Source organism: Kribbella sp. CA-293567, assembly GCF_027627575.1.
In the GTDB taxonomy this organism is placed as follows: Bacteria; Actinomycetota; Actinomycetes; order Propionibacteriales; family Kribbellaceae; genus Kribbella.
This window is the reverse complement of record NZ_CP114065.1, coordinates 5,020,137-5,077,807: the sequence shown is the minus strand read 5'-3', so window position 1 is coordinate 5,077,807 and position 57,671 is coordinate 5,020,137. Positions and strand designations below refer to the sequence as shown.

The window sequence follows — 57,671 nt, the reverse complement described above, 5'->3', positions numbered from 1 at the left end:
CGACTCGCACCGGACGTCGGTAGCTCCGCACTTCACCACGTACGCCGAGCTGCCGACGCTCGACCTCGACGGCGCCCGCGCCACCGTCATGATCGGCACCGTCGCCGGCGTCACCTCACCGGCCGAGTCGTACACGCCCCTGGTCGGCGCCGACCTCCAGCTCGACGCCGGCCGGACCATCACCCTCCCGCTCACCCCAGCCTTCGAGTACGCCGTACTGGTGGTCGCCGGATCCCTCACCCTCGGCGGCCAGACCACCGGCTTCGGGCAGATGCTCTACCTCGGTGCCGGCCGCGAGTCCATCGACCTCAGCTCCGCGGACGGCACCCGCTTCCTCCTGCTGGGCGGCGAGCCGTTCGAGGAATCACTCGTCATGTGGTGGAACTTCATTGGCCGCACCCACGAGGAGGTCGTTGCCGCTCGCAACGACTAGATGGCGTCGATCGCTGCCGCCGGCACGAACTGCTTCCCCACCGTCCCCGGCTACGACGGCGATCCCCTTCCCGCGCCGTCTCTGCCCGGCACCAGGCTGAAACCCCGCCCGCGCTCCCGCTAGCCCCGGACGTACAGCACGCCAACCGCGCCGGCGGTAATACGCCCAGGTCAGCACCAGCAGCGCCGGTCCCCACAGGTTCAGCGGCGCGTAGCAGCTGATCATCAGCACCGCCGCGGCGTCGCTGGAGAACGGCAGGAACTCGCCGGTGAAGACGTCCCGGAAGCCGTAGGTCCAGATCGCGATCAGCGACAGCGCGCCCAGCGTCGCGGGCACGATCGCGGCGTACGGCGCGACCCGACGCCCACCCAGCCAAGGGATCCAGCGCGGCACCACTTCGCCCCACGGCTTCACGAGACCGAACGCGGTCAACGCGACCGCCTCGGCGAACAAGCTCAGGCAAACGACGTACAGCGACTCACCGAAGCCCTGCAACTGCAACGGCCGGCCTTGCTCGTCGACCATGCCCATCGACGATCCGGCCACCAGCCCCAGTCGCCAGAGGCCCGACGGCAAGGTCAGCAGTGGAATCAGATGCGCCAGCCGGTAGGCCCACGGCGGTACGGGATGCTCGGTCATGGCATCGAGCATCCCGCCGTACGGCGTACTGGGTCCTCACCCGGCCAGGGGATTCAACTCCCTCGCCGGAGGGGTCAGTCGCGGGCGTCCGCGTGGCGGCGGATCCAGGGAGCCAGGAAGTACAGCACCACGGCGAAGGCCACGGTGACGATCGCGAGTCCACCGAAGTACGACGTGTCCGACGCGCCTTCGGTCGCCTGGACCAACTGGGCCGTGATCGCCTGGCCGGCCGCCGGAGCCAGGAACCACAGCGCCATCATCTGGCTGTTGAACGCCTTCGGGGCCAGCAAGGTCGTCGCGGCCAGGCCGACGGGGGAGAGGAACAACTCGCCGAGGGTCTGGATGACGTAGACGACGACCAGCCACAGCGGCGACGCCAGAGCCTCACCGGCGACCGAAGAAGCCAGCGCCATCACCGCGAACGAGAGGCCCGCGAGCAGCAGGCCGGTCGCGAACTTCTGCCCGATGCTCGGCCCGCGATCACCGAGCCTGATCCAGATCACCGCGAAGACCGGTGCCAGCACGATGATGCTGAACGGGTTGACCGACGCGAAGAACTCCGGCGTGATGCCGACCCCGAACACGCTCAGCTCGGTCCGCTGGGCGGCGAAGGTGGTGAGCGTGGTCGCGGCCTGCTCGAAGACCATGAAGAACAGCATCGCGGCGATGAACAGCGGGATGTACGCGCGCACCCGGCGACGCTCGACCGGCGTCACCAGCGGGCTGCGCAGCAGCATGGTGAAGTACGCGATCGGCGCCAGGAAGCACAGGTAGGAGATCGCGTCGACGACCGGCTTCGGGCCGATCCCGCCGGACGCCCAGGCCGACAGGGCGAAGACGACGGCCAGCACGGCGAGGACGGCGACGGTGATCTTGACCATCGCCGGCCGGTCCTCGGCGGTGAGCGGGTTCGGCGGGGTGTCGCCGCGGCCCTGCAGCGTCCGCCGGCCGAGCACGTAGGCGATCAAAGCCAGCGTCATCCCCACCGCGGCGGCGGCGAAGGCGACGTGGAAGCCGAACTCGCGGCGCAGGAAGCCGACCACGAACGGCGCGCTGAACGAACCGATGTTGATGCCCATGTAGAAGATCGAGAACGCCGAGTCGCGGCGGGTGTCGTCCTTCTCGTACAGGTTGCCGACCATCGTCGACACGTTCGGCTTCAGCAGACCGGTGCCGAGGGCAACCAGCGCGATGCCGGCGTAGGCCAGGCCGTCGGCCGGGATCGCCAGCGCGAGGTGGCCGGCCACGATCACGCTGCCGCCGTACAGGACGGTCCGGCGGGCACCGACGACCCGGTCGGCGAACCAGCCGCCGAGCACGGAGAGCAGGTAGACCGACGCGCCGTAGATCGAGACGACCGCCTCGCCGAGCGACTGGCCGAGCCCCAGACCGTGCGCCTGGTCGGTCAGGTACAGCAACAGGATCGCGCGCATCCCGTAGTAGCTGAACCGCTCCCACAGTTCGGTCGTGAAAAGCGTCATCAACCCCCGCGGGTGCCCGAAGAACTGCTTCTCCCCGACCGCCTGCTGTTGCGTTCCCGACACGCTCGGCTACTCCCTGTCACTCGAAAAGGTTCCACCCGACCGTAGTCGGTTGCTCATCGCAACGATCACCCGGGGGACCGTCCGTCCTCCGGCACAACGCGAAGAGCCGCCCGACCGGGAGGGTCGGACGGCTCATCGGGTGTTGCTGGGTGCAGGCTAGGCGCCGGCGCCTTCCTGCTTGACTCCGGCCACCGCGGTCGGGTCGTCGATCCGGTACTTGCGGGCCGCCTCGGCGGCGACCTCGCGCTTCACGTCACCGCGCTTGGCCAGGATCTCCAGCGTGGCGACGACGATGGACTCGGCGTCGACGTGGAAGTGGCGGCGGGCGGCGGCGCGGGTGTCGGCCAGGCCCCAGCCGTCGGTGCCCAGCGACGTGTAGTCGTTCGGCACCCAGCGGGAGATCTGGTCCTGCACCGCGCGCATGAAGTCGCTGACCGCGACGACGGGGCCCTTGGTGTCCTTCAGCTGCTTGGTGACGAACGGGACCTTCTCGTCCTCGTCCGGGTGCAGCAGGTTGTACTCCTCCGCCGCGATCGCGTCGCGCCGCAGTTCGTTCCACGACGTCACCGACCAGATGTCGGCGGCGACCGAGTACTCCTCGGCGAGGATCTTCTGCGCCTTGCGGATCCACGGCAGCGCGACACCCGAGCCGAGCAGCTGCACGCGCGGTACGTCGTCGCCCGAGGCCGTCTGGTACTCCTCGAAGCGGTACATGCCCTTGAGCAGGGCCGCGACGTCGAGATCCTTCGGCTCGGCCGGCTGCGCGACCGGCTCGTTGTAGACGGTGAGGTAGTAGAAGACGTCCTCCCCATACGGATACTGGACGGCGTGTTCCCCTGGTTTGTAGCCGTACATCCGGCGCAGGCCGTCCTTGACGATGTGCGCGACCTCGTAGGCGAACGCGGGGTCGTAGTGCACGGCCGCCGGGTTCGACGATGCGAGCAGCGGCGAGTGACCGTCGGCGTGCTGCAGACCCTCACCGGTCAGCGTCGTGCGGCCCGCGGTGGCGCCGACCACGAAGCCGCGGCCGAGCTGGTCGCCGAGCGCCCAGAGCTGGTCGCCGGTGCGCTGGAACCCGAACATCGAGTAGAAGATGTAGAACGGGATCATCGGCTCGCCGTGCGTGGCGTACGCCGTACCGGCCGCGATCATCGAGCCCATCGCGCCGGCCTCGGAGATGCCCTCGTGCAGCAGCTGGCCCTTGTCCGACTCCTTGTAGGCCAGCAGCAGCGCGCGGTCGACCGCCTCGTACTGCTGCCCGTGCGGCGAGTAGATCTTCGCCGTCGGGAACATCGAGTCCATCCCGAAGGTGCGGTACTCGTCGGGGGCGATCGGCACGATCCGGTGCCCGATCTCCGGGTCCTTCATCAGGTCGCGGAAGAGCCGGACGAGCGCCTGGGTGGTCGCCACCGGCGTCTTGTCGCTGCCCTTGCTCAGTGGCTTGTAGACGTCGTCACCAGGCAGCTTCAGCGTCTTCGGCTTGACCCGCCGCTCGGGCAGGAAGCCACCGAGCTGCGAGCGCCGCTCCATCATGTACTGGTACTCCGGCGAGTCCTTGCCGGGGTGGAAGTACGGCGGGTTGTAGGCGTCCTCGAGGTCCTTGTCCTCGATCGGCAGGTAGAGCCGGTCGCGGAAGGTCTTCAGGTCGCCGGAGGTGAGCTTCTTCATCTGGTGGGTCGCGTTGCGGCCCTCCAGCGAGTCGATCGTCCAGCCCTTGACCGTCTGGGCCAGGATGACGGTCGGCTGCCCGACGTGCTCCTTGGCGCTCTTGAAGGCCGCGTAGACCTTGCGGTAGTCGTGCCCACCGCGGGGGAGCTTGCGCAGGTCCTCGTCGGACAGGTTCTTGACCATCTGGGTGAGCCGCTGGTCACCGCCGAAGAAGTTGTTCCGGATGTACTCGCCGGACTCGACGGCGTACGTCTGGAACTGGCCGTCCGGGGTGGTGTTCATCTTGTTCACCAGCGCGCCGTCGTGGTCCTGCGCCAGCAGCGCGTCCCACTCGCGGCCCCAGACCACCTTGATGACGTTCCAGCCGGCGCCGCGGAAGAACGCCTCCAGCTCCTGGATCACCTTGCCGTTGCCGCGGACGGGACCGTCCAGCTGCTGCAGGTTGCAGTTGATCACGAAGGTGAGGTTGTCGAGCTCCTCGCGGGCGGCCAGGCCGATCGCGCCGAGCGACTCCGGCTCACCCATCTCGCCGTCACCGAGGAACGTCCAGACGTGCTGGTCGGAGGTGTCCTTGATGCCGCGGTGGTGCAGGTACCGGTTGAAGCGCGCCTGGTAGATCGAGTCCAGCGCGGCCAGACCCATGGAGACCGTCGGGTACTCCCAGAAGTCCGGCATCAGCCGCGGGTGCGGGTACGACGACAGGCCCTGGTGCGGGCCGCGGGAGACCTCCTGGCGGAAGCCGTCCAGTTGGTCGGTGGTCAACCGGCCTTCGAGGAAGGCCCGGGCGTACATGCCGGGGGAGGCGTGGCCCTGGATGAAGACCTGGTCGCCCCCACCGGGCGCGTCCTTGCCCCGGAAGAAGTGGTTGAAGCCGACCTCGTACAGGCTGGCCGCCGACTGGTAGGTGGCGATGTGGCCGCCGACCTCCAGGCCCTTGCGGTTGGCCTTGCTCACCATCACCGCGGCGTTCCACCGGATGAAGGCCCGGATCCGCCGCTCGATGTGCTCGTCACCGGGGAACCACGGCTCGCGCTCGGGCGGGATCGAGTTGATGTAGTCCGTGCTCCGCAGCGCGGGCACACCGACCTGGCGCTCCCGGGCTCGCTCGATCAGCTTGAGCATCAGGTAGCGCGCTCGCGCCTTGCCGCGTTCGTCCAGCACCGCGTCGAGCGACTCGACCCATTCCCGAGTCTCGTCGGGGTCGATGTCGGGGAGCTGGGTGGGCATCCCCTCGGTGATGATGGCTGGTGGTTCGTGTCCGGAAGCCACGGGTGTCCTGCCTGTCTGTCTAGTCGGTACTACTCCAGTGCTGAGTTGTCGGAGCACTGGTAATCCTGTCACCTGACCGGAATGCGTTCTACTTCGCATCCACAACCTCGCCCGATCTCGCCTGATTCGGCCGGTTCCACCGGACACGCGACCTGTCCGGCATGCGGATACCGGACACGTCACGGAACCCTCGTGCATACTTGCGCGACGCGGTAGGCCACGATGGACTACTGCTACTGACGCCTACCCCCGGCTACCGGGGACGACGGAGGAGGACACGTGAGCGCGACCGCGGACCACGCGGACGGCAAGAGCGGCGAGCCGAACATGGCGAGCCGGCTCGGCTTCGAGAGCGGCACGGTCGTGCTGGAGCTCGGCTACGACGACGACTGTGACGACGCCTTCCGCGACGCCATCGTGGAACTGACCGGCGAGGAGTTCACCGGCGACGATCCGGACGACGCGGTGGACGTCGTCCTGCTCTGGTTCCGTGACGACGACGGAGACCTGGTCGACGCCCTGTTCGAGACCCTGACCGATCTGAAGGCCGGCGGCGCCGTCTGGCTGATGACGCCCAAGGTGGGTCGCGAGGGCTATGTCGACGCGGCCGACGTCGCCGAGGCGGCACCGACCGCGGGAATGTCGACCACCAGCAGCCTGAGCGTCACCGACGACTGGTCGGCGACGAAGTTGGTGCTGCCGAAGTCGCCCAAGGTCAGACGGTGAGCTTGGCGGCAGGAACAGGTCGGTGACTGGCGTCGTCCCCAGGGTCGGCAGCCAGGCACCGGACTTCTCCGCGCGTAACCAGCACGGCGAGCAGGTCCGGCTCTCGCAGTACCGGGACCGGCGGGACGTGGTGCTGGTGTTCTACCCGTATGCCTTCAGCAGGGTGTGCACGAGTGAACTCGGCGCGCTCCGCGACCGGCCCGAACTGCTGGCCGGCGCGGAGTTCGTGGGGATCTCCTGCGACCCGATGTTCACCCTGCGCGCGTACTCCGAGGCGGAGCGGCTCGAGTTCGGGCTGCTCAGCGACTTCTGGCCGCACGGCCGGATCGCGTCGGCGTACGGGGTGTTCGACGCCGAACGCGGCTGCGCGCTGCGCGGTACGTTCGTGATCGACCGGGCCGGGATCGTGCGCTGGTCGGTGGTCAACGCCGTTCCGGAGGCCCGGGACCCGGACGCGTACGCCGAGGCCCTGGCAGGTCTTCGGCCCGATCTCGGATAGACTCCTCGCTCCGCCTTCCCGAGGCGGCAAGAGGGCGCTTAGCTCAGCGGTAGAGCGCTTCCCTTACAAGGAAGATGTCGGGGGTTCGATCCCCTCAGCGCCCACCTCCCACCCCTCGACGGCGACCGGTTCGCCCGTCGGCACAGGCCGGTTCGCCGCCCGTCCGCGACACGCTGGAACGGCTCGCGAATTTCTTTACAGTCAGCTGCCGGATCTGCTTCGGCCAGGTCACATTTCGGCTGGTAAGGTTCCCGTTCGTCGGTAGGTCGATGACGCACCGGGGCCGTCCGGTCACCGTCGTCTTCGTGCGGCCGGCAACGGGGCAATCTGTCGATGTCAGCGAGACGGGCCTGCCCTGAGCCCGGCTCCGTCCAGTGGGGGAGGCGTGTGTCCGTGGGTCCCCGACTGGGCTCTGTCACCTCCGCCGCCCGCCGGTCGCGTAGTACGGGGCTGATGCGATGAGGAACGGTATGGACCGGCCGGCGATCAGTATCGGACCCGCGCTGATGATCCCGGCGGGCTATCCGCGCGATCTGCCCAGCGCGCTGCTGCGCGCCGCCCGCGACTTCGGGACGGCGGGCGTCGTCGAGATCGGCCCCGACGGCCGCGAGACCCGGCTGGACTTCCCGACACTGCTGGAGCTCGCCGCGCGCATCCTCGCCGGGCTGCGCGCGAACGGCGTACGGGCGGGTGATCCCGCGGTCGTGCACTGCACCGAGCCGGTGGGGTTCTTCGCCGCGTTCTGGGCCTGCACGCTGGGCGGCATCCGCCCGCTGCTGATGTCGCCGTCGCCGGAGGGGGACACCACCGAGGAGGGCCGCGAGCGGCTCCGCAAGGTCACCGACCTGCTCGGCTGGACGGTGCTGATCGGGCGGCCCTCCGATCTGCCCAACGACCTCGGCCTGCCGGTTCTCGATCCGGACGCGCTGGCCGGCCACGAGCCGACCACGGAGTTCCACCGGCCCGCCGCCGACGACGTCGCGGTCCTGATGATGACGTCGGGATCCAGCACCGGTACGCCGAAGATCATCCAGCTCACGCATCGCGGACTGGTCGAGTTCGCCGCCGGTACGCCGGCCATGCTGCCGGTCCGCCCGGGGCAGACGACGCTCAACTGGTTGCCGCTGGACCACAGCGGCTCGTTCCTGCTCTACCACCTGCTCCCGGTCTTCACCGGCTGCACCAACATCCATGTGGCCACCGACTGGGTGCTGGCCGACCCGCTGCGCTGGCTCGACCTGATGGACCAGCACCGGGTGAACCACTCCTGGGCGCCGAACTTCGGCTACCGCCTGGCCGGCGCGGCCATCGCCGGTGAGCCCGACCGGCACTGGGACCTGTCGGCCCTGCGCAGCCTGGTGAGCGGCGGCGAGCAGATCACCGTGCCGGTGGTGAGCGAGTTCCTGCGCCTGACGAACCGGTTCGGCGTCGTACCCGAGACCTTCGTCGCGGCCTGGGGGATGACCGAGACGGTCACCGGCATCACCTTCGGGCGACCGGGCCTCACGCCCAACGTGCACCGCGTACGGGTTTCGCAGACCGGTGTCGTCGAGTGGGTCGACCAACGAACCACCACCGGCAAGGTCGCCGTCGCCCGCCCGGGCAAGGGACGCACCGACGCGCCCGGCGTACTGAGCCTGGTGTCGGTGGGAGCACCCGCCCCCGGAGCGACCGTGCGGATCGTCGGCCCGAACGGCGCAGTACTGCCGGAGGGCCGGATCGGGCAGCTGCAGATCGCCTCCGCCCGGGTCACGCCGGGATATCTGGGGAATCCAGAGGCCGACAAGGCCGCCTTCCCTGCCGGGAACTGGCCGGCGCGGAAGTGGCTGGCGACCGGCGACCAGGGCTTCATCTCCGGCGGGCAGGTGGTGATCACCGGCCGCGACAGCGAGCGGATCATCCTCAACGGACAGACCTACTACGCGCACGAGCTCGAGGCAGTCGCCGCCACCGCGCCGGGCGCCGTACCCGGACTGGTAGCCGCCTGCGGCGTCGCCGACGCCGCCCTGGGCACCGAACGCCTCCTGGTCTTCTACGCGCTCACGTCGGACGCCGCCGAAGGCGTCGACGAAGCAATCCGCTCCGCCCTCCGCGGCCGCCTCGGCCTGGACGCTCGCGTGGTCGGCGTACCGCGCCGCCATTTCCCCACCACCCCCGGCGGCAAGATCCTCCGCCCCCTCCTCAAACAACGCTGGCTCGACAACACCCTCGAAACAGCCCCCGGCCCGTACGCGACACCCCCCTCCCCGTACGGCGACCCCGTCCGCCCCGGCACCTTCGCGGCCCGCACCCCGAACTTCGAAGAAGACGCCAGCGAACAAACCACCGAACTCCCGATCGTCCGCCTCGCCTGGCGCCGAAACCTCCAAGACTCCATCCCCCACCCGCCTTCGCGCCCGACCCTGGGCGCAAACCGCCCAGCGGGCCCGCTGGGTGGTCCTGCGGAGTCCGAGCCTGGGTCGGATGCGCTGGGTGGTGCTGCGGAGTCCGAGGCTGGTGCGGGTGCGCTGGGTGGTGCTGCGGAGTCTGATGCGCTGGCTCGGCCTGAGGTAAATGGGCCGGCAGAGTCCGCTGAGCCTGGGGTAGATGCGTTGGGCGGTGCTGCCGAGTCCGAGTCCGAGTCAGATGCGCCTGCCCAACCTGCGGCAGATGCGTTGGCGGCTGCCGCCACGTCCGATGCGGGTACGTCCGCTTCTGAGCCTAAGTCGGAAGCGCTTACCAAGCCTGCCGAGTCGAATGCGCTGGCCAGTCCTGCGAACTCCGAGCCTGCCGGGTCGGCTCGTGCTGATGCTGCGGATCCTGTGCCTGCTGGTGCTGCGGAGTTCAAGCCCGCTGCGTCGGCCGGTGCTGCTAAGCCCGAGTCGGATGCTCCCGCCGTTCCGACTGAGACCCAGCCAGACGCGTCGCCCGTTCCTGCTGCGCCTAAGCCAGACGCGCCAACCGACGACTCCAAGCCGACTACGGAGCCGCAATCCAGCGAGATCGCACCGCCAGCTGACGAGAACCCGCTCTCCGGCGAGAGCGCTCTGCCTGTTGACGAGAAGCCGCTGTCGGGCGAGAGCGCCCTGCCTGTTGACGAGAAGCCGCTGTCCGGCGAGAGCGCTCTGCCTGTTGACGAGAAGCCGCTGTCCGGTCAGAGCGCGTCGCCAGTTGACGAGAAGTCGCAGCCAAGCGACAGCAAGCCGCCGCTTGGCGAGAAGCCGATCTCCGGTCAGAAGTCAGCCGCGCCGACGGCCAGCAAGCAGCTCCCCGCCGAGCCCCGCACCAACCCCGTGGACACCACCGCCGTTGAAGCCGCTGCCCTGGACGTCGCCGAGCCGGCCACAGGCGAGCAAGCTGCAACCGACCTGACCGCCGCTCCCGAAGCGTCCGAGAAGCAAACCACTGCCGCCTCGCAGGCAGCCGACGAGGTCGACGAACCGTCGGTCGACGAGAAAGCCTCCGCCGAGCCAGAGTCCGCCGCACCGACCGCCGAGAAGCAGCCCGCGACCCCGCAGGCAACCACCTCGCCGACAATCACCGACCCGCAGCCCGCCGACGCACCGCAGGCCGCGGTACCGCCGGCCGACGAACTCACCGCATTGTCGGTCAACGACAACTCGGCCGAGCCAGAGATCGCCGCGCCTACCGCCGACGAGCAGCCCGCGCCTACCGCCGATGAACTGCCCGCGGCTACGTCCGGCGAACAGCCCGCGGCTCCGCAGGCCAGCACCTCGCCGTCTGCAGACGAGACGACTCCGGTGGACGAAGACGCCGCCGCCGAGACCCACGCCGCATCAGCCAGCGGCGAGACACCCGCCGCAGCGGCGACCGCCGAGACACCGGCCATGTCGGCGACGGCGACCGCCGAAACATCCGCCGTGTCGGCGACCGCCGAAACATCCGCCGTGTCGGCGACCGCCGAAACACCCGCCGCATCGGCCAGCAGCGAGACATCCGCGGCGTCGGTCACCGGCAAGGCAGCTGCCGTGTTGGCGATCGCCGAGACACCGGCCGCATCAGCCAGCGGCGAGACATCCGCGGCGTCGACCAGCGCCGAGACACCTGCCGTCCCGGCGACCGGCACCTCGATCGCCGCCGAGGCACCCGTCGCATCGGCGACCGCCGATATGCCTGCCGCGCCGACGCACGACGACTTCACCGCAGATGAGTCGACCGCGGCCAGCGCGCCGGCCGGTGACAGTCCGGGCGAGAAGCTGGCAACCGCCGTACCGCTCGACGACGAACAACCAACCACACAGCTGCCCGCCACGGCGTCGATTGTGGACGGCGACGCGCCCGCCGACTCGGTTGACGCGGCGTCCGCCAGTAAGACGCCTGCCGCTGACGATGAGGTCGCCGGCAAGTCTCCTCTTGCGGCCAGTGACAGCGAGCCGACCGCCGACGAGCCGACTGCGGACGACCCGGCTGTCGACGTACCGGTTGATGACGAACATGCTATCGACCGGCCGCCCGCCACCGACTCTGCTGAGGACGATGAAGCGTCCGCCGGGCCGGCTGCTGACGCGGTGGCTTCGAGTACTGCACCTGCTGTACACGGCGACGCGGGTGACAAGCCTGCTGATGCGAAAGATGTTGCCGATCCGATCGCCGACGAGACGGTTGCCGACGTACCGGTTGGTGTCGGTGGTGCCGACGAGTCGGCTGCGGCGTCTGCTGAAGACGAAGACGTCCCCGCCGGGTCAGTTGACGCGGCGGTCGCCAGTACTGAGCCTGCCGCTGATGACGAGGCAGGCGATAAGTCTGTTGATGGTGGCGAATCGCCGACGGAGAAGTCGGCTGACGATGTACCAGTTGATGACGAGCACGCCTCCGAGGAAAAGGCCGCTGCAGACGGAGACGTGCCAGCCGCGGCGGTTGCCGACGGGGCGTCCGCTGGTACGGCGTCTGTCGTCAAGGGGCAGGTTGACGATCAACCTGATGCCGACGACGATTCCGCTACGGAGAAGTCGGCTGCTGAGGCGCACGACAACGAGCGCAATGAATCTGTTGTCGCGGTTGATGATGACGAGCCGGCTGCGGAAACAGCAGTTCTCGAGGTACCGGCTAGTGGCGAGCATGTCGAGGACGAGTCGTCCGCCGCGGAGTCTGCTGTTGATGACGACGCGCAGTCGGTTGCCGGCGCGACGGATGGTGGCGAGCAAACGTCCAGCGAATCTGTTGGTGCGACCGACGATGATGAGCAGACTGCCGCGAAGCTGACCGCCGGCGTACCGGCTGATGAAAGCGCCAGCGACCAGCCGTCCCTTGCCGATCAGGGCGAGTCCGCCAAGGTGTTTGCTGAGCAGTCTGCTGTTGAGCTTGATCAAGAGACGCCTCAATTGCCTGCCGTTCGGCTACGCGACGAGGCGCCTGCAGATGAGGCTGAGGAGTCCGCTGGCGAGGTAGCGGCTGCAGAGGTTGAGGACGAGTCTGCTGAGCAACCCGACGCCGCAGCGATTGTTGCCAAGGGCAACCAGCTCACAAACGACCCGAAGACAAAGCCTGTCGCACCAGTAGTGCGGGTGGTCGAGGACCCAACCGCGAACGAGCAGCAACCAGCTGCGAAGAAAGCACCAGCAGCCGCGCGGGCGGGCGGGGAGAAGAAGCAGAAGCCTGCGAAGTCGGTCGTTGTCGAGCCGGTGGCTGTGGTCGGACTTGCTGGGCGGTTCCCAGGTGCGGCGTCGGTCGACGAGTTCTGGGAAAACCTGCTCGGGGGTGTGGAGAGCGTTCGGCGGTTCTCCGACGAGGAACTGCGGGAGGCCGGGGGCGGCGAGGCGTTCGGCGAGGAAGAGCTGGTCGCTGTCAGCGGGGCGCTGGACGACGTCGAGTTGTTCGATGCCGCGTTCTTCGGGCTCAGTGATCGTGAGGCTGAGCTGACCGATCCCGCGCAGCGGCTTTTCCTGCAGGTTTGCCAGCAGGCTCTCGAGCACGGCGGGTACGCCGGTGCGACCGGGCGGATCGGCATCTTCGCCGGGTCCGGCATGAACCTCTACACCCAGCACAACACGCCGCCGGACTACCTCGCCACGCGCGTCGCCTACCGCCTCGGACTGACCGGGCCCGCGATCGGCGTACAGGCTGCGTGGTCTTCCTCGCTGGTCGCGGTTCACCTTGCCTGTCAGGCGTTGCGCAGCGGCGATGCCGACCTCGCGCTCGCGGGCGCCGCCGCCGTACACGTGCCTCAGGCAACGGCCTATCACGCCAGCGCGCGCTCGATCCTGTCGCCGACCGGTCACATCCGTGCCTTCGACGCGTACGCCGACGGCACCGTGGGCGGCAACGGTGTCGCGGCCGTGCTGCTCAAGCGGCTCGACCAGGCGATCGCCGACGGCGACACCGTGTACGCCGTGATCAAGGGCTCCGCGGTCACCAACGACGGCGGTCCCGCGGGGCAGGTCGAGTTGGTCGAACGCGCGCTGGAGAAGGCCGGCGTACCGGCCGAATCGCTCAGCTATGTCGAGGCCAACGCGACCGGTACGGCGGCCGACGACGCCATCGAGTTCCGCGCTCTGAGCAGCGCATTGCGCAAGCACACCGACCGGGTCGCGTTCTGCACGATCGGTTCGGTCAAGCCCAACATCGGCCATCTCGACAGCGCCGCGGGGATGGCCGGGCTGATCAAGACCGTGCTGATGCTGCAGCACCGCACGCTCGTCCCGACGATCAACTACCGCAAGCCCAACCCTGAGCTCGGCGCCGCCGGCAGCCCGTTCGTGATCGGTACCGAGGTCCGCGACTGGGAAGCCGGTACGCCGTTGCGCGCCGGCGTCAGCGCGCTCGATGCCAAGGGCACCAGTGCGCACGTGATCCTGGAAGAGGCGCCGCGGCAGATCCGGCGCGGCGAGGACGGCCCGGTCGTACTGCCGATCTCGGCGCCGGACCCAGCCGCGCTCGCCGACCTGGCCGAGCTGTTCCGCGTCGAGCTCGAGGACGGTACCGGTCAGCGCCTGATCGACATCGCCGGTACGGCGGCGATCGGCCGCCCGGCGCATCGGCATCGCATCGCCGTCGCGGGTTCCTCCGAGACGGAGCTGGCCGAGGCGCTGGAGGCTGCGGTCACCGCCGAGGTACCGCGCGGAGGACCGGGCCCGCTCGGCTTCGCGTTCACCGGCCAGGGCGCGGCCCGCCGCGGGATGGCTGCCGGTCTGGCGGTCCGGTTCCCGGTGTTCCGTGCCGTGCTCGACGAGTGCGACAAGGTCTACGAGGAGGAGTTCGGCGGCAGCCTGCTCGAACTGCTCCTGACACCGGCCGGTTCCGACGGCGTCTGGCCGACGGAGACCGCGCAGCCTGCGTTGTTCGCGTTCGAGTTGGCGCTCGCGCGGCTGTGGCAGTCGTTCGGAGTACAGCCTGCGTTGGTGGTTGGGCACAGCGTCGGTGAGTACGCCGCTCTGTGCGTGGCCGGCGCGTTGTCCTTGGCCGACGGCGTGAAACTGACCGCGCAGCGCGGAGTACTGATGCAGCGTGGGACCGCGCCGGGCGCGATGGTCGCCGTCCGGGCGGATGCCGACCGGGTCCGCGAACTGGCCCAGACGCCGGGCGTGGAGATTGCCGCCGGCAACGGTCCGCAGTCCTTCGTGCTGACCGGGTCCGAGGTGATCGTCGGGCAACTGGCCGAGCAACTCGACCGGCTGGAGCTGAAGTGGCAGCGGCTGGACGTCGACCGCGCCTTCCACAGCTCGCTGGTCGATCCGATCCTGGCCGACTTCGCGAAGATCGTTGCCGGGATCAAGCTCAAGCCGCTGCGGATGCCGATGGTGTCGAGCTGGTCGGGGGAGTTGCTGGAGAGCGGCACTGCGCTCGCCGGCGACTATCTGGTCGGGCAGTTGCGCCAGCCGGTGTTGTTCGGTGACGCCGTCGAGGCGCTGACGGCGGCCGGCTGCAGGCGCTTCCTGGAGCTCGGGCCGGACGCGGTACTGAGTCCGGCCGGCCGACGGATCGCGCCGAACAGCACCTGGATCCCGACCCAGCGCCTCGGGCAGGACCCGGTCCTGGCGACGATGAACGGCCTGGCCGAGCTGTACGAGCAGGGCACCGAGATCGTCTGGGCGAAGGTCTACCCCGAGAGCGGCCGGGTGCCGCTGCCGACGTACCCGTTCCGTCGCGTGCACCACCCGGTCGACGCCTCGGGACGGCCGGTCACGCTCCCACAGCCGCCGGCGGTCGAGGAGCGTTCGATCGAGCGAAGCGGGGCGGCGCTCAAGCGCATCCCACTCGACCCACCGGCGTCGAACGGCGTCGTGGTGCCGTCGGTCGAGGAGATCGAGACGCACGACCTGTCGCCGTTCGCGATCCCGGCCGACGACGACCGCCGCGCCCCGGCGGTGGAGCCGATCGCGGTGGAGCCGATCGCAGTAGAGCCGGCCGTCAAGTCGGGTACTGCGGAGCGGGATGCCGCCGAGTCGGGTGTCGCCAAGGTGGGTGCTGCGGAGGCGGATGTCGTCGAGCCGGGTACTGCGGAGGCGGATGCCGTCGAGCCGGGTACTGCGGAGCGGGATGCCGCCGAGTTGGGCGTCGCCGAGGTGGGTGCTGCGGAGCGCGATGCGGGCGAGCCGGATGGCGCCATGCGGGGTGCTGCCGGGGCGGTTGGCGCCAAGTTCGGCGTCGCCAAGACGGGTATCGCGAAGCGCGATGCGGCCGAGTTGCGCATCGCCGAGGTGGGTGCTGCAGAGCGCGGTGCGGGCGAGCCGGATGCTGTCATGCGGGGTGCTGCCGGGGCGGGTGCCGCCAAGTTCGGTGTCGCCAAGACGGGTATCGCGGAGGGTGATGCGGCCGAAGCGGATGCTGTCATGCGGGGTGCTGCCGGGGCGGTTGCCGCCAAGGTTGGTAGCGCCAAGGTGGATAGGGCTGGGCGGGAAGCTGCCAGGCCGGGGGTTGCTGCGTCGGGTGCCGGCGAGCTGTTGTTGGCGAACGCCTACGTGCGGATGTTGCCGGATGCCGTCCAGACACGATCTGGCGCTCTCGCCACGCCTGCGGTTGAGGCGGCGGCTCCGGTTGGTCCCGCGCCTGAATTCGACCGCGAACCATCAGTTCCGGCCTCCCGAGTCGTAGCCGGGTCTGAAGCTGAACCCGCTGCCGAAACCGACGCCACGCCTCCAGCCGACGCAGTTGGAGCCGACGCCGCGACGACGCTTGAAGCCGACGCCGCGTCCACGTCTGGAGCCGACTCCGCGCCTGCAGCCGAGACCACGTCCCAAGCCGACGTCGCGCCTGCAACTGCAGCCGCGACCACGCTGAAAGCCGACGCCGCGTCCACGCCTGAAGCCGACTCCACGCCTGCAGTTGCCGCCGCACCTGCAGCCGCGACCGCCAGCCCGTCTGCAGCCGCGACCGCCACCGCGTCTGAAGCAGAAACCCCGGTCTCCGCGGCTGACCTCTATCGCCAGTCCCTCGAGGTCGTGCTCGATCTGACCGGCGAACAGCTCGGCCTCGACCCGTACGACCTGACCGTGGACCACACGTTCGTCGAGCTCGGCGCGGACTCGTTGTCGATGCTGCGGGTGGTTGAGGAGGTCGGGCAGCGGTTCCAGGTCGAGTTGGCGGTCAGCGAACTCTTCGACGAACTGAACACCCCGCACAAACTCGCCTCGGCAGTTGCCTCGCGCAACCAGCCGGGGGACGACGAGGTCGACCCGCTCGACCTGCTCCGCGCGGCAGGCGAGCCGCCCAGGACGGTCGAGAACGCCGACCCACGCGCGGCGCTGGCTGTGCTTGGTTCGGGTCTGGCCGAGCTGGCGGCGAAGGTTGATGCCGCGGCCGCCGCGACGAGCGAGGCGGAGCTGCCTGGTTCGGGGATGGCCGCGTTGATGTCGCAGCAGTTGCGGGTCGCCGGGCAGTTGGTCGACGGCGTCACCAGGCTGATGCACGAGCAGCTCGCTCTGCTGAACGAGACCGCGCGGAAGCTCGACCGCACCCCGGTACAGCCGGTTCCGGCCGCCAAGCAACCGCGCGAGGAAGACAAGGCCGAGGCCGAGAAAGTCAAGCGGGTCAGGGATCTGGCGTACTGGCAGTCCATCCTCGACGGCGCCCAGCCGCTCGTCCTCCCGACCGACCGCCCTCGTCCGGCCGGCGACGACGTCATCGCGACCGTCACCCACGAGCTCGACTCGGCGCTCGGCGACGCGGTCTTCGCCTTCAGCCGCGACCGCCGGGTCAGCCCGCTGATGACGATGCTGGCCGGCGTCGGCACCGTGCTCGGCCGGTTCGCCGCTCAGGAGGACATCACCATCGGTACGGCGGCCCTGCGCCGCCCCGACGACACCACTCCGCAGCCCGCCCTTCCGCTCCGCCTCGACCTCTCCGGCGAGCCCGACCTCGGCGATCTGGCCCAGCGCGTGCGCGAGACCACCACGATCGCCGTCGACCACTCGACCGCCGATCTCGCGTCGCTCGAACGGAACCCGCTCTTCCAGGTGCTGGTCGAGTTCGAGGCCGGCGACGACGACCTCCCGCCCGGACTCGACCTCCGCTTCCGTCTCGCGTACCACGGCGGCGGCATCACCTGTACTGCGGACTACCGCGCGGGCCTCTTCGACGAACTGACCATCAAGCGCCTGCTGGCCTACATCGAAGCCGTCCTGCGCCGTGCGATCGACGACCCCCGTCTGCCGCTGCCTGAGCTGATGCTGCCGATCGAGGACGACCAGAAGATCCTGGCCGACTTCGAAGGCATGGCGGCACCGACCGGCCCGGTCGGACGATCCCGCCGGGACGCGGTGGTCGCGGGCGAGCTCAGCGGCCTGCACACCCTTTTCGAGCAGCAGGTCGCCAGGACGCCCGACGCGGTCGCGCTGATCCACGGCGAGCGAGAGATCACGTACGGCGAACTCGACCGCCGCTCCAATGCAGTCGCCTGGCAACTGGTGGATCTCGGCGTGAAGCCCGGCCAGCTGGTCGCCGTACGGGTGGCGCGTGGCGCTGAGCTGGTGGTCGCAGTACTGGCCGTGCTGAAGTCAGGCGCTGCCTACCTGCCGCTGGACCCCGGCGTACCGGAGTCGCGGTGGTCGTTCATGACAGCGGACGCCGGCGCGGTCGCGCTGGTCGGCGACGACGCGGCGCTGGCCGACCGGCTTGGACTGCGGCTGGTTCCGGTCGCGGCTGTCGACGGCGACCTGCGGGCCAAGCAGGCTCCGCCGGTCCGGGCGGCCGCCGACGACATCGCCTACTGCATCTACACGTCCGGCTCCAACGGAAATCCCAAGGGCGTCGCCGTACCGCACCGCGGGCCGGTCAACCTGATCAGGCACTACCTGCGCACCAGGCGGTCCCTGCGAACGCTGCAGTGGACGTCGGTCGGCTTCGACGTACACATTCAGGAGATCTTCACCGCGCTGGCCTCGGGCTCGGCGCTGGTGCTGATCGGCGAGGACGACCGGTACGACCCCGACGCGGTGATCGCCGCGCTGAAGGATCACGAGGTGGAGCGGCTGTTCATGGCGTTCACGCCGTTGACCGCGTTGCTCGCGACGATGCGCAGGGTGCCCGAGCTTCCGGCCCTGCGGGAGATCGTGGCCGGGAGCGAGGCGATGGTGGTGACGCACAAGATCCGCGACTTCCTCGACGTCCATCCGGAGTGCACGCTCTACAACGAGTACGGGCCGACCGAGGCCTCCGTGGTGACCACGATCCACCAGGTCGACCCGGACGAGGACCGGCCGTCGATCGGCCGTCCGATCGACGGGGTGGTCGTCCGGCTGCTCGACGAGGCGTTGCGGCCCGTGCCGGTGGGAGCGATCGGCGAGATCCACCTCGGTGGCGTCGCTGTCGCGCAGGGCTATCTGGGGCGTCCGGACGAGACCGAGACCGCTTTCGTGAACGACCCGGCGCATCCGGGCGGCCGGCTGTACCGCAGCCGCGACCTGGGCCGCTGGCGCGCTGACGGCTCGCTCGACTACCTCGGCCGCGCTGACGACCAGGTGAAGATCCGTGGCCACCGCGTCGAGCCGGGGGAGACCGAGCACGTGCTCGCCGACCTGCCCGGCGTCATCGACGCAGTGGTGGTGGCCTGTGCCGACCCGGCCGGCGACACCTGCCTGATCGGCTATGTCGTGCTGGAGGACAGCGATCCCGCAGTACTGGCGAACCTGCTGCTGGAGCTCACCAAGGAGCTGCCGATCTACCTGGTGCCGGCCGACCTGATCCCGGTCGAGGACCTTCCGCTGGACGCCAGCGGCAAACTCGACCGCTCCCGGCTGCCCGCGCCCGAGTGGCTCAAGTGACCCCGGCGCCCCACCACACACCAAGCAGCTGATCCGAAGGCTGCTCACGCTCAGGCACGCAAAAAATGGACCGCCACCAGGTGTTGCTCAGTGGTGGCGGTCCGGGACCTCCAGGGAAGTCGGTTCTGCACCGTGTACGGGGGTTCGTGTGCCCGGCGGCTACCCTCCCGCAACCTCCGGCCTACCGTCCGCGGTGCAGAACCCGCGCTCGATCCTCATCCCTCCTGAGGATCGACCGCACCTACCTCTTCTGCCCGCCGGCGGAGCAGCGCGTAGGCGCTGATCACGCAGATGAGCAGCGAATAGACGGCCCAGACCGGTCCGACGTTGCCGAGCTCCGGTCCGTTCCCCCGGGAACCGAGCGCGACCACGGCGGTGACCGCGACCAGCGCGATCAGTGGGCCGGTCCAGCCCAGCACGCCCATCCGCACCGGCTGCTCGGAGTCCGGCATTTCGTCCGGGACCGAGGCGGCGGAGATGGCGCGTCCCCGGAGGGACTCGTGCAGGGCCGCGACACCGCACGCGGCGGCGACGTTGAGCAGCAGCAGCCGGCCGGCCACCTCGCTGATCGCGGTGCCCCCCGGGCCGACCGTGCCGTAGATGACGGCGTAGAGGTCGACCGGCACGGTGCCCGCGGCGGCAAGGACGACCGCGGCCTGGAACAGCCGCGGGCGGCGTACCGAAGCCCGCAGCACGCCGTGACTGGTGGTCGTGACGACCACCAGTGCGGTGAAGAACAGTGCGAAGACGACAAGAACGACAACGTCCATCAGGACCTGTCCCTACGGTCGAGCGTTGCCCCGGACAACGCTGGTGGACGTGCGTACATCGGTACTGCGCTGGTTGCCCGCGCGAGCGGCGAGGAGTCTCCTCCTCGCCGCACACGCTGGCGGTCAATCCCTGGCATGCAGGCCCCCCTGATTGCCCTCGGATGACGTGCCCCCACTCCATCCATCCGTTGCATCGCGGGAGCAGGGGTCAGCGTTACAAGGATTTCGGCAATTGCGTAAAAACTGCGCAAAATTGCTCGGGAGACCCCTTACCGCACGGATCAACTGTGTGCGAGGGGTAGCAGACCGTCGCGGGACGGTCACCGTGGCGCCAACTGCCGGGGGTCCTACCTCAGCGCGCTCCCCGGACCGGCCGGCAGAGCGCTGGCCGTGGGCAACAGATCCCAGCCGAGCCGGGCGGCGCCGATCAGGCCGGCGTTGTCGAGCTGGGCAGGTTCGACGGTCAGGCCGGTGACGAACGGCAGCTGCGCGAGCCGCTTCACCCAGCGCTGGACCGGGTCGAACAGCACCGGTCCCGCCTTGGCCACCCCGCCGCCGATCACGACTGTGGTCAGGTCGACGGTGACGGCGGTGGCAACGATGCCTGCCGCGAGGGCCTGCGCGCCGTCGTCGAACACCGCGAGAGCGATCTCGTCGCCGGCGGCGGCGTCCGCGGACAGCACCGCCGCGTCCACGTTCTCGGTACTGCGCCACCCGCGACGCTTGGCGCGGGCAACCATCCGTGGGCCGGAGGCGTAGGTCTCGACGCAACCGTACGATCCGCAGGCACACGGCTCACCATCGAGGTCGACGACGACGTGCCCGAGGTGCGCCGCGTTGCCGGACTGGCCGAGCAGCGGCCTGCCGTCGACCACGATGCCGGCGCCGACCCCGGTGGAGACGACGATGCCGAGCAGGCTGCCGACGTCACGCCCAGCGCCGGTCCAGTACTCGCCGAGCGCGAAGCAGTGCCCGTCCACCCCCAGCGTGACCGGTACGTCGCCGACCAGCGCGCGGACCCGGTCGACCAGCGGGAAGTTCCGCCAGCCGGTGATGTTCACCGGCGACACCAGGCCGTGCTGCTGGTCGAGCGGTCCGGCCGAACCGATCCCGACCGCGGCCGGTACGACGCCAGCGGTCACCCGGCCGATCAGCTCGCCGAGTGCGGCGAACACCTGGTCGGCATCGCCGGGCGGGGTGGCGATCCGGTCCCCGACGACGATGTCGCCGTCGGCGGAGACGATCGCGGCGGCCATCTTGGTGCCGCCGATGTCGATGCCGAGTACCTGCGCTGCCTCGTAACTCATGGTCCCCCCGTCAGTGCCGGTGCAGATTGTCAGGTTGGTCGCTGTCGCCCGGATGCTCGAGCCCGTGGACCAGCTGGACCCGCTCGTGCCGGGCGGCGTTCAGCCACCGGGTGAAAGCCTCGAGCCGCGCGCTGTCCAGCAGCTCCGCGTGCCACCGCGCCACCGGTACGCCGGGATCGCCCGGCGCCTCTTCCCCGAGCACGTCGGCCGCGTAGGCAAGCTGCTCGGCCGAGATCTCCACCCCGCGGCTGACCAGTTCGGCCACCCGCCGAACAGCCGCGGACCCCGCCAGCGCCGCCGCGTTGATCGACCCGACGGCGATCGCCGACGACACATCCAGCGCCCGCTCGCCAACGCTGCCGCCAGGTAGAGCCGCCGCCTCGCCTTCGGACGCTGCCGCAGCGTCGCCTACCGGCCGAGCTGCCGCTTCCGCCTCGAGCCGCACCGCAGCGGCTTTCCCCGGCTGACTCTCCGCTTCGCCTCGGCGGTGGAGTTCTTCCAGGCAGAGCTGCTCGGTGATCACCACCTGGGCGACCCAGCGGGTCAGCTGGCGCGCTTCGCGGGTGTCCGGCTTGGGCAGCACAGCAGCAGCGTCGCCAGCTCGGAGGCTGGCGAGGCGATCGTCCAGGAGCTGACGGCGGAGCGGCCGGCCGCTGAGATAGGCCAGCACCCCGGCAGGCGCCACCGGCGCACCAGAGTGCCCGTGCCCGTGCCCATGCGCGTCGAGCACCGTCCCCTTCACCGAATCTCCAGCCGAACAGTCGCGCCGTACTGCGCCCGGCCGAACCACATCACCTTCGGCAGCACCCACGCGTGAGCCGGCGCCGCATCCGCGGGTGTGTGCACCGGCACCGGCACGACCACCGACGACTTGGCCGGTACGACGACCGCCCGCACCGGCTCGGGCAGCCACGACCAGGTCCCGTACGGCGACGCCAACTGCAGCTCCGCGCGAATCTCCGAAGACGTGTCGTTGGTGAAGGTCAGCTCCAGCGTCTCCCGCGTGCCCGGAGCCAGCTGAAGATCCAGCGTCGACGACGTCACCGTCAGCCCAGTGGCGCGACCGGGCACGCCATCCGCCGTTCCTTCCTCGTCCCGTGGCCGATCCGCTGGACCGAGACCGAAGCCGAGAGCTGCGGTCAGCTCTGGGCTTTCGCCGACGAACACGGTCACCACGTCCTCGACCGCCTGCACACCGCCACCGCCGGCCAGTTCGCCGGTGTGGGTGAGTACTCGCGCGGCGACGAAGTACTGGCCGGGTTCACAGTTCTCAGCCGGAGTCACGTTGATCAGGTGACGGACGTAGCCGCTCGGCTCCAGCGTCACCGGAAACTCTGAGTAGTCGGCCGTCCAACCATCGGGCAGGTCGAGCGTCAGCACACCCTCGGCCACCGCGTCGGCGTACTGGCTGGCGATCACGGTGGAGATCTCGACCGGCTTGCCGCCGGTGCGCACCACAGTGGGGGAGGCGGACAGGCTGATCGGGAGGAAGCCCATCTGCGCCGGGCCGCGGTTGTGCAGCCAGTAGCGCGAGTACGACGGTTGCGTCAGCTCACCGGCTTGCCCGAGCACCTGTGTCGAGCCGCGGGTCGCATCGAGGTCGAGCACGAAGGTGTCGACCGCGGAACCTTCGAGCTCCACCGTCAGCTTGCCGTCGGCAACTTCAATCGGAGCGCCGCGTTTCTCCAGCAGATCGGCGTGGCACGCGTCCGTGATGGGTACCGCGGAAGTGACGGTCGCGGTCCGACCGAGACCTGTTGCCTCGATCAACCGCAGGGTGACACCGTCGTGGGAGTCAGCGGCGACGCCGGAGCCGTGCGCGATCGGGTTACCGGCGGGCTTGAGGGTGGAGAGGAGAACGTCACGCTCCGGAGTGACCTGGAACAGCGAATGTCTAGCCGGCAGCGTTCCGTCGTGTGCGGTAGTGGTTGCTATCAGCAACGGTGACGAGAATTCCTGACCTCGCGACGGCAGCTGCAGGGCTCGCCAGTCACCATCACCCGCGGTCAGCGCGTACCGGAACTCATGCGTCCAGTGCTGTAGCTGGAACGAGGACCCGTCCGGCGCCGACCGTCGCGGCGGATCGATCCAGATCCCCGCCGGCCAGCCACTGCACGACCGGAGCAGTGACGCATGCAAGGCGCCCGTCGCATCCACCGCAAAGCCGGGAAGTCCGTAGGTCAGCAACGCGACAGTCTCGTCCCGGAACTCTTCGATCACCCCGTCGCCGTGCACGACAGCAGTGATCCGAGCTTCCCCGAGTTCCGCGACAGCCGCCGCAACGGCCTCGTCGCTCGGCAACACCAACGCGGAGATCGAGCGAACATCCCGTACGTCGGCGTTGGGCTGCCACACCTCGGCCAGCGCCGTCAGCGCAGGGACGAAGTAGGCGGAGTTGAGACCAGTGCCCTCAGCATCCTCCAGCAGGGACGCGGCAGAGCCGACCAGGATTCGCAGGTCAGGAAGGTTGGAGTCGACCTTCAGCCAGCCGTAGCGAGTGCCGCCGGCCAGCGAGGTGGTGGCGGTGACGCCGACCCGGGCCAGGGCGACGACCAGGTCTCGGACCGAAGCGGGTTCAGTGTCGTCGGGGACGACGATCTCGGCGACCGCGACCGGGCGGGTGCCGACCGGCGTACCGGCGGTGTCGACCAGCGAGATCCGCGCGGTGGTGCCGAGGCCGAACCAGGTGTTGGCGGGGTTGTCGAGCGTCCAGGGCGCCCGCTCGGTGTCGACGTCGATGAGGCCGAAGCCGCGGCCGACGACAGCACCCGCGACCTCGCTCAGCGGCAGCGCGCCCGGGATGTCGGCGGGAAACTTCACCCGAACCAGGCGATCCGACTGCGCGTGGTCGAGAATCCGGGTGGTGAACTCGATCCGGTCCAGCCCGGCGTACGCGGTGATCACGGATTCGTAGGCGATCCCGTCGACCTCGCCACGGCTCACCACTCGGCTGCCGAGCGGACTCGACTGCGTGAAGACCTTCGCCGGAGCCTCCGATGAGCCGACGACCGGGCCCGACGGTGTCAGATGCCACGGACCCTCCCCGAACCGCGGGTGGTCGGGATACTCCTCGTAGACCCGGAGTTCGTTGCCGAGTCCCTTCAGTACTTCGCGCCCGCTCCGCTTGTCGGTGATCGAGCTGACCGCGCCACCGCGGGTCTCGTCCACCGTGACGGCGAAGAACTCGTTCTCCACCGAGTCGGCCGAATCAGCCGGCCCCCACCCTGACGCCGGCGTACCGGTCACCAGCCCGTACGTCGACCAGCCCAGTGACGGCACCGCGATTGCCAGGAAGCTCAGCTTGTTGCCCTCGACAACTGAAGGCACCGGCGTACCGTCCGCGCCCACCAGTGTGAACGGACCGCCGTCAGGCAGCTCGACCGTCGCCAGATCGGTGCGCGTGAACGACAACGTGTTCGTGACGACGACAGCGGTCGCTCCGAAAACACTGGTGTCGATCCGCGCGGCGAACGCCTGCAATGAGGCCGTCCGCGCGGCATCCGAAAGATCGTGCGCCTCCCGCCAGCCGGTGACCAGATCGATGTAGACCTGATCCGACTCCGACCCGGTGATGGCGTCGTGGTGCGCGCCGTACGCCAGCTGGCGCCACGCCTTGTCCAGCGAGGCTTCCGCGAACCGCCCGAGCCCGAGCAGTTCGGCATACGTTCCGAGCTTCTCCGCATCCACCGCCGCCACCTCGGCAGCGCGCTGCGCCTGCTTGGTGTCGATGTAGGAGACGTCCTTGCCGGTGTAGATCGGGTTCATGTCCCGCGACTGCGGCGACGCCTTGCGACCCTCGGCGGCCAGTTCGTCCCGCACCCGGTCCATGAAGTCCTTGGTGGTGCCGCAGACGAACTTCGGCCACGCGTACCGTTCCGCCCAGTCGCGATGCACCGCGGTGATCCACGCGCTCGGCGGCGTGTAGTCGTCACCCACGGGCAGCAGCGTGTTCTTGGTCGCGGCAACGGTCTTGAGTCTCGCGAACAGCTCGTACGCCTGCTCCCCGGCGGCCTCCACGCTCGGCGCGTTCTGCAGCTCCCAGCCGGACCCGTAGTGGTCCGGCATGTAGTGCGTCAGTACGCCGTCCCCACTCGGGCTGATCCACTCGAACTCGCTCTTGAACTGCATCACCGCGGCAGTGCCGACCCGCGGCTCGCTCCACGCCCCACGCAGCGGACCCCACTGGTGGAACGGCCCCCGCGCCCAGGCCGACCCGGTCAGCCCGGCCTTCGCCAGGTACCCCGGGAACTGCGGGTCGTGCCCGAACACGTCCAGCTGCCAGGCGTTCTGCGGGTCACCACCGAGGATGTCGCGCTGGTAGCCCACGCCGTACACGATGTTGCGAATGGTCGTCTCGGCGCCGGTCAGGTTGGTGTTCGGCTCGTTGTAGGTGCCGCCGATGATCTCGACGCGCCCCTCGGCGATCAGCCGGCGCAGTACGGCCCTGTTCTCGGGGAACGTGTCGAAGTACGGCTTGAGGTAGTCCAGCTCCGCCAGCACGAAGCAGTAGAGCGGATCGCGGAGCGCGAGCTTCAGGTGCGCGTCGACCAAGCTGAACGCGTTGTGCGTGTAGACGGGCCGGGTGGTCCCGTCCGGCCCTTGCAGGTCCCAACTGGTGGTGTACGCCGCTTGGGTGTTCCACCAGACCGGGTCGTAGTGGAAGTGGGAGACCATGACCATCGTCCAGCCCGGTTCGGCGATCACTACCGTACCGCTGTCGGCGGCAACGACCTCCTGGTCTCCGGCAAGCACCTGCACCGTCGCATCCACCGCCAGCCCGTACTGCGCTCGCAGGGCGGCTGACACGTCCAGCGGCACCTCCACGAGGGCCGAGCCGTCGCCGGCCGGCAACTCCGCAGTACCGGTGAGCCCCTCGCCGGCGACCCGCACCGACAGGACGCCGTCCGCGATCGCGCGACCGAGCTCGACCCGCACCAGTTGGCGCGGGTCGTCGTCGCTGCCGAGGAACAGCTCCGGAGAGGAGACACGGGTGATCTGCACAGTCACGGGGGAGTACTCCGTCGCAGCGGCGGTCAGGTCGGGAGACAACGTTATCCGTAACCGGCCGATCCGGCGAGGGGTTGCCGGTGCTAATCATGGATGAACCCGCAGGCCAGCGCTTGAATCATGCCTTGACAAAGTCTGACAACGATAGTCTCCGGAGCGCTTCAGCAGGTCAGAAGTAGGGCAATCCTTCGCTGTCGGTGACCGGTTCGGGTGGCGGCCCGGTTCGGGGCGCGAGAGGGTAGGCGCATGAGTGACCAACTGGACCGTGACGCCGCCGGCGCGCTGATCGTCGGCTTCAACGGAACCACCGCCCCCGAAGAACTGCTCCGCGCCGTCTCCGCCGGACTCGGTGCCGTCATCCTGTTCACCCGCAACGTGGAGAGCGCGGAGCAGGTCGCGGCACTGACCGCGTCACTGCGGGCCGAGCGCGCCGATCTGGTGATCGCGATCGACCACGAGGGCGGCGAGTTCAGCCACCTGTCGCCGGCCAACCCGTGGCCGCTCTCGTCCCCGCGCTCACTCGGTGAGCTCGACGACGTCGACCTCACCCGCGCGGCGGCCCGCGACGCCGCAGCCACTCTGGCCGCGCTCGGCATCGACCTGATGCTCGCCCCGTCGGTCGACGTGAACAGCAACCCGGCCAACCCGATCATCTCGACCCGCTCCTTCGGTACGACGGCCGAGGTGGTCGCCCGGCACGGCGTCGCGTTCGTGCAGGGGGTCCAGGAGGCCGGGATCGCGGCCTGCCCGAAGCACTTCCCCGGACACGGCGATGTCACCGTCGACTCGCACCTCGCGCTGCCCCGGGTGGACCGCTCGATCGAGCAGGTGAACGCGGTCGAGCTGGCGCCGTTCAAGGCGACCATCGCGGCCGGCGCCGACGTGATCATGAGCGCGCACATCATCTTCTCGGCCTACGACGACCAGCCGGCCACCCTGTCGCGGCGGATCCTGCACGGGTTGCTGCGCGAGGAGCTCGGCTTCACCGGCGTGATCACCACCGACGCGCTCGAGATGCAGGCGATCACCAAGAGCCAGTCGATCGAGGACGCCACCGTCGCCTCGATCCGGGCCGGCGCCGACCTGGCGATGATCGCGATCGGCGAGGCGGATCCCCGGGCGCTGACCGACCGGCTGGTGCAGGCAGTCGGCGAGGGCACGCTCGACGCGGCCCGGCTCGCGGAGGCGGCCGGCCGGGTTCGCGCTCTCGCCGCCACCCTCGCGGCGCGTCCCCACCAGCCTGGTCTGGATGGAGCGCCGACCCGCGAGGTCGCGGCTCGGACGGTCACTCAGCAGGACTTCCCGGGCCTCGGCAGCGCGCCGTACGTGGTGGACCTGACCCAGGGCCTCCACCCTGCCTGGAATCCCTACTTCAGTGGGCTTCCGGAGGTGTTCGCGAAGATCGCGCCGGGCTCGGCGGGCGTCGTCCTGCGCGGGGAGGACTCGGCCGCTCTCGCGGAGGCCCAGAACGCGGCGATCGGCCGGCCGCTGGTGGTCGCCGTACAGGACGCGGTCCGTACTCCGTGGATGCGGGAAGCGCTGCAGATGCTGCTGGAGAGCCACGAGGGTGATGTCTTCGTGCTGTGCACGGGCATCCCGGAGGACAGGGCGCTGGTGCCGGCGGCGGTGCCGGCAGCCGTCACCTACGGTCGCAATCTGGTCGTGCTCGAGGCAGCGGCTCAGCTGCTGACCCGGGTTCCGTAGATCGGGGCGAGGTCCCCATCGGGCATCGTTTCCAGGTTTAGCCTGGCTGGCGTGAACGCTCTCGACTTGTCGAAGATCACGCTCCGGCCGCTCCAGCCAGGCGACTGGACCCGTATCCACGAGTGGGCCTCGCTGGCGGAGTCCTGCCGGTACCAGCCCTGGGGACCGAACACCGAGGCGGAGACGCGGGCCTTCGTGACCACCGCGATCGCCTCCGCCTCGGCCGACCCCCGGACGCGGTACGCCTGGGTCGCCACCCATCCGCTGACCGGCGTCCTGGGCACCGGCGAACTGAACATCCGCCACGCCACCTGGAAACGCGGCGAGATCAGCTACGCGGTCCACCCCGACTTCTGGGGCCAGGGCGTGGCCAGCGAGATCGCCCGCATCCTGCTCGAATTCGGCTTCGGCCACCTGCAACTGGAACGCATCGAGGCCACCTGCGACCCCCGCAACTCCGCCTCCGCCGCCGTCCTCAAACGCATCGGCATGACGCACGAGGGCATCCTCCGCCGCACCGTCCTGATCCGCACCGGCTGGCGGGACTCCAAACTCCACAGCCTCATCCGCCCGGAATGGACCCCCACCACCACCCCACCCCGCTGGACCCTCACCTGACCTCCCCGCCTCGGCTGGATCCCAACAACTACCCCCGAGAACTCAGCTGGAGGTCGAGCGCATGCTGCTCCACATAGTTGAGCGCATGCCGCACCGCCCCCACCGAAACGATCGTGTCACCCAACGACGACACCGCGATCCGCGGCGGCGTACTGGTGAATCCGCCCAACTGTGCCCCGATCTCCGGTAGCAACGCCTTCGCCGCCGTCGCGACCGCACCACCGATCACCACCAGTTCCGGGTTGAACAGGATCCCGAGCGTGGCGATCACCCGCGCCGTCCGGCCGGCGATGTGCTGAAGGATGCCCAAGGCAACCTCGTCGCCTTCGTCCGCGGCAGCGAAGACCTGCTCGGCCGTCACCGGCTCGTCGCCCGCCAGCTCGCGCAGACTCGTCTTCACCGACGGATCGGCCACCGCCTTCGCGCCCTGCTCCCGAGCCGTCCGCGCGATCCCCGCGGTGTCCCCGACCCCTTCGACCAGCTTGAGATAGACCATCTCGCCGGCCCCACCACGACTCCCGTGCAGCAACCGCCCGGAATCCATCAACCCCGACCCGAACCGCTCACCGGCCAGCAGCACCACCAGATCGTCGACGTCACGAGCCTCACCCCGCCAGTGCTCACCCAGCGCCGCAAGATTCGCGTCGTTCTCCAACAGGACCGGCCATCCGTGCAATTCGGTCAACCGGGTCGTCAGCCCGGCGTCGAAGCGCCGCCAGAACTCGTCGTCGACCAGGATGTTCCCTTCCCGATCGACCGGTGCCGCGACCCCGACACCCGCCGCCAGTACTTCGGAATCGGTCACTGCAGCCTCGCCGAGAACCTCCAGCACAGCTTCGTTGACAACCTGCGTCTGCTCCGCGGGAGTCTTCACCGACAGGAACGACCGGCCGGTCTTGGCGATCGTCCGGCCCCGCAGATCCGACAGCAGGACGGTCGTCTTCGCCGCGCCGACGTCGATCCCGAGCACGTAACCGGCCTGGCTGTTGAACTCGAACCGCCGTGAAGGCCGCCCCACCGGCGTACCGGGGGCGTCGTGACCCGGATCGAGCTCCAGCACCCAGCCCATCGCGATCAGGTCGTTGCAGACCGCGTGCACGGTCGCGCGAGTCAAGCCGGTCGCCTCGATAAGGCCGGTACCGGTCATCACGCCGGCCGTGGAGAGTACGCCGAGTAACTTGCCTGCGTTGACTCTCCGCAGCAGCGGCGGTGTGGCCGCCGGGGTTGTCGCCATGTTCCCTCTTGACCTCCTCGCAGGACCCCGCGCACAATACTGCAGAATCTAAATTTAGAGTCTATATAAATCTGGTGGCAACCCCGCCGGAACCAGCTGGAAACATCTGCCCTCCCATCTCCAGCAGTACCCCGGACCACCCTCCGAACCGAGTGAGGCTTCTCTTGACCAGCACCGAGACCCAGGTGACCCGCGCAGTCGACTCGAGCGACCCCGACTGGTGGCGTCAGGCGGTCGTCTACCAGATCTATCCGCGCAGCTTCGCCGACTCCAACGGCGACGGCATCGGTGACCTGCAGGGCATCATCAGCCGCGTCTCGTACCTGACCTCGCTCGGCATCGACGCGGTCTGGCTGAGCCCGTTCTACCCCTCCGCGCTCGCCGACGGCGGGTACGACGTCGACGACTACCGCAACGTCGACCCGCGGCTGGGCACGCTGAGCGACTTCGACGAACTGGTCGCCGCGCTGCACGGCGCCGGCATCAAGCTGATCGTCGACATCGTCCCGAACCACACCTCGAACCTGCACGAGTGGTTCCAGCAGGCGCTCGCCTCGCCGGTGGGTTCCGCGGCCCGCGACCGGTACATCTTCCGCGACGGCGCCGGCCCGGACGGCAGCGAGCCGCCGTCGGACTGGGACTCGGTCTTCGGTGGATCGGCCTGGGCGCAGACTCCGGACGGCCAGTGGTATCTGCACCTCTTCGCCGCCGAGCAGCCCGACCTCAACTGGGACAACGCCGAGGTCCGCGACGACTTCCTGACCACGCTGCGGTTCTGGTCGGACCGCGGGGTCGACGGCTTCCGGGTGGACGTGGCGCACGCGCTGATCAAGGACCTGACCGAGCCGCTGCCGTCGAAGACCACGCTGCCGCGCCAGTCGGAGTCCAACGGCGAGCACCCGCTGTGGGACCGCGAGGGCGTGCACGAGATCTACACCGAGTGGCGCAAGGTGCTGAACGAGTACGACCCGCCGCGCTCGGCGGTCGCGGAGGCGTTCGTACCGGCCGCCCGGCGGGCGCGGTACGCGAGTGCCGACGGGCTCGGGCAGGCGTTCAACTTCGACCTGCTGCAGGCCGACTGGGACTTCGGCAGGTTCCGCCAGGTGATCGAGGAGAATCTGGCGCTGGCCGACGAGAACGGTTCGTCGTCGACCTGGGTCTTCTCCAACCACGACGTGGTCCGCCACGCGACGCGGTACGGGCTGCCCCGGGATCCTGAGGGGGCCTGGCAGGACGGTAAGGCGTGGCTGCTCAGCAACGGCACCGAGCCGACGGTGGACGTCGAGCTGGGGCTGCGGCGCGCGCGGGCCGCAGTACTGCTGATGCTGGCGCTGCCTGGCTCGGCGTACCTGTACCAAGGGGAAGAGCTCGGCCTGCAGGAGGTTGGCGAACTCCCCGCGGCCAACCTCCAGGACCCGGCGTACTTCCGCTCCAAGGGAGCCGAGAAGGGCCGCGACGGTTGCCGCGTCCCACTGCCCTGGACCGTCGGCGGCCTCTCCTTCGGCTTCGGCTCCGGCGGCTCGCACCTGCTCCAGCCGACCTGGTTCGGCTCGTACTCTGTCGAGGCTCAGGAATCCGATGCGGCGTCGACCCTTTCCCTGTACCGCAAGGCTTTGGCCGTACGCCGAGGCCTGCAGACCGGCGCCGGCCTGGAATGGATCGACGACGTCGAGTGGGCCCTCCACTTCACCCGCCCCGGCGGCTGGCAATCGGTCACCAACTTCGGCGCCGCCCCGATCGAACTCCCCGACGGCGCGGTCGTCCTCTCGAGCGCACCGCTGGAAGGCGCCAAACTTCCGGCAGACACCACCGCCTGGCTGATCTGATCCAGAGCTGAGAACCCCTCCGCGGCAGCTGCCACTGCGCGGAGGGGTTCTTGCTCGGTGTGCACGGCCAAGGACCGCAGACAGTCCTCCGGTGTTGTGATCCATGCGGTGCGGACTGTTGCGCCTGCGTCGACGGCTGCTTTTGGCGACGTGTTCGATCTTCAAGGGTCTCCAGGCAGCGAGAAAACTTTCCCTCAGTGTGCGCTTCGCGGAGCCGGCCGGCGGCGTGCGGCAGGATGTGGGGTGTGGATGCGACGCTGGCGGATGTGCTCGGAGTACTCGATCGGCTGTACGACCCGACCTGGGCGGAGAGCTGGGACGCGGTCGGGCTGGTGACCGGCGATCCGGCACAGCCGGTACGCCGGGTGCTGTTCGCCGTCGATCCGATGCGGGTGGTGGTGGACGAGGCGATCGCGGGCGAGTTCGACCTGCTGGTGACGCATCATCCGTTGTCGCTCAAAGGGGTGAGCAGCGTGGCGGCGACCACGCCCAAGGGGCGGGTGATCCATGACCTGATCCGGAGCGGGACCGCGCTGCACGTTTGTCACACCAATGCGGACAACGCCAATCCGGGGGTCAGCGACGCGTTGGCGGCGGCACTCGAGCTGCAGGACACGACGCCGTTGAAGGCGATGCCGGCGGACGCGATGGACAAGATCGTGGTCTACGTGCCGGTGGGGGAGACGCAGGCGATGATCGACGCGCTCGCGGCGGCCGGGGCGGGGCAGATCGGCGATTACGACCGGGCCGCTTGGAGCTCGACGGGTGAGGGGACCTTCCGGCCGCTCGACGGTGCCAATCCGGCCATCGGCCAGGTCGGGGAGATCGAGCGGGTGGTCGAGGACCGGGTCGAGATGGTGCTGCCTCGGAGTCGCCGCAGGGCAGTTGTGGAGGCGCTCAAGCAGACACACTCGTACGAGGAACCGGCCTTCGACATCTTCGAGATGGCGGCGCTGCCGAGCAACCGGGGCGGCGGGCGGATCGGCGTACTGCGGGAGCCGCTCAAGCTGGCCGACTTCGCCGCGCTGGTGGCTGAGCGGCTGCCGCGGACGGAGCACGGCGTACGGGTGTCGGGGGATCCGGAGCGGATGATCGCCACCGTGGCCGTGGTCGGCGGTGCGGGGGATTCCGAGTTCGAGCGGGTACGCCGGGCCGGCGTCGATGCCTACGTGACGGCGGATCTCAGGCACCACCCTGCTACCGAGGCGCGCGCGTACGACGAGGGACCGGCGTTGGTGGACGTCGCGCACTGGGCCAGCGAATGGCCTTGGCTGAAGGACGCTGAGCGCCTGCTGACGTCTGCGCTGACCGCTGGCGGATTCACTGTCGAGACCGAGGTCTCCACCGTCTGCACGGATGCCTGGACGCTTCGTCTTTAGTCCACAGGTTTTTCCTGCTTGTGGACAACTTGGCTGATTTCGGCCAATCGAGATTCGCCTTATCTGCAAGGCTTTCGGCTGCAAAAACTGTCGGTGGCCCGGTCTAGGCTGTTCGGTATGGAGACCTTGCGGCTACGACCGGCCTACCTGCAGAGCGACAGCGAACTGCTGCTCACTCTGGATGAGGTCGAGGCTGCCCGCACTCTGCTGGAGACCTTGCGCCTCCAGCTGATCGCGGACCTCGAAAGCAGAGGTCTGGCCAAGAGTCTCGGCGCCAAAGACACCGTCGAGTTCCTGTCCCTGCGCCACCGCCGCGACCCGGGCGACATCCGCCGCGACCTCAGGCTGGCAACCAACCTGCCGAAGTACGAAGCCGTCACCGCAGCCCTGCCCGATCCGCAGGCACCGGTCGACCCGGAGACTCCGGCAGTCCTGCACCCCGCGCTCGCCACAGCCATCGTCGAGACACTGGAGAAAGCTCCGCCGACGGTGCACGCCGATGTCCTTCGGGTCGCCGAAGAGCAGCTGATCGAAGCAGCCAAGCACCTGTCCCCGAGTGCCCTGCGCGACTTCGGCCGCCAGGTCCTCGACCGTTTGGACACCGATGGCCCCGAGCCTGCTGATGACCTCTATCGGAAGGAAAGCCTGACGCTGCGTCCGGTGGATGGCGGCGTGAAGTTCAACGGCTACCTCGCTGCTGAAAACGCCGAGCTACTGAAGACCCAGATTCACCGTCTCGCCAAGCCCCACAAGACGATCGACGGCGAACGCGATCCGCGCTCGCGAGACAAGCGCCAGGCGGACGCGCTGACAACGATCCTCGAGATCGCCGCCGGTGCCACCGCGACGCCTGGCGTGCCTGGTGTTCCGCACTTGACGGTGACCATCGACTTCGGCGACCTGCAGAACGCTGCCGCCGGTGCCGCCGGTGCCGCCGGTGCCCCCGGAGCTGCCGGAGCTGCCTGGACCACCGGAGCTGCCGGGACCGCCGGAGCCGCGGGTGAGCTGGTCTTCGGTAACAACCTCTCCGCCTCCGCGGTCCGCCGTCTGGCTTGCGAGGCCACCGTGTTGCCGATCGTCCTCGGCTCGAAGTCCCAGCCCCTCGACGTCGGCACCGAACAGCGCTTCGTCACCGGCGCCATCCGCCGCGCGTTGAACAAGCGCGACAAAGGCTGCGTCATCTGCCACGCCCCACCCTCGAACTGCCACGCCCACCACCTGATCCATTGGGCCAACGGAGGTTCCACCTCGATCACCAACTTGGTGCTGGTCTGCGGCGCCCACCACACCGCGGTCCACGACGGCCACTGGACCATCACCATCACCGACGACGTGGTCTACGTCGCCCGCCCCACCTGGACAAGCCCCCTGCAGGCCGACCCCACAGCCCTTATCCAGCAGACCCTCCTGAACAACGACGCCGACCCGACCGATCAGACCTCCCGGCGCCACGCCGTACCCGCCGCACCTGCCGCACCCGCTGCGCCTACTGCATCCGCCGGGCCTGCCGCGCCTACTGCATCCGCCGCATCCGCCGCATCCGCCGCACCCGCCGCATCCGCCGCATCCGCCGCAAGCCTGTCCTGGCTCACACCAGCAGCGGTAGCGCACCTCAACCCCTGGGGCGAAACCGGCACCCCCTCCACCGGGCCGTAGCCGGACTCGCCGCCACCGGGCCGGGCCGCGCCTCCGCCTGCCCGTGTGGACCCGCGCCGACAGCGCCCCACCGCCGCGGTCGGGTGCTATCGGTGCGTCCACCGAGCCGTGCCAAGCCTCCTCGCGACACAGCCTGCCGACGCGGCGACAGGTAAGTACGTCGCCCACCGTTCGCCAAGCTGGCGACCCGTGCGCGGTCGAGGTGCTGGACGACCTCGGCCGCTGGCTGGGTGAGGGGAGACCGGCACCAGCGCCGCGATCACCGGGATCCGGCTGGCGAGCATCGCCACCTTGGTCGATCTGAGCACGATCGTGGGTGGGGCATGCCGGCTGCTCGGCCATGCAACGGGCCGTGGCATCGCGGCGGTGCTGAGAGGTCAGCGCGTCCCCGACCGCTGGCGTCAGGTCAGCGCGTCGCCGACCGGTGTTGAGAGGTCAGTGCGTTCTCGACCGGTGGTGTCAGGTGAGCGCGTCGTCTACCGGTGCTGGGAGGTCGGTGCGTTCTCGACCGGTGGTGTCAGGACCGGTGCTGGGAGGTCAGTGCGTCCTCGACCGGTGGTGTCAGGTGAGCGCGTCGCCTTCCGGTGTTGGGAGGTCAGTGCGTCGCCGACCGGGTGTTGTCAGGTCGGCGCGTTTTCCACCACTCGTTGAGTGAAACGCCGCGGACCTGTGTGCGAGGGATGGCGCTGCTGGTATGCCGAGCCGCATCCCTCGGTGGGGTGGACTTGTCGAAGGTGACCGACTCGGCTGCAAGGTCCGGCCGTACCGGGCTGGCGACTGCCTGGCCAGCGTTCTCGATGCGTGTTGATGGCTAGCAGCATCGCCGACGGAGTGGTCCGGTGGCGTCGCGCGGCCGCTCGCACCGCGTCCTTTCAGTTCGACCTCGATGGGATGCAGGGCAGGCAGAGCGCAGCCTTGCATGTTCGCTCACCCGAGCTAGCGTTTCGCGGGTCTCGCTCACCTCTGCTGCAGTTGCGTTCAGTGCTGTACTGCAGCTGACTGACGGGACGCATCGCGCCGTGTTTGTCTGCAGCGCCGACCGCGTCGACCGCGCCGACCGCGCCGACCGCGCCGACCGCGCCGACCGCGCTGACTCGGCGGAGTGCGGAGTGCGGGGTGAGCGGAGTGCGGAGGTGCGCGGAGTCGGAGGTGCGCGGACTGCGCGGCTGCCTGCGACAGACCGCGGTCGACCACCTGCCGCGGGTGCTCGGCGACGGTCCTGCGTCTGCAGGATGTGCTGCATCGGTTGGGCGCCTGCTGGGGATGTTGCGCCGGTTGCGCCTGCAATGCGGTGAGCTGCGTCGGTTGGATGCCTACTGGGGTTGTTCGGATGCCTACTGGGTTGTACTGCCGGACCTCTTGCCTTGAGCGGTGCGTTCGCCCGTCGGCATCTGGCCGGTGGTGCGGTGGTTGGCCCTCGTGCCTTGTACTGCGCCCGTCGGGTATCTGCTGAGGTGGCGCGCGGTCGTCCGTCGGCTCGTCATGTGCTGGGGAGAGTCTCGGTGATGCTGCTGTCCGCGCCTAGCCAGGTGCATAGGTGCTGGCGCGGGCGAACCCGACCAACACCGAGCGAACCCGCCGGGAACAGCTACCGGGGACCTCTAGGGGTCGTGTTGCGATGCGGCACAGTACCGTGGACACTCACATCTCGACGCCTGTGCCGGCGTAGGACCTTGGGGCTCTGACCGGTGTACGGCTGACAACTGAACGCGATCTAAGGAGCCGACCCTGAACGCCGAGCCCGCTGTCCAACACCGGTTGCTGGATCTGCAGGATCTCGACCTGCAGCTGGATCAGGTCGCGCACAAGCGCAAGTCGCTGCCGGAGCACGCGGCGCTGGCCGAGCTGGCGACGGAGAAGGCTGTTGTCGACCGGGAGCTGGTCACCGCCGACACCGAGGTCAGTGATCTCAGGCGCGAGCAGAAGAAGGCCGACAGCGATGTCGAGCAGGTGCGCCAGCGCAAGGCGCGCAATCAGCAGCGGATGGACTCCGGTCAGGTCACGTCACCGCGTGATCTGGAGAACCTGCAGCACGAGATCGGCTCGCTCGATCGCCGGATCTCCGCTCTGGAGGACGCCGAGCTCGAGGTGATGGAGCGGCTGGAGGCGGCCGAGGTGGTGCAGGCCGAGCTGCAGACCCGTGCGGACGCGTTCACCGGCCGGCAGTCCGAGCTGGAGGCGACCCGGGACGAGGCGCTGAAGGAGCTCGACGAGCAGCGCGCGACGTACGGCGACCAGCGGGCCACGGTGGCCGCCGAGCTGCCGGACGACCTGATCACGACGTACCAGAAGCTGCGGGAGCGCAACGGTGGCATCGGCGCCGCGCCGCTGGTCGGCAAGCGCTGCATGGGCTGCCGGATGGAGCTGCCGCCGTCGGAGCTGAGCGCGATCAAGACCACCCCGGTGACCGTCGTACTGCGGCACGAGGAGTGCGGCCGGATTCTGGTCCGGACGCCGGAGACCACCCTGTGAGCAGCGGTCCGTCGCACGTCATCGTCGAAGCCGACGGCGGCTCCCGGGGCAACCCGGGGCCGGCCTCGTACGGCGCGCTGGTGCGTGACCCCTCGACCGGTGAGGTGATCGCCCAGAAAGGGGTCACCATCGGCGTCGCGACCAACAACGTCGCGGAGTACAGCGGGCTGATCGCCGGGCTCGAGCTGGCCCGGGAGTACGCGCCGGACGCCAGTATCGAGGTCCGGATGGACTCCAAGCTGGTGGTCGAGCAGATGGCCGGGCGGTGGAAGATCAAGCACCCGGACATGAAGCCGCTGGCGATCAAGGCGCAGTCCCTCGCGCCGTTCGGTACCGAGTGGACCTGGGTGCCGCGCGCTCAGAACGCCGCCGCCGACGCGCTGGCCAACATGGCGCTCGACGGCAAGCCGGTGCCGCTGCGGCCGCCCCAGGGAACCAGCGGGCCGGCCGCGACCGCCGTACCGGCTGAGCCTTCGGATCAGCAGAAGGCCATGCAGGGTTGGGGTGCGCAGATCGAGCCGCCGACCCAGCTGATCTTTCTGCGGCACGGCCAGACGCCGCACACGGCCGAGAAGCGGTTCTCCGGCTCGGGCGGGGACGACCCGGCGCTCAGCGAGATCGGGCAGGCGCAGGCAGCGGCGGCCGCGCGACACCTCGCCAGCCGTGGCACGGACGGAATCGCAGGCAGTATCGCGGGCGGCCGGATCGACGCGATCGTCAGCTCACCGATGACCCGGACCCGGCAGACCGCGGCGGTGGTCGCGGAGACGCTCGGCCTCGACGTGAAGGTCGAGAAGGGCTGGGTGGAGTGCTCGTTCGGTGACTGGGACGGTCACACCTTCGCCGAGGTGCAGCAGAAGTGGCCGGAGGCACTGAACGCCTGGATGGAGTCGACCACGGTCGCGCCGCCCGGTGGCGAGTCGTTCGACGCGTGTGCCCGGCGGGCCCGGTCGGCGCGCGACAAGCTGCTCGCGGCGTACCCCGGCAAGACGGTGCTCGTGGTGACCCACGTGACCCCGATCAAGCTGATGGTCCGGTCGGTGCTGCAGGCCCCGATGAACTCGCTGTTCCGGATGGAGCTGGCGCCCGCCACGCTGACCGAGATCCACTGGTACGCCGACGGCCTGGCCTCGCTGAAGTCCTTCAACGTCCAACCGGCGGCGACGCACTAGTCTGACCCCAGAGGCCACGCACGACGGGGTGCCTGGCGGATGGACGGAGTAGCGCGTGCCGTTGCAGAAGGTGCATTTCGCCGACGAGGTTCCCGAGGTCTTCCGGGCCTCGTTGCAGGAGATCAGACGAGAGCTCGACGTGCCGGCGGAGTTCCCGGCCGAGGTGGTCCGGGCCGCCTTGGCCGCGGCGAAGAACCCGCGGTTGCCGGAGCTGGACCGGACCGACCTCGAGTTCGTCACCATCGATCCGCCGGACTCGATGGACCTCGACCAGGCTCTCTACATCGAACGGGCCGGCGACGGCTTCACCGTGTACTACGCGATCGCCGACGTCGCCGCGTTCGTCCAGCCGGGCGACCCGATCGACCTCGAGGCACGCAAGCGCGGTGAGACGCTCTACGCGCCTGACAAGCGCATCCCTCTGCACCCGCCGGAGCTGTCCGAGAGCGCGGCTTCTCTGCTGGCCGACCAGGTCCGGCCGGCGCTGCTGTGGACGATCGCCGTCGACGCGACGGGTGAGGGCACCGATGTGACCTGCCAGCGCGCGCTGGTGAAGTCGCGCGCGAAGTTGAGCTACGCCGGCGTACAGAAGGATCTGGACGCCGGCACCGCCTCGGAGTCGCTGCAGTTGCTGCGTGAGGTCGGCAAGCTGCGTGAGAAGCGCGAGCTCGAGCGCGGCGGCGTCAACCTGCCGATCCCCGACCAGGAGGTCGTCACCAGCGACGGCGAGTGGTCGCTGGAGTTCCGCGCGCCGCTGCCGGTCGAGGGCTGGAACGCGCAGATCTCGCTGCTCACCGGGATGGCCGCGGCCCACCTGATGATGTACGGCGAGATCGGCATCCTCCGCACGCTGCCCGAGTCGCACGACGACCTGCGCCGCAAGCTGGAGAACACCGCCAAGGCGCTGGGCATCCCGTGGCCGGTCGGCACGTCGTACGCCGAGTTCATCCACGGCCTCGATCCCAAGGTGCCGGCCCACGCGGCGATGCTCGCGGCCTGCACGGTGCTCTTCCGCGGCGCCGGCTACACCGCCTTCTCGGGCGGGGTGCCGGCTCAGCCGGAGCACGCCGCGATGAAGTCGGAGTACGCGCACTGCACCGCGCCGCTGCGCCGGCTGGTGGACCGCTGGACCAGCGAGATCTGCGTCGCGTTGTGCGCGGACACCGAGGTGCCGCAGTGGGTCCGGGAGTCGATGGACGAGATCCCCAAGATCATGGAGGAGTCTGCCCGCAAGGCGCATGCCTACGAGCGGGCGATCGTCAGCATGGTCGAGGCCGGTCTGGTCGCCGAGCAGGTCGGATCGACCTTCGAAGGGGTGATCACCGACGTCGACGATCGCGATCAGACCCGCGGGATCGTCGCGTTGTCCACAGTGGCGATCGAGGGCCGGGTCACCGGTACGGCGGAGCTGCCGCTCGGCCAGCCGGTGCGCGTCAAGCTCACCGAGGCCGACATCGCCAAGCGGACGGTGGCTTTCGAGCTAGTCCCGTAGCGCCGCCAGCACCGCCGCGGTAGTGCGAGCGGTGTCCCCGGTGGCCAGCAGATCGAGCAACCCGCCGCGCAGGATCGCCAGTACTCCGGTACGCCGAGCCTGCGCGGCCTTGCTGTCCCTGCCGCGCTGCACGGACCTCAGCAGCTCGAGCCAGTCGTCCACCGTCGAGCGGGCGAAATCCGCCCAGGGGCCCTCCGGCGCGACCAGCGACCGCCCATAGGCCTCCACCCAGAGTTTCATCAACGGGCGGCGTTCCTCGGCGGCCAGCCAGGTCCAGAGCTCCTCTGCGACCACCTGCAGCCCCGGCGGTTCGTCGTACTGGCTGGTGATCGTCTGCAGCAGGTCCAACTCGTCGCTGCGGGCGCGGGCGAGCAGAGCACGGATCAAACCGTCCTTGCTGCCGAACAGGAACAGCAGCACCCGTGGACTCGAACCGATCGCCGTCGCGAGCGGGCGCAGCGAGAGATCGGCCAGTCCGTGGCTCAGTGAGTACGCGTAGGCGCGCTCGAGCAGTTCGGTCTCCCGGGCGGACGGGGCTGGTTTCGTGGTGGCCACCGGGCTAGTATCGCTCACTGAAACAGTCGTGTCAGTAGAGCGGAGCAGGGTGATGGAGATCAGGCGACTCGACCGGCCGGGCGATCTCGGCTGGGTCGTGCAGGCCCACGGCGAGCTGTACGGCGCGGAGTACGGGTGGGGGATGGACTACGAGGCGCTGGTGGCCCAGATCGTCGCCGACTACGGCAAGGACCACGACCCGTCCCGCGAGGCGGCCTGGATCGCCGAGCACGAGGGCGAACGCGTCGGCAGCATCTTCTGCGTGCGCGGACCGGACGACGTGACGGCCAAGCTCCGGTTGCTCCTGCTGGAACCGTCGAGCCGCGGCCAGGGCCTCGGTGGGCGGCTCGTCGACACCTGTCTGGCGTTCGCGCGGGAGCGTGGCTACCAGCGGATGGTGTTGTGGACCAACGACCCGTTGGTTGCCGCCCGCCACATCTATCTGGCCCGCGGCTTCGAGTTGACGAGCGAGGAGCCGCACGACCTGTTCGGCTCGGGTCTGCTGAGCCAAACCTACGAGCTGAAGCTCAGCTAGAACTGCCGGCCCGGCGTCTGGCCGAAGGTACGGCGGAAGACGTCGATGAAGGCGCTGGGGCTCGACCAGCCGCAGCGGTAGGCGACGGTGGTGACCGGCTCGTTGCCGGCCAGCAGGATCAGGGCGTGGTGCAGTCGAAGCTGGGTGCGCCACTGCGGGAAGGTCATCGCGAACTCCTGCCGGAAGAGGCGGGACAGCGTTCGCTCGCCGGCTCCCACGTCCGCGCCGAGCCGGGAGAGCGCGCGCCCGTCGGCGGGATCGGCGTGCAGGATCTCGCAGACCGCGGCGAGACGGGAATCTGTTGCCACTGGCAACCTGATCGGCTGCTGCGGCGACCGCTCGAGCTGATCCAGCAGTACGCCGCGGATCCGGCCCCGGGCGGCGCTGTCGTCGGCCGGGTCGGCGGTGTAGGCGATGATCAGCTCGCGGAGCAGCGGTCCGACGGCCAGTACCGCGGGTGCGTCCAGGCCGACCGGGTTCTGGTCGGCCGGCAGTCCGACCAGGTGCAGATCGGTCGGACCGTGGGCGCGGTGCTCGTGGACGGTCCCGGCCGGCACCCAGATCGCTCTGGTGGCGGGGGCGATCCAGTGGCCGCGATCCGTGGTCACGGCGAGCACGCCGCGGGCGGCGTACGCGATCTGGTGGTCGTCGTGGCGGTGTGCGTCGATCTCCGCGCCGGGGGCGAGCCGGCGCAGAGCGGTCGGCGCGATCGGGGCGTGGCGGGGAATCGACATGATGTGTCAGATTATCGGAAGCCGGACACCGCGCCAGGGGCCCAAAGTGGTCGAGTGAAGCGCTTCCAGACCGCCCTGCTGTCCACCGGCCACGGCAGCGTGGATCTCTACCAGGGGATCGTGCCGGTGCTCGTCCCGTTCCTGGTCGCCGAGCGAGGTTACGGCTACCTGGCCGTCTCCGGGTTCGTGCTCGCGGCGACACTGCTGTCGTCGGTCGTCCAGCCGGTCTTCGGTCTGCTGACGGATCGCTGGTCGATGCCGTGGCTGATCCCGGCGAGCATGATCACGTCCGGTCTCGGAGTCGCGCTGATCGGCGTCTCGTCGTCGTACCCGTTCGCGCTCGCGGCGATCGCCCTGACCGGCATCGGCGTCGCGGCGTACCACCCGCAGGCGGCCCGTACCGCGCGGTCGGTGACCGGAGGCAGTCACGTCGGCATGAGCTGGTTCTCGCTCGGCGGCAACCTCGGTTTCGCGGTCGCACCGGCGGCCGGACCGCTGCTCGCGTACTCCGGCCTGGCGGCGACCCCACTCCTCATCCTGCCCGCGGTGGCCGGCGCTGCCATCACCGTGCCGCTGCTGCGCTCCGGCAGCGCGGCGCGACTCCGCCCCCAACGAGTCGGAGTCGACGACTGGCCCGCCTTCCGCACGCTGACGGCGATCATCGTCCTTCGCTCGATCGCGTACGTCGGCCTCAGCACCTTCCTCAGCCTGTACGTCGGCCAACGGCTGCAGCTCAGCGCGGGAGCAAGCGCGACGACTCTCTTCGTGCTGTTCGGCGGGGGAGTGATCGGCACCTTGCTCGGTGGTCGCCTGGCCACCCGCTTCGGCCGGATCACCACCATGCGCTGGTCGTACGCCGTCGCCGCGCTCGCGCTCGCAGGTGTCGCCCTGGTCCCCAACGCGGCGCTCTTCGTCTTCGTCGCGTTGAGTGCCATCGCCCTCTACGTGCCGTTCTCCTTGCACATCACCCTCGGCCAGGACTATCTGCCGACGCGCGTCGGTACCGCGAGCGGAGTGACACTCGGGCTTGCCGTCAGTGCAGGTGGGGTGATGGCCCCGGCGCTGGCCGCAGCTGCCGAGGCGACCTCGCTCCAGTTCGTGCTCGCCGCGCTGGCGATCCTGCCGGCTCTCGGCTGTCTCCTCACCCGCCGGCTCACCGAACCGGCCTGAGCCGGGAGATGGTGGCCGCGACAGCGTGGTGAGTGAACGGGCCGGTCTGTAAGCCGGATCCTGTAATAGGCGATCATCTATCTACGGTGACCGTTGCCGGGCACCTCTAGCAGCCTACCCGCGAGCTCGGGCGGGCAGCCCTCGAGCGCTCGCGCGGACGACGGTTGCCCGTCGCCCTTCTTGGCCTTGCTCCACGTGGGGTTTACCTAGCCTCCGCAGTCACCTGCGGAGCTGGTGGTCTCTTACACCACCGTTTCACCCTCACCCGCACCTTGATGAACCACGGGGTCCATCCAGGCCGCTGGCGGTCTGTTCTCTGTGGCACTGTCCCGCGGGTTGCCCCGGGTGGGCGTTACCCACCACGTTGCCCTGTGGAGTCCGGACTTTCCTCGGCGCCCACCGTTGCCGGTGAACGACGCGATCGCCCGACCGGCCCGTTCACTGTCAGGATAGGGCCTGCGCGCTCACTTCCGGGTATCGGCCGTCGGCGGTCCGCTCGTACGGCCGGACGTCGACCACCGCGTGCAGGTTCAGCGGCCCGTAGAGGTGCGGGAACGAGATGCCCACCGCGTCCAGATCCTCGTCGCACAGCGCCGATACCAGGAGCTCGGTGTCGATGACCAGCAGGCACAGCGGCTCGGTCACGTCGGTGTAGAACGAGTTGGCGACCAGCGCCACCTGCTCCGGGCGGGAGCAGTGGATGAAGGCGGCGCCGTCGTCGAGCGACTTGCCGCGGGTCGACCACCGGTAGCTGCCGGCCCGCTGGGCCGCTTCCCATTGGCCGGCGAAGGCCAGGTGCATGATCAGAGCCATCCTCCAAACCTAGTGCCGGATGAGCCGCAAACCGCGCAGGACAGTTATGCAGAATATTCTTTGCAGAAACTATTCTGCATCAGCTACGGTAGCCGCATGAGCGAGCGCGAGGTCCACCACGGCGAAGAACTGAAGGCGCTGACCCACCCGCTGCGGCTGCGAATGCTGGCCGCGCTCCGGGAGGACGGTCCCGCGACCGCGACCGAGCTGGCCCGCCGGTTCGCCACCGACACGGGAGCGACCAGCTACCACCTGCGCAAGCTCGCGCAGTACGGGTTCGTCGAGGAGGCTGCCGTCGAGGGGCACCCCCGGGCCCGGCACTGGCAGGCGGTGCACTCGACCACCTCGTGGAAGAACACCGAGGTCGGTGCGACCAGCGAAGGCCGGACAGCCGCGGACTGGATGCGCCGCCAGCAGGCCGGGATCCTGCAGTCCGACGTCGAGTCGTTCGAGCAGCTCCAGGACAGCCTGCCGGCGGAGTGGATCGACGCGGCCGGTATCGGCGACCAGCTGGTCAGGCTCACTCCGGAGTCCGTCAACCAACTCTGGGAGCGGTTCTACTCTCACCTCGAAGAGTTGAAGGCCGCGGATGCCGGCGATCCGGCCGCGCGCCGGGTGTCCGTCGTGGTCAGCGCGTTCCCGCGCCCGGAACCGTCATGACGGGCCAGGCGGCCCGCCGCCGCTATGCGCTGATCAGCTTCCTGACCTGGCTGCCGACCGGGCTCTACATCCCGGTCATGGTTCTGCTCCTGCTGGAGCACGGGATCGGGCTGCCGACGGTGGCCGCTCTGGGCGTGGCGTACTCCGCGACCATCATGCTGCTCGAGTTGCCGACCGGTGGTCTCGCCGACGTCGTCGGTCGCCGGCCGATGATGATCGCGTCGGCCGCAGCCAGCCTGGCCGGCTTGCTGCTGCTCGGCTTGGCCGAGTCGCTGTGGCTGCTGGTCCTCTCCGGCGTACTGCGTGGTCTGGCTCGCGCCCTGGGCAGCGGTCCGATCGAAGCCTGGTACGTCGACCAGGTGCCTGCTGAGGAGGCCGGTGAGCTGACGCACGGGTTGTCCCTGGGCGTCATGGCGGCCTCCGTCGCGATGACCGTCGGGACAGTTGGTGGTGCACTGATCCCGTTCGGCCTGGGGGTGAGTCTCGCGGTGCCGGTGCTGATCGCCGCGGGTGCCGACGCGGTGCGGCTGGTCGTCACGCTGGTGGCGATGCCTGAGGCGAAGTACGAGGCCTCGACCTTGCGCAGCATCGTTCGCGGTGTGCCGGCGGTGATCGCGGGCGGTGTGCGGCTTGCGGTACGGAACCTTGCGCTGACCCGCATCCTGCTCGTGAGTGCGGGCATGGGCGTCGCGTTGGCGGTCATCGAGCTGCTGACGCCGGGGTGGATGGCGGAGCTGGCGGGTTCGGCTGACCGGGGCGTGCTCGCCTACGGACTGGTGGCGGCGGTGGGCTTTGCCGCGGACGCCCTGGGAAGTTCGGTCAGTATGCCGCTGCTGCGCCGGCTAGGTTCGGCGCGCGCGGTGGGTCGTGCCGGGTACTGCGTCAGCGTGATCGCCCTGGCGGCGATGGCGGCCGCGAGTGCGGTCAGTGGATTCGCGGGGATCCTGGCGGCCGGGATCGCGTACTTGCTGATGTTCGTCGGCTTCGGGATCGCGGCCGGCCCGATGGGACAGCTGCTGCACAGTCAGATCATGGCGGCCGAGCGAGCGACGGTCGTGTCGGTCCAGTCGCTTCTGTTGCAGCTGGCGGGTGCGGTGGGCGCTGTCGCCCTCGGCTACCTCGCGGTGGTCACCGGTCCGGCCGTCGCGTTCCTGGTCGCGGCGGCGCTGCTGGCCGTCCCGGTGGCGCGGTTGGTGGTTCCGGAACCAGTGAGGTCTTGACAGCGGAGGGTGATCGCAGAAAGATCCGATGTCTACCTGTGATCCTCTCCGCCCCCAGGTCGCAGGTCCGCACCATCTCCAGGAGAGATCCGATGAACACCCTCCTGCGATCCCCCCTGCCCAAAAACCGCCCGAAGTACCGGTCCCGAAACCTGTCCAGAGCTCTGCCCAGACTGCTGCTGGTGACAGCGGTGCTGGCCGGATCACTGGCCACCAGTGGGCCCGTCGCTTCAGCGGCACCAGCAACCACGGCCTGGCAGAACGGCTCCTTCGTCGTCGACCGGCCGAACCTCGTCCGCCGCTCCGACATCGTGCTCGCCCGCCCCAACTCGGCACCGGCCGAATCGCTTCCCCTGGGCAACGGCGCCCTCGGTGCGGCGGTGTGGTCGGCCGACGGGTTCACCGCCCAGCTCAACCGCACCGACACGTTCCCCGACCGCAAATCACTCGGGCACGTGGTCATTCCCGGCCTGTCCCGGATGGCCGCTGCCGCCGACTTCAGCGGCCGCCTCGACCTGTACGACGGAATGCTGCGGCAAAGCGGCGGCGGCATGACGCTCACGGCGTTCATCCGCGCCGACACCCAGCAATTGGTGGTCGACGTCACCGGAGCCGATCCCAACGCGACGCAGACCGCTCAGGTGAAGCTCTGGAGCGGCCGTACGCCGACCGCCCGTGCCTCGGGCCCAGTCGCCGCGCTGGCCGAGACCTGGGTGGACAACAGCGGTGCCGGTGCATCCGGCCGGACCTTCGGATCGCTGGCCGGCGTCACGGCCGGCGGACGCAATGTCATCGGGTCCACTCCGAACGCTTTGACCGCGCAGGTCGCCTTCCAGCCCAATGCCGACGGCTCGTTCCGCGTCGTCGTCGCAGCGCCGACCTGGACCGGCGGCGACCCGATCGCCACCACCACGGCGGTACTGAACGGTGCGGCCACGCGGCCGGCGAGCGAAGTACGGAGCGCGCATCTGCAGTGGTGGCACAACCACTGGAGTCAGGCCGGCCTGATCAAGATCAGCTCGGCCGACGGCACCGGTGACTACGTCGAGAACCTGCGAACGATCTTCCTCTACGCGAGTGCTGCCCAGAGCAGGGGAGTGCTGCCCGGATCGCAGGCCGGGGTCGCCGACCTGTTCACGTTCTCGCAGGACCGTCGTGACTGGTATCCGTCCGGCTACTGGTTCTGGAACCTGCGGATGCAGGTCGCGGCCAATCTCTCGGCCGGTCTGCCCGGACTCAACGATCCGATGTTCCGGCTGTACAAGGACAATCTCGAGGCGATCGCGTCCTGGACGAGCACCCAGATGCCCGGCCGGCAAGGGCTCTGCGTGCCGGAGACGATGCGGTTCAACGGCAACGGCACCTATGCCGGCGGGACCAGCAACGCCTCCTGCGACTCGACCATCGCGCCGACGTACAACTCGCTCACGGTCACCACCGGGGCGGAGATCGGGTTGTGGGTCTGGGAGCACTACCGGATGACCGACGACCGGGCCTTCCTGCAGGCGCACTACCCACTGATCAAGGGCGCGGCGCAGTTCCTGCTGTCGCACGCGACCACGAAACCGGACGGCAAGCTGCACACCTGGTCGAACGCGCACGAGACCCAGTGGGGCGTCGACAACCCGACCACCGACATCGCGGCGATGCAGGCCTTCTTCCCGATCGCGGTGAAAGCCGCGCAGACCCTGGGCGTCGATACCGCCTTGGTCAGCCAGCTGAACTCGGCGATCCCGAAGATCCAGGTACTGCCGCGGACCGACACGGCGACGCAGACCCAACTGCTGACTCCGTCGTCCGATGCCGGTGGCAACACCATGATCGGGCTGTCCGCCCAGCCGACGGCGGCCCGGCACAACAGCGAGAACATCGGGCTCGAAGCGGTCTGGCCGTTCAGCCTGATCGGTGACGCCGGCCCGCTGACGGCGCTCGGCCGGCGGACCTTCACGCACCGCAGCTATGTCAACGGCAACGACTGGAGCTACGACCCGTTGCACGCCGCCCGGCTCGGGATGGCGAGCGAGATGAAGACCGCACTGCTGGCGGCGATCAGGTCGTACCAGGTCTATCCGTCCGGAATGGCGAGCTTCACCGCCCAACAGGCCTTCGAGCCCTACATCGAGCAGTCGGGAGTGCTCGCGGCGACGGTTGCCGAGGCGCTGGCGACCGACTACGACGGCGTACTGCGAATCGCTCCATCTTGGCCGTCCGACTGGACCGGCGAGGGAACTGTTGCCATTGGCCACAGATCGAGGGTGCACGTCCAGATCGCCGGCGGCAGCCCGGCCACGGTCGCCATCTCGTCGGGCGCCGACCAGCAACTCGCCGTACGCAGTCCGTGGCCCGGTCAGAGCGTCACGGTGCTGGACGGTCAGACCCGGGCCACCGTGGTCGGTCCGCAGAGCAACGGCACCTTCACCATCCCGGCGCAGTCCGGCAAGACCTACCTGGTGGAGAAGACCGGCGCCGCGGCCCAGCCGTTCCAAGCCCTCACCGGTACGCCGGCGACGGCCGCGCGCCGTTGGGACAAGGCCACGATCGGCCTGCCCAAGCAGACACCAGGCAGCGGCACGATCAGTCTGCGCGCCAAGGCCAACGGCAAGTACGTCACCGCCGGCACCGGCACACCGCTGATCGCGGACAGCACCACGAACGGCACCGCCCAGCAGTACGAGCTCACCGAGCTCGGTGGCGGCAACGTGTCGCTGCGCGCCAAGGCCAACAACCTGCTGGTTGCCGCCGACAACGCGGGCGACGGGCCGCTGCTGGCCAAGAACCAGGTGGTCGGGTCCTGGGAGACCTTCCAGCTGATCCGTAACGGCGACGGCTCGGTCAGCTTCCGGGCCCAGATCAACAGCAAGCTCGTCTGCGCCGAGAACGCCGGGGCCGCGCCACTGATCGCGAACAGAGACGTGATCGGCCCGTGGGAACAATTCGACCTGATCACCAACTGAGGAGCACGACCATGCAGAAGAAAGGTACCCGGCGGCTCTCGTTGCTGATCACGGCCGCACTGACCGCGGCACTTGGCTTGAGCCCACTGCCGGCCGAAGCCGGATCGACGATCCCACCCGGCGACTACCAGCAGGTGTCGCTCGCGAGCGGCGGGGGTGAGCTCGGCGAAGCGATGTCGCTGGCGATCCTGCCGAACCGCTCTGTCGTCCACACGGCGCGCGACGGAACAGTACGGATCACCGACCCGGCCGGTACGACGTCGGTGGCCGGCAAGCTCAACGTCTACACCCACGACGAGGAGGGCCTGCAGGGCGTCGCGGCCGATCCGGGCTTCGCGACCAACCGCTATCTGTACCTCTACTACTCACCCCGCCTGTCCACCCCCGAGGGCGACGCGCCGACCGAGGGCACCCAGGCCGACTGGGACCGCTGGAAGGGCGAGCTCTACCTGTCGCGGTTCACCCTGAAGAGCGACAACACCCTCGACCTGGCCGGCGAGAAGATCGTCCTGCGGGTGCCGAGCGATCGCGGTCAGTGCTGTCACGTCGGCGGCGACCTCGATTTCGATGCCGCAGGCAACCTCTACCTGACCACCGGGGACGACAGCAACCCGTTCCAGTCCGACAGCTACACCCCGATCGACGAGCGCACCAACCGCAACCCGCAGTTCGACGCGCAGCGCAGCTCCGGCAACACCAACGACCTGCGCGGCAAGCTGCTCCGGATCAAACCTCAGCCGGACGGCACCTACACGGTTCCGAGCGGCAACCTGTTCGCGCCCGGCACCGCGCAGACCAGGCCCGAGATCTACGCGATGGGCTTCCGCAACCCGTTCCGGATGACCGTGGACAAGCCGACCGGCATCGTCTACCTCGGGGACTACGGTCCCGACGCCGGGGTCACCAACCCGAACCGCGGCCCGAACGGACAGGTCGAGTTCGACCGGATCACCGCCCCCGGCAACTACGGCTGGCCGTACTGCACGGGCACCAACACCAGCAGCGAGACCTACAACGAGTTCCAATTCCCCAGCGGCCCCTCGGCGGCGAAGTACAACTGCGCGGGCGGTCCCACCAACAACTCCTTCCGCAACACCGGCCGGACCACGCTGCCACCGGCGCAGCCGTCCTGGATCCGGTACGGCGGTGACGCGGGAACGCCGCCCGAGTTCGGCGGCGGCTCGGAGTCGCCGATGGGCGGCCCGGTCTACCGGTTCGACCCGAACCTGAACTCCGCGGTCAAGTTCCCGCAGTCGCTGAACGGCCGGTACTTCGCCGGTGAGCTCGGCCGGCAGTGGATCAAGGCCATCGAGGTGACCGGCAGCGGTGGCGTCGGCGACATCGGCGCGTTCCCGTGGACCGGTACGCAGGTGATGGACATGGCTTTCGGGCCGGACGGCGCGCTCTACGTGCTCGACTACGGCACCGGCGCCAACAACCAGGCACTGTGGCGGATCGAGTACAAGGGCGCCACCAACCGCAACCCGATCGCCAAGGCAGCCGGTACGCCGACCTCCGGTGGCCGTCCGCTGGCCGTGGCGTTCTCGTCCGCGGGCAGCTCGGACCCCGAAGGCGGGGCGCTGACCTACCGCTGGACCTTCGGCGACGGCGGGACGTCGACGCAGGCCAACCCGTCGTACACCTACAACACGGCCGGCAACTTCACCGCGACGCTGACTGTCACCGACCCGGCCGGGCTGACCGGTTCGGCCAACGTTCAGATCAGCGTGGGCAACACGGCTCCGACGGTCACCTTGCAGACCCCGGCCGACGGGCAGCTGTTCTCGTTCGGCGACACCGTGCCGTTCCAGATCACCGTGACCGATCCCGAGGACGGCACGATCGACTGCAGCAGGGTGAAGCTGACCTACCTGCTCGGCCATGACGCGCACCAGCACCAGATCACCTCCAAGAACGGTTGCAGCGGATCGATCGCGGTACCGGTCGACGGTGAGCACGATCCCGCGGCGAACGTGTACGGCGTGTTCGACGCGGAGTACACCGACAACGGCGGAATCACCACGCATACCCAGCGCAAGCTTCAGCCCCGGCACCGTCAGGGCGAGCACTTCAGCGGCCAGTCGGGAATTCAGTTGGCCGACCACGGCAGCGCCGAGGGCGGCAAGACGGTCGGTTTCGTCGACAACAACGACTGGATCTCCTTCCAGCCGTACGCCGTCGGCAACGCGACCTCGGTCAGAGCGCGCGTCTCGTCCGGTGGGATCGGTGGCACGATCGAGGTCCGGGCCGGCTCCGCGACCGGTGCGCTGATGGGCACGATGACGGTTGCCCCGACGGGAAGCTGGGACACCTTCGTCGACGTGTCGGCAAACCTGACCAACAAGCCTGCCGGGACCACCACGTTGTTCTTCGTCTTCAAGGGGGCGACGGGACAGGGCAACCTGTTCGACCTCGACGCCTTCACGTTCGTCACCTCGGTTTCGACCGGTACGACGGCGGAGGGCGAGGCGTTCACGGCGCAGTCCGGCGTACAGGTGGCTCCACATGCGGGGGCCAGTGGTGGGCAGACGCTGGGCTACATCGACAACGGTGACTGGGCGGGCTACAGCCAGGTCAGCTCCGCCGGTGCACGGTCGTTCAGCGCCCGGGTCTCCTCCGGCGGGGCGGGCGGCACCATCCAGGTGCGGGCCGGATCTCAGACCGGCCTGCTGCTCGGGTCGGTCGCCGTACCGGTGACCGGTGGCTGGGAGAACTTCCAGACCGTCTCGACCGCTCTGACCGGCACTGCCACCGGCCCGCTCTTCCTGAGCTTCACCGGGGCCACCGGCGCGCTCTTCGACATCGACACCTTCACCGTCTCTCGCTGAACAGGACAACCACTATGACTACTTTCACGCGTCGTGAGTCCCTGGTGACCGGTGCGCTGCTGCTGGTCGGAGGAGTCGTCGTCGGACGGCCCGCGACCGCTTCGGCAGCCGCCGCCGCTCCCTACCAAGTGCTCGTGTTCAGCAAGACCGCCGGGTTCCGGCACGACTCCATCCCGGCCGGCATCCAGGCGCTCCGGGACCTCGGGGCAGCGAACAACTTCACCGTGACAGCCACCGAGGACAGCAATGTCTTCACCACCTCGCAGTTGGCCGCCTACAAGGCGGTCGTCTTCCTGAGCACCACCGGCGACATCCTGAACGCCTCCCAGCAGACGGCGTTCGAGACGTACATCAACGGCGGTGGCGGCTACGTCGGAGTCCACGCCGCCGCCGACACGGAGTACAACTGGCCTTGGTACGGGCAGTTGGTCGGGGCTTGGTTCCACAGTCACCCCGCGATCCAGCAGGTGACCGCCAGGGTCGAGGACCGCGCGCATCCGTCGACGGCGCACCTCGGCACCACCTGGGTCCGCACGGACGAGCTGTACAACTACCGCACCAACCCCAGGCCGAACGTGCGGGTGCTGATCAACCTCGACGAGTCCACCTACAGCGGCGGCAACATGGGCGATCACCCGATCGCCTGGTATCACGCCCAGGGTTCGGGACGGTCGTTCTACACCGGCTTCGGGCACACCATCGAGTCGTACTCCAACCAGGCGTTCCGGCAGCATCTGCTGGGCGGCATCCAGTACGCCGCCGGTGCGGGATCGGTTCCGCCGGTGACGTCGGTGGAGGGCGAGGCGTTCACGTCGCAGTCCGGCGTACAGGTGGCCGGGCATGGTGGCGCCAGCGGCGGGCAGACGCTGGGATACATCGACAACGGTGACTGGGCCGGCTACTCGCAGGTGAGTACGGCCGGCAAGACGAGCTTCAGCGCGCGGATCTCGTCGGGTGGGGCCGGAGGCACGATCCGGATCCGGTCGGGCTCGGCGGCCGGGCCGGTGCTCGGGACGGTCGCAGTACCGGTGACCGGCGGCTGGGACAACTTTCAGACCGTCTCCACCACGCTCAACGGCTCGGGCAGCGGTCCGCTGTTCCTGACGTTCAGTGGTGGGTCCGGCGCCTTGTTCGACATCGACACCTTCACCGTCGGCTGACCCCGATCAGCGCCCGGAGGACGGCTCCGGGCGCTGGTAGGTTCTCGCGCATGGCGAACCCTGAGCAGACCGCGGAGACCGTCGAGGCCAAGCCGGCGAAGGTGACTCCGGTCGACGACCTGATCAGCACGCAGCACACGCTCACGGCCGGCCGGCGGAAGCTCGAGTACACGGCGACCACCGGCCGGGTGGTGCTGCGTAAAGAGGTCTTCACCGACGGCAAGTCCGACGGGCACGTGCCGAAGGCCGAGGTGTTCCTGACGGCGTACACGCTCGACGATGCCGACCCGGGCAGCCGTCCGGTGACGTTCGCCTTCAACGGTGGGCCGGGCTCGTCGAGCATCTGGCTGCACCTCGGGCTGCTCGGTCCGCGCCGGGTGGTCTCCGGTGACGCCGGCGAGCTCGCGCCGCCGCCGTACGGGCTGGTCGACAACGCGGAGACCCTGCTGAAGGACAGCGACCTGGTCTTCATCGACCCGGTGTCGACCGGCTACTCGCGCGCGGTCGAGGGGGAGAAGCCGGGGGAGTTCCACGGGTTCACCGCCGACCTGGAGTCGGTCGGCGAGGTGATCCGGTTGTGGACGTCACGCAACGGACGCTGGATGTCGCCGAAGTTCCTGGCGGGCGAGTCCTACGGTACGACGCGCGCGGCCGGGCTGGCCGCGCATCTGCAGGACCGGTACGGGATGTACCTGAACGGGATCGTGCTGATCTCGGCGGTGCTGGAGTTCAGCACGCTCGACTTCACGCCCGGCAACGACCTGCCGTTCACGCTCTTCCTGCCGTCGTACGCCGCGGCCGCGCACTACCACGGGCTGATCCCGGACCGGGAGCTCGACGAGGTGCTCGCCGACGCGGAACGGTTCGCGGCCGGCCGGTATCCCAATGCGCTTGCTCAGGGCAACCGGATCCCGGCCGGCTACCGGGCCGAGGTGGTCAGCCGGCTGGCCGGGCTGACCGGGTTGTCGGAGGACTACATCGACCGGGTGAACCTGCGGATCGAGCACACCCGGTTCTTCGCCGAAGTACTGCGGGCGCGGCGTCAGGTGGCCGGCCGGCTGGACGCCCGGTTCACCGGCTGGGACGCGGACGCCGCGGGTGAGACCTCTACCGACGATCCGTCCTTCCGGGCGATCATCGGGCCGTACACGGCGGCGCTGAACCACTACCTGCACGCGGAGCTCGGCTACCACAACGACCTGCCGTACGAGTTCCTCAGCAGCCAGGCGGCCAGGGACTGGTCGTTCAAGGAGTTCGAGAACAACCACGTGACGGTCGCGGACAAGCTGGCCGAGGCGATGCGCGCGAACCCGCACCTGAAGGTGCACGTCGCCTCCGGTCACTACGACTGCGCGACGCCGTACTTCGCCACCGAGCACACGGTCGCGCGGCTGCAGATCCCGGCGGAACTCCGGGACAACATCGAACTTTGCTACTACCCGGCGGGTCACATGATGTACGTGCACGAACCGACCCGGCGGCAGCAGTCCAAGGACCTGGCCGCTTTCATCAAGGGAGCCTCCAACCGATGACGCCAGTCCGACCGGAAGTCGCCGCCACCACAGCGCGGTACCTGGAGCTGATCGACGAGGCACTGCCGGGGCAGGTGACCGGGCTCTACCTCACCGGCTCGGTGCCGCTCGGTGACTTCCGGCCGGGACACAGCGATATCGACGGTGTCGTCGTGGTGGCCGCGCCGCTGCCGGACGCCTCCGCGGCGCGGTCCGTGCACGAGCAGTTGCCCTTGGCCCCCGCTTTTGACGTCACCTACCTGACCGCCGCCGAGCTCGCGGCGCCACCCGACCCGAGCAAGCCGGTGGTCTTCACCCTCGACGGAGTCTTCAAGGAAGCGCCGCTCGGTGGCCCGGTGTCGCCGGTGCTGTGGTCGGAGCTGGCTCGCCAGGCGCTCGCCGTCCGTACTGCGTCCGACCTGGTCGTGCACGACGACCAGGAGGCACTGGAAGCGTTCACCCGCGACAACCTCAAGACCTACTGGACCTCGCAGTTCGACCAGCTGGAGACGAACACCGCCGGGGTTGCCGACGAGGAGCCGGTGGCCGACTGGCTGCTGCCTTGGGTGATACTCGGCGTACCGCGTCTGCACGCACTCCTTGCCACCGGCAACATCATCTCCAAGACCCGCGCCGGCGAACACGCCCTGATCGCCTTCCCCGAGTGGTGCGATCTCCTCAACCGCTGCCTCGACCACCGCGCCGGCAAACCCGAAACCTTCACCATCGCCGACGCCAAAGCCGCTGTCCCCTACGGCCGCAAGGTGATCACCACAGCCCTGGAGCTGTAGGTGGTGCTCTACATCCGCGAACCCGGACCGGTACAGGTGAGCGCGCCGCCGACCGGCGTCGTCCTCGTCGTCGACCGTGCCCCCTGGCTGGATACCCCGGACTGCCCGTTCATCATCGAGGTGTACACCGCACCAGCCTGGCGCCGCCGAGGCCTCGCCCGCGCGCTGGTCACCGAGTGCCTGGCGCACGGTGCCAGGCGCTACGCGTTGAACGTTCTCCCCGGCAACACCGCTGCACTCGAGCTCTATGGAGCATTGGGGTTTCAGCCGGGGTAGATGCGGAAGCCGGCGTTGGTGCGGTGGTCGAAGGAGGCATAGAAGGCCTGGGCGGTGTCGGTGACCAGGTCGCCGTCGAGCGCGACGACACTCGTCGGCCAGTTCTCGGCTTCGCACAGTGCCAGCACACCGCGAGGTGAGCGTGCTGGTACTGCGTGACGGTCACGGAAGGGTGAGGACTTCGGCGCCGGTGTCGGTGACCACCAGGGTGTGCTCGAACTGGGCCGTGCGCGACCTGTCCTTGGTGGTGGCGGTCCAGCCGTCTTCCCACAGGTCGTAGTCGTGGCTGCCCAGGGTGAGCATCGGCTCGATCGTGAACGTCATCCCGGGCTCCATCACGTCGTCGAAGCGCTCGTCGTCGTAGTGCGGGATGATCAGCCCGGAGTGGAACGACGTCGCGATGCCGTGGCCGGTGAAGTCGCGGACCACGCCGTAGCCGAAGCGCTTGGCGTACGACTCGATCACCCGGCCGATGATGCTGACCTGCCGGCCGGGCCTGACCGCCTTGATCCCACGGTTCAGTGCCTCCCGGGTGCGCTCGACCAGCAGCCGGCTCTCCTCGTCGACCTCGCCGACCAGGAAGGTCGCGTTGGTGTCGCCGTGCACGCCGTCGAGGAAAGCGGTGATGTCCACGTTGACGATGTCGCCGTCCTCGAGCGGACGGTCGTCGGGGATGCCGTGGCAGATCACCTCGTTGACCGAGGTGCACAACGACTTCGGGTACCTGCGATATCCGAGCGTCGACGGATAGGCGTTGCGCTCCACCAGGAACTCGTGCCCGACCGCGTCCAGTTCGTCGGTGGTGACTCCCGGCTTCGCGGCCGCGCCGACCGCCTGAAGCGCCTGCGCGGCGAGTTTGCCGGCCACCCGCATCTTCGCGACCAGCTCGGGCGACGTCACGTAGGAACCGTCGTACGGCGTCGGCGACGGTTTGTCGACGTACTCCGGGTAAGGAATGGACGCGGGTACGGGACGGCGAGGCGAGATGCTGCCAGGAGTGAGAAGCGACATGGTGGAATCATTCTAGTGAGCTGTCACAAGACTCCAGGAGGCGGTCAGCCCTTATGAGCGACGATCACAGCAACGAGTGGTACTACAACACCAAGACCGGCAAGGTCGAGCCGTACCAGGGCGAGAAGTCCGCTGACCGGCTCGGACCGTACAGCTCCCCGGAGGAGGCCGCCAGGGCGCTGGACAAGGTCCAGGAACGCAACGAGGCCTGGGACAACGATCCCAAGTGGAACGACGACTGAGGGACCGGCCGTCCGCCGGCGGCGGGCATGACCGAGGGGCACCACCGCGCGGTGGTGCCCCTCGGTCTTTCGGACTGTCCGGTCAGGCTACTTCGCGGCGGCCGTGCGCGCCGGTGCCTTGCGGGCCGGTGCCTTCCGCGCCGACGTCGCCTTCTTGGCGACCGCCGTGCGCGCTGGTGCCTTCTTGGCGGCGACCTTGCGGGCCGGAGCCTTCTTCGCGGCGACCTTGGCCGGAGCCTTCTTGGCCGCGACCTTGGCCGGGGCCTTCTTCGCGGCGACCTTCTTCGCGGTCGCCTTCGCGACGGTCTTCTTCGCGGGTGCCTTCTTGGCCACGGTCTTCTTGGCCGTCACCTTCTTCGCCGGCGCCTTCTTGGCCACCGTCTTCTTGGCGACGGTCTTCTTGGCGGTCACCTTCTTGGCCGGCGTCTTCTTGGCGACCGTCTTCTTGGCGGTCACCTTCTTCGCCGGGGCCTTCTTCGCGACGGTCTTCGTGGCCGGTGCCTTTTTGGCCACGGTCTTCTTGGCGACGGTCTTCTTCGCGACGGCCTTCGCCGGCGCCTTCTTGGCGACCGTCTTCTTCGCGGTCACCTTCTTCGCCGGGGCCTTCTTCGCGGCGACCTTCGTGGCCGGTGCCTTCTTCGCCGCTGTCACCTTCTTCGCCGGAGTCTTCTTGGCCGCGGTGACCTTTCGTGCGGTCGTCGTCGCGGCGCCTGCCTTTTTGGCGACGGTCTTCTTGGCGGGAGAAGCCTTTTTGGCTGTCGCCTTCCCTGCGGCTGCCTTTGTGGCTGGCACTCTGCCTCCTTGGTGCGCTGAGGAAAACCACGGTGGATTCCTCGTCGTCCTGATGATGACAACACTTGTGCCATACGTAAAGCACCCGAAACGCCAGTACGTTAAGGCGTCCACCGGTCGTTTCCGCGGGAATAGTCCGGAAACCCTTGCAGAGTTGGGTTTCCGTCGGCGAGGTAGCCTGCTGTCCGGTGGCAAAGAAATGTTGACGACACGCGCACCAACTTGCCCTCGATCTGCTGTTCCACCGTGCTTTCGACGAAGTGTTGTCATCGGCAACGTCTCCTCGACGGCACCCGACGAAGGGCCCCGGACACATGCGCGACGACCTCGGAACCGTTGTCGAACTGCCTGCTCGTGTACGTCGGGTGGTGAGTATCGTGCCGTCCCTGACCGAGGCGATCGCGGTCACGCACGCGTCGCTGCTGGTCGGCGCGACGGACTGGTGCAGTCATCCCGCGGACCTCGACGTGACCCGGGTACGGGGTACGAAAAACCCCGATGTCGAACTCGTTCGCGAACTCGCGCCCGATGTCGTGATCGCGAATGCCGAAGAGAATCGCGCCGCCGATCTCGACGCGTTACGCGCGAGTGGCGTGCCGGTCTGGGTGACCGCGCCGACCACGGTGGCGCAATCCCTGGACTCACTCGACCGAATGCTCGGCGCCGTCACCGGCGAAGTACCGCGGTGGCTCGGGCAGGCGCGAGAAGTCTGGAGTACGCCGTACGACGGACCGCGCCGGCGGGCGCTGATTCCGATCTGGCGGCGGCCCTGGATGGCGCTGGGCCGGGATACTTTCGCGGGCGATC

The 57,671-nt window shown here is 69.1% G+C and carries 38 protein-coding genes, 1 tRNA gene and 1 other RNA gene (2 of these 40 cut by a window edge); 25 read left to right on the top strand and 15 right to left on the bottom strand.

The window, feature by feature from the left end; translation table 11 throughout:
- Window positions 1–433, top strand: the 3' portion of a protein-coding gene (locus OX958_RS23140; RefSeq protein WP_270131306.1) for a pirin family protein. 452 nt of this gene lie to the left of the window's left edge; the window shows 433 of its 885 coding nt (coding positions 453–885); the start codon falls outside the window, past its left edge; it ends in the stop codon at window positions 431–433.
- Here the strand turns inward: OX958_RS23140 and OX958_RS23135 are convergent.
- The 3 genes from OX958_RS23135 to aceE all read right to left on the bottom strand — a co-directional run bounded on the left by OX958_RS23135 (window position 365) and on the right by aceE (window position 5,511).
- Window positions 365–1,072, bottom strand: a complete 708-nt coding sequence (locus OX958_RS23135) for a hypothetical protein (protein WP_270131305.1) — start codon at window positions 1,070–1,072, stop codon at window positions 365–367. The genes OX958_RS23140 and OX958_RS23135 overlap by 69 nt on opposite strands.
- A gap of 74 nt (window positions 1,073–1,146) precedes the next feature.
- Entirely contained in the window at window positions 1,147–2,616 is a 1,470-nt protein-coding gene (locus OX958_RS23130; protein WP_270131303.1) for a peptide MFS transporter, read from the bottom strand.
- A gap of 156 nt (window positions 2,617–2,772) precedes the next feature.
- Window positions 2,773–5,511, bottom strand: coding sequence for a pyruvate dehydrogenase (acetyl-transferring), homodimeric type (aceE, locus tag OX958_RS23125; RefSeq protein ID WP_270139132.1), 2,739 nt, complete (start codon window positions 5,509–5,511; stop codon window positions 2,773–2,775).
- 321 nt (window positions 5,512–5,832) lie between these two features.
- On the opposite strand from aceE, the gene OX958_RS23120 reads away from it, so the two are divergent.
- From OX958_RS23120 to OX958_RS23105, 4 genes are all read left to right on the top strand, one after another.
- Window positions 5,833–6,279 (top strand): DUF3052 domain-containing protein, encoded by a 447-nt coding sequence (locus OX958_RS23120; RefSeq protein WP_270131301.1) that lies wholly within the window; start codon window positions 5,833–5,835, stop codon window positions 6,277–6,279.
- A gap of 22 nt (window positions 6,280–6,301) precedes the next feature.
- A complete protein-coding gene (locus OX958_RS23115) occupies window positions 6,302–6,778 on the top strand; it encodes a peroxiredoxin (RefSeq protein WP_270131300.1) in 477 nt (158 codons plus the stop codon).
- A gap of 32 nt (window positions 6,779–6,810) precedes the next feature.
- A tRNA-Val gene (locus OX958_RS23110) sits at window positions 6,811–6,882 on the top strand.
- 354 nt (window positions 6,883–7,236) lie between these two features.
- Window positions 7,237–18,975 carry a non-ribosomal peptide synthetase/type I polyketide synthase gene (locus OX958_RS23105; RefSeq protein WP_270131299.1) on the top strand — a complete coding sequence of 3,913 codons (11,739 nt, stop codon included), beginning with the start codon at window positions 7,237–7,239 and terminating at the stop codon, window positions 18,973–18,975.
- A gap of 215 nt (window positions 18,976–19,190) precedes the next feature.
- Here OX958_RS23105 and OX958_RS23100 read toward each other — a convergent pair whose 3' ends face one another.
- From OX958_RS23100 to OX958_RS23085, 4 genes are all read right to left on the bottom strand, one after another.
- The gene (locus OX958_RS23100; protein WP_270131297.1) at window positions 19,191–19,745 is read right to left on the bottom strand and encodes a hypothetical protein; all 555 of its coding nucleotides are present in this window, start codon (window positions 19,743–19,745) and stop codon (window positions 19,191–19,193) included.
- Window positions 19,746–20,092: 347 nt separating this feature from the next.
- Window positions 20,093–21,052 carry an ROK family protein gene (locus tag OX958_RS23095; protein ID WP_270131296.1) on the bottom strand — a complete coding sequence of 320 codons (960 nt, stop codon included), beginning with the start codon at window positions 21,050–21,052 and terminating at the stop codon, window positions 20,093–20,095.
- 10 nt (window positions 21,053–21,062) lie between these two features.
- Window positions 21,063–21,794: a DUF7158 domain-containing protein gene (locus tag OX958_RS23090; RefSeq protein ID WP_270131294.1), complete on the bottom strand. Its 732-nt coding sequence runs from the start codon at window positions 21,792–21,794 to the stop codon at window positions 21,063–21,065.
- The gene (locus OX958_RS23085) at window positions 21,791–26,059 is read right to left on the bottom strand and encodes an NEW3 domain-containing protein (protein ID WP_270131292.1); all 4,269 of its coding nucleotides are present in this window, start codon (window positions 26,057–26,059) and stop codon (window positions 21,791–21,793) included. The genes OX958_RS23090 and OX958_RS23085 overlap by 4 nt, the downstream gene beginning before the upstream one ends.
- A 246-nt stretch (window positions 26,060–26,305) precedes the next feature.
- Between OX958_RS23085 and nagZ the strand changes: the two genes are divergently transcribed.
- Window positions 26,306–27,763: a beta-N-acetylhexosaminidase gene (gene nagZ / locus OX958_RS23080; RefSeq protein WP_270131291.1), complete on the top strand. Its 1,458-nt coding sequence runs from the start codon at window positions 26,306–26,308 to the stop codon at window positions 27,761–27,763.
- 51 nt (window positions 27,764–27,814) lie between these two features.
- On the top strand, window positions 27,815–28,381 hold the full coding sequence (locus OX958_RS23075) for a GNAT family N-acetyltransferase (protein ID WP_270131290.1): 567 nt from the start codon (window positions 27,815–27,817) through the stop codon (window positions 28,379–28,381).
- Window positions 28,382–28,409: 28 nt separating this feature from the next.
- Here OX958_RS23075 and OX958_RS23070 read toward each other — a convergent pair whose 3' ends face one another.
- Window positions 28,410–29,615, bottom strand: a complete 1,206-nt coding sequence (locus tag OX958_RS23070) for an ROK family protein (protein WP_270131288.1) — start codon at window positions 29,613–29,615, stop codon at window positions 28,410–28,412.
- Window positions 29,616–29,779: 164 nt separating this feature from the next.
- Between OX958_RS23070 and OX958_RS23065 the strand changes: the two genes are divergently transcribed.
- The 6 genes from OX958_RS23065 (at window position 29,780) to OX958_RS23040 (ending at window position 39,612) form a co-directional block, all read left to right on the top strand.
- Entirely contained in the window at window positions 29,780–31,441 is a 1,662-nt protein-coding gene (locus OX958_RS23065; protein ID WP_270139130.1) for a glycoside hydrolase family 13 protein, read from the top strand.
- Window positions 31,442–31,686: 245 nt separating this feature from the next.
- A complete protein-coding gene (locus OX958_RS23060; RefSeq protein ID WP_270131286.1) occupies window positions 31,687–32,820 on the top strand; it encodes a Nif3-like dinuclear metal center hexameric protein in 1,134 nt (377 codons plus the stop codon).
- A 117-nt stretch (window positions 32,821–32,937) separates the two neighbouring features.
- Window positions 32,938–34,476 carry an HNH endonuclease signature motif containing protein gene (locus OX958_RS23055; protein ID WP_270131284.1) on the top strand — a complete coding sequence of 513 codons (1,539 nt, stop codon included), beginning with the start codon at window positions 32,938–32,940 and terminating at the stop codon, window positions 34,474–34,476.
- Between the two features lie 1,758 nt (window positions 34,477–36,234).
- Entirely contained in the window at window positions 36,235–36,948 is a 714-nt protein-coding gene (locus OX958_RS23050) for a zinc ribbon domain-containing protein (RefSeq protein ID WP_270131283.1), read from the top strand.
- On the top strand, window positions 36,945–38,120 hold the full coding sequence (locus tag OX958_RS23045) for a bifunctional RNase H/acid phosphatase (RefSeq protein WP_270131281.1): 1,176 nt from the start codon (window positions 36,945–36,947) through the stop codon (window positions 38,118–38,120). The genes OX958_RS23050 and OX958_RS23045 overlap by 4 nt, the downstream gene beginning before the upstream one ends.
- Before the next feature lie 55 nt (window positions 38,121–38,175).
- The gene (locus tag OX958_RS23040) at window positions 38,176–39,612 is read left to right on the top strand and encodes an RNB domain-containing ribonuclease (protein WP_270131279.1); all 1,437 of its coding nucleotides are present in this window, start codon (window positions 38,176–38,178) and stop codon (window positions 39,610–39,612) included.
- Here OX958_RS23040 and OX958_RS23035 read toward each other — a convergent pair.
- Entirely contained in the window at window positions 39,601–40,167 is a 567-nt protein-coding gene (locus tag OX958_RS23035) for a TetR/AcrR family transcriptional regulator (RefSeq protein WP_270131278.1), read from the bottom strand. The two genes, OX958_RS23040 and OX958_RS23035, sit on opposite strands and share 12 nt — an antisense overlap.
- A 52-nt stretch (window positions 40,168–40,219) precedes the next feature.
- Between OX958_RS23035 and OX958_RS23030 the strand changes: the two genes are divergently transcribed.
- Window positions 40,220–40,702, top strand: a complete 483-nt coding sequence (locus OX958_RS23030; RefSeq protein WP_270131276.1) for a GNAT family N-acetyltransferase — start codon at window positions 40,220–40,222, stop codon at window positions 40,700–40,702.
- Here OX958_RS23030 and OX958_RS23025 read toward each other — a convergent pair.
- Entirely contained in the window at window positions 40,699–41,436 is a 738-nt protein-coding gene (locus tag OX958_RS23025; RefSeq protein WP_270131275.1) for an AraC family transcriptional regulator, read from the bottom strand. The two genes, OX958_RS23030 and OX958_RS23025, sit on opposite strands and share 4 nt — an antisense overlap.
- A gap of 54 nt (window positions 41,437–41,490) precedes the next feature.
- Between OX958_RS23025 and OX958_RS23020 the strand changes: the two genes are divergently transcribed.
- Complete coding sequence (locus tag OX958_RS23020; RefSeq protein ID WP_270131274.1) at window positions 41,491–42,606, top strand: MFS transporter; 1,116 nt, start codon at window positions 41,491–41,493, stop codon at window positions 42,604–42,606.
- Window positions 42,607–42,639: 33 nt separating this feature from the next.
- On the opposite strand, the gene rnpB is transcribed toward OX958_RS23020, so the two are convergent.
- Both rnpB and OX958_RS23010 read right to left on the bottom strand, forming a co-directional pair.
- Window positions 42,640–43,043, bottom strand: an RNA gene (gene rnpB, locus OX958_RS23015) — RNase P RNA component class A.
- Between the two features lie 7 nt (window positions 43,044–43,050).
- On the bottom strand, window positions 43,051–43,419 hold the full coding sequence (locus OX958_RS23010; protein ID WP_270131273.1) for a DUF952 domain-containing protein: 369 nt from the start codon (window positions 43,417–43,419) through the stop codon (window positions 43,051–43,053).
- Window positions 43,420–43,515: 96 nt separating this feature from the next.
- Between OX958_RS23010 and OX958_RS23005 the strand changes: the two genes are divergently transcribed.
- The 8 genes from OX958_RS23005 to OX958_RS22970 all read left to right on the top strand — a co-directional run bounded on the left by OX958_RS23005 (window position 43,516) and on the right by OX958_RS22970 (window position 54,819).
- Window positions 43,516–44,079, top strand: a complete 564-nt coding sequence (locus tag OX958_RS23005; RefSeq protein ID WP_270131272.1) for a winged helix-turn-helix domain-containing protein — start codon at window positions 43,516–43,518, stop codon at window positions 44,077–44,079.
- The gene (locus OX958_RS23000; protein WP_270131271.1) at window positions 44,076–45,299 is read left to right on the top strand and encodes an MFS transporter; all 1,224 of its coding nucleotides are present in this window, start codon (window positions 44,076–44,078) and stop codon (window positions 45,297–45,299) included. Before OX958_RS23005 ends, OX958_RS23000 begins: the two co-directional genes overlap by 4 nt.
- A 92-nt stretch (window positions 45,300–45,391) precedes the next feature.
- Window positions 45,392–48,253: a fascin domain-containing protein gene (locus tag OX958_RS22995; protein ID WP_270131270.1), complete on the top strand. Its 2,862-nt coding sequence runs from the start codon at window positions 45,392–45,394 to the stop codon at window positions 48,251–48,253.
- Window positions 48,254–48,264: 11 nt separating this feature from the next.
- Window positions 48,265–51,081: a carbohydrate-binding protein gene (locus tag OX958_RS22990; protein WP_270131269.1), complete on the top strand. Its 2,817-nt coding sequence runs from the start codon at window positions 48,265–48,267 to the stop codon at window positions 51,079–51,081.
- A 14-nt stretch (window positions 51,082–51,095) separates the two neighbouring features.
- The gene (locus OX958_RS22985) at window positions 51,096–52,241 is read left to right on the top strand and encodes a ThuA domain-containing protein (RefSeq protein ID WP_270131268.1); all 1,146 of its coding nucleotides are present in this window, start codon (window positions 51,096–51,098) and stop codon (window positions 52,239–52,241) included.
- Window positions 52,242–52,291: 50 nt separating this feature from the next.
- Window positions 52,292–53,773, top strand: a complete 1,482-nt coding sequence (locus tag OX958_RS22980; RefSeq protein WP_270131267.1) for a S10 family peptidase — start codon at window positions 52,292–52,294, stop codon at window positions 53,771–53,773.
- Entirely contained in the window at window positions 53,770–54,543 is a 774-nt protein-coding gene (locus OX958_RS22975) for a nucleotidyltransferase domain-containing protein (RefSeq protein ID WP_270131266.1), read from the top strand. The genes OX958_RS22980 and OX958_RS22975 overlap by 4 nt, the downstream gene beginning before the upstream one ends.
- Window positions 54,544–54,819: a GNAT family N-acetyltransferase gene (locus OX958_RS22970; RefSeq protein WP_270131265.1), complete on the top strand. Its 276-nt coding sequence runs from the start codon at window positions 54,544–54,546 to the stop codon at window positions 54,817–54,819.
- Here OX958_RS22970 and OX958_RS22965 read toward each other — a convergent pair.
- Together OX958_RS22965 and map are read right to left on the bottom strand one after the other, a co-directional pair.
- Window positions 54,807–54,947 (bottom strand): hypothetical protein, encoded by a 141-nt coding sequence (locus tag OX958_RS22965; protein ID WP_270131264.1) that lies wholly within the window; start codon window positions 54,945–54,947, stop codon window positions 54,807–54,809. The genes OX958_RS22970 and OX958_RS22965 overlap by 13 nt on opposite strands.
- Before the next feature lie 34 nt (window positions 54,948–54,981).
- The gene (gene map / locus OX958_RS22960; RefSeq protein WP_270131263.1) at window positions 54,982–55,830 is read right to left on the bottom strand and encodes a type I methionyl aminopeptidase; all 849 of its coding nucleotides are present in this window, start codon (window positions 55,828–55,830) and stop codon (window positions 54,982–54,984) included.
- 53 nt (window positions 55,831–55,883) lie between these two features.
- Here map and OX958_RS22955 point away from each other — a divergent pair, with 53 nt between their 5' ends.
- Entirely contained in the window at window positions 55,884–56,072 is a 189-nt protein-coding gene (locus OX958_RS22955; RefSeq protein ID WP_270131261.1) for a hypothetical protein, read from the top strand.
- Window positions 56,073–56,159: 87 nt separating this feature from the next.
- On the opposite strand, the gene OX958_RS22950 is transcribed toward OX958_RS22955, so the two are convergent.
- Window positions 56,160–56,864, bottom strand: a complete 705-nt coding sequence (locus tag OX958_RS22950; protein ID WP_270131260.1) for a histone H1-like repetitive region-containing protein — start codon at window positions 56,862–56,864, stop codon at window positions 56,160–56,162.
- 377 nt (window positions 56,865–57,241) lie between these two features.
- Here OX958_RS22950 and OX958_RS22945 point away from each other — a divergent pair, with 377 nt between their 5' ends.
- Window positions 57,242–57,671: the 5' portion of a helical backbone metal receptor gene (locus OX958_RS22945; RefSeq protein WP_333486410.1), read on the top strand. Its footprint extends 245 nt past the window's final position; 430 of the gene's 675 nt are visible here — the first part of the coding sequence; its start codon is at window positions 57,242–57,244; its stop codon lies off the right edge, out of view.

What these genes read in the sequence shown, in the direction of transcription:
- OX958_RS22955 (WP_270131261.1), top strand. Translation starts at nt 55,884, where the DNA reads ATGAGCGACGATCACAGCAACGAGTGGTACTACAACACCAAGACCGGC.
- OX958_RS23135 (WP_270131305.1), bottom strand. Translation starts at nt 1,072, where the DNA reads ATGACCGAGCATCCCGTACCGCCGTGGGCCTACCGGCTGGCGCATCTG.
- OX958_RS23070 (WP_270131288.1), bottom strand. Translation starts at nt 29,615, where the DNA reads ATGGCGACAACCCCGGCGGCCACACCGCCGCTGCTGCGGAGAGTCAAC.
- OX958_RS22995 (WP_270131270.1), top strand. Translation starts at nt 45,392, where the DNA reads ATGAACACCCTCCTGCGATCCCCCCTGCCCAAAAACCGCCCGAAGTAC.
- aceE (WP_270139132.1), bottom strand. Translation starts at nt 5,511, where the DNA reads ATGCCCACCCAGCTCCCCGACATCGACCCCGACGAGACTCGGGAATGG.
- OX958_RS22990 (WP_270131269.1), top strand. Translation starts at nt 48,265, where the DNA reads ATGCAGAAGAAAGGTACCCGGCGGCTCTCGTTGCTGATCACGGCCGCA.
- OX958_RS23055 (WP_270131284.1), top strand. Translation starts at nt 32,938, where the DNA reads ATGGAGACCTTGCGGCTACGACCGGCCTACCTGCAGAGCGACAGCGAA.
- nagZ (WP_270131291.1), top strand. Translation starts at nt 26,306, where the DNA reads ATGAGTGACCAACTGGACCGTGACGCCGCCGGCGCGCTGATCGTCGGC.
- OX958_RS22975 (WP_270131266.1), top strand. Translation starts at nt 53,770, where the DNA reads ATGACGCCAGTCCGACCGGAAGTCGCCGCCACCACAGCGCGGTACCTG.
- OX958_RS23095 (WP_270131296.1), bottom strand. Translation starts at nt 21,052, where the DNA reads ATGAGTTACGAGGCAGCGCAGGTACTCGGCATCGACATCGGCGGCACC.
- OX958_RS23100 (WP_270131297.1), bottom strand. Translation starts at nt 19,745, where the DNA reads ATGGACGTTGTCGTTCTTGTCGTCTTCGCACTGTTCTTCACCGCACTG.
- OX958_RS23010 (WP_270131273.1), bottom strand. Translation starts at nt 43,419, where the DNA reads ATGGCTCTGATCATGCACCTGGCCTTCGCCGGCCAATGGGAAGCGGCC.
- OX958_RS22985 (WP_270131268.1), top strand. Translation starts at nt 51,096, where the DNA reads ATGACTACTTTCACGCGTCGTGAGTCCCTGGTGACCGGTGCGCTGCTG.
- map (WP_270131263.1), bottom strand. Translation starts at nt 55,830, where the DNA reads ATGTCGCTTCTCACTCCTGGCAGCATCTCGCCTCGCCGTCCCGTACCC.
- OX958_RS23000 (WP_270131271.1), top strand. Translation starts at nt 44,076, where the DNA reads ATGACGGGCCAGGCGGCCCGCCGCCGCTATGCGCTGATCAGCTTCCTG.
- OX958_RS23005 (WP_270131272.1), top strand. Translation starts at nt 43,516, where the DNA reads ATGAGCGAGCGCGAGGTCCACCACGGCGAAGAACTGAAGGCGCTGACC.
- OX958_RS22980 (WP_270131267.1), top strand. Translation starts at nt 52,292, where the DNA reads ATGGCGAACCCTGAGCAGACCGCGGAGACCGTCGAGGCCAAGCCGGCG.
- OX958_RS23105 (WP_270131299.1), top strand. Translation starts at nt 7,237, where the DNA reads ATGAGGAACGGTATGGACCGGCCGGCGATCAGTATCGGACCCGCGCTG.
- OX958_RS23025 (WP_270131275.1), bottom strand. Translation starts at nt 41,436, where the DNA reads ATGTCGATTCCCCGCCACGCCCCGATCGCGCCGACCGCTCTGCGCCGG.
- OX958_RS23030 (WP_270131276.1), top strand. Translation starts at nt 40,220, where the DNA reads ATGGAGATCAGGCGACTCGACCGGCCGGGCGATCTCGGCTGGGTCGTG.